This window comes from Blautia sp. HA9023 (genome assembly GCF_056504095.1).
This window is the reverse complement of the sequence record NZ_JBWLUR010000009.1, coordinates 171,789-229,459: the sequence shown is the minus strand read 5'-3', so window position 1 is coordinate 229,459 and position 57,671 is coordinate 171,789. Positions and strand designations below refer to the sequence as shown.

The 57,671-nt window shown below is 45.1% G+C and carries 49 protein-coding genes, 1 other RNA gene and 1 pseudogene (2 of these 51 cut by a window edge); 7 read left to right on the top strand and 44 right to left on the bottom strand.

The window, feature by feature from the left end:
• The 13 genes from AC04Q6_RS14815 to AC04Q6_RS14755 form a co-directional block, all read right to left on the bottom strand.
• Positions 1-509: the beginning of a YncE family protein gene (locus tag AC04Q6_RS14815; RefSeq protein ID WP_021976818.1), read on the bottom strand. It extends 640 nt beyond the left edge of the window; only the first 509 of its 1,149 coding nucleotides appear in the window; it begins with the start codon at positions 507-509; its stop codon lies beyond the left edge, outside the window.
• 25 nt (positions 510-534) lie between these two features.
• Positions 535-1,083 carry a 4'-phosphopantetheinyl transferase family protein gene (locus AC04Q6_RS14810; RefSeq protein ID WP_118071578.1) on the bottom strand — a complete coding sequence of 183 codons (549 nt, stop codon included), beginning with the start codon at positions 1,081-1,083 and terminating at the stop codon, positions 535-537.
• Positions 1,080-2,906 (bottom strand): ATP-dependent helicase, encoded by a 1,827-nt coding sequence (locus AC04Q6_RS14805; protein WP_118071577.1) that lies wholly within the window; start codon positions 2,904-2,906, stop codon positions 1,080-1,082. Before AC04Q6_RS14805 ends, AC04Q6_RS14810 begins: the two co-directional genes overlap by 4 nt.
• A 22-nt stretch (positions 2,907-2,928) precedes the next feature.
• Positions 2,929-4,383 (bottom strand): glutamate--tRNA ligase, encoded by a 1,455-nt coding sequence (gltX, locus tag AC04Q6_RS14800; RefSeq protein ID WP_118071576.1) that lies wholly within the window; start codon positions 4,381-4,383, stop codon positions 2,929-2,931.
• A gap of 158 nt (positions 4,384-4,541) precedes the next feature.
• Positions 4,542-4,775 carry an acyl carrier protein gene (gene acpP, locus AC04Q6_RS14795; RefSeq protein WP_021976814.1) on the bottom strand — a complete coding sequence of 78 codons (234 nt, stop codon included), beginning with the start codon at positions 4,773-4,775 and terminating at the stop codon, positions 4,542-4,544.
• Between the two features lie 141 nt (positions 4,776-4,916).
• Complete coding sequence (locus AC04Q6_RS14790) at positions 4,917-6,077, bottom strand: FtsW/RodA/SpoVE family cell cycle protein (protein WP_118071612.1); 1,161 nt, start codon at positions 6,075-6,077, stop codon at positions 4,917-4,919.
• 110 nt (positions 6,078-6,187) lie between these two features.
• Positions 6,188-6,533: a transfer-messenger RNA gene (gene ssrA, locus AC04Q6_RS14785) on the bottom strand.
• 235 nt (positions 6,534-6,768) lie between these two features.
• Positions 6,769-7,326, bottom strand: a complete 558-nt coding sequence (gene efp, locus AC04Q6_RS14780; protein ID WP_021976812.1) for an elongation factor P — start codon at positions 7,324-7,326, stop codon at positions 6,769-6,771.
• Positions 7,327-7,412: 86 nt separating this feature from the next.
• Positions 7,413-7,922: a shikimate kinase gene (locus tag AC04Q6_RS14775; RefSeq protein ID WP_021976811.1), complete on the bottom strand. Its 510-nt coding sequence runs from the start codon at positions 7,920-7,922 to the stop codon at positions 7,413-7,415.
• The gene (locus AC04Q6_RS14770) at positions 7,919-8,425 is read right to left on the bottom strand and encodes a YqeG family HAD IIIA-type phosphatase (protein ID WP_021976810.1); all 507 of its coding nucleotides are present in this window, start codon (positions 8,423-8,425) and stop codon (positions 7,919-7,921) included. The genes AC04Q6_RS14775 and AC04Q6_RS14770 overlap by 4 nt, the downstream gene beginning before the upstream one ends.
• Before the next feature lie 10 nt (positions 8,426-8,435).
• Positions 8,436-9,302, bottom strand: coding sequence for a patatin-like phospholipase family protein (locus AC04Q6_RS14765; RefSeq protein ID WP_021976809.1), 867 nt, complete (start codon positions 9,300-9,302; stop codon positions 8,436-8,438).
• 15 nt (positions 9,303-9,317) lie between these two features.
• The gene (locus AC04Q6_RS14760) at positions 9,318-10,679 is read right to left on the bottom strand and encodes a citrate/2-methylcitrate synthase (protein ID WP_021976808.1); all 1,362 of its coding nucleotides are present in this window, start codon (positions 10,677-10,679) and stop codon (positions 9,318-9,320) included.
• A 180-nt stretch (positions 10,680-10,859) separates the two neighbouring features.
• Positions 10,860-12,077 (bottom strand): aminotransferase class I/II-fold pyridoxal phosphate-dependent enzyme, encoded by a 1,218-nt coding sequence (locus AC04Q6_RS14755; RefSeq protein ID WP_021976807.1) that lies wholly within the window; start codon positions 12,075-12,077, stop codon positions 10,860-10,862.
• Positions 12,078-12,299: 222 nt separating this feature from the next.
• Here AC04Q6_RS14755 and gdhA point away from each other — a divergent pair.
• A pseudogene (gene gdhA / locus AC04Q6_RS14750) lies at positions 12,300-13,635 on the top strand (NADP-specific glutamate dehydrogenase).
• 97 nt (positions 13,636-13,732) lie between these two features.
• Here gdhA and nrdR read toward each other — a convergent pair.
• Entirely contained in the window at positions 13,733-14,182 is a 450-nt protein-coding gene (gene nrdR, locus AC04Q6_RS14745) for a transcriptional regulator NrdR (protein WP_021976805.1), read from the bottom strand.
• Positions 14,183-14,320: 138 nt separating this feature from the next.
• On the opposite strand from nrdR, the gene AC04Q6_RS14740 reads away from it, so the two are divergent.
• Positions 14,321-14,575, top strand: coding sequence for a YlmC/YmxH family sporulation protein (locus AC04Q6_RS14740; RefSeq protein WP_118063059.1), 255 nt, complete (start codon positions 14,321-14,323; stop codon positions 14,573-14,575).
• A 113-nt stretch (positions 14,576-14,688) separates the two neighbouring features.
• Positions 14,689-15,468 carry an RNA polymerase sporulation sigma factor SigG gene (sigG, locus tag AC04Q6_RS14735; RefSeq protein WP_118063061.1) on the top strand — a complete coding sequence of 260 codons (780 nt, stop codon included), beginning with the start codon at positions 14,689-14,691 and terminating at the stop codon, positions 15,466-15,468.
• A gap of 201 nt (positions 15,469-15,669) precedes the next feature.
• On the opposite strand, the gene pap is transcribed toward sigG, so the two are convergent.
• Positions 15,670-17,142: a polyphosphate:AMP phosphotransferase gene (gene pap, locus AC04Q6_RS14730; protein WP_118063124.1), complete on the bottom strand. Its 1,473-nt coding sequence runs from the start codon at positions 17,140-17,142 to the stop codon at positions 15,670-15,672.
• A 318-nt stretch (positions 17,143-17,460) separates the two neighbouring features.
• Here pap and AC04Q6_RS14725 point away from each other — a divergent pair, with 318 nt between their 5' ends.
• Entirely contained in the window at positions 17,461-17,838 is a 378-nt protein-coding gene (locus AC04Q6_RS14725) for a hypothetical protein (RefSeq protein WP_021976801.1), read from the top strand.
• Positions 17,839-17,968: 130 nt separating this feature from the next.
• Here the strand turns inward: AC04Q6_RS14725 and AC04Q6_RS14720 are convergent, their stop codons facing one another.
• The 3 genes from AC04Q6_RS14720 to AC04Q6_RS14710 all read right to left on the bottom strand — a co-directional run bounded on the left by AC04Q6_RS14720 (position 17,969) and on the right by AC04Q6_RS14710 (position 20,701).
• Entirely contained in the window at positions 17,969-19,150 is a 1,182-nt protein-coding gene (locus tag AC04Q6_RS14720) for a PP-loop family protein (protein WP_118063064.1), read from the bottom strand.
• Positions 19,151-19,169: 19 nt separating this feature from the next.
• A complete protein-coding gene (locus tag AC04Q6_RS14715) occupies positions 19,170-19,913 on the bottom strand; it encodes an ATP-binding protein (protein WP_021976799.1) in 744 nt (247 codons plus the stop codon).
• Between the two features lie 98 nt (positions 19,914-20,011).
• Entirely contained in the window at positions 20,012-20,701 is a 690-nt protein-coding gene (locus tag AC04Q6_RS14710; protein WP_118063066.1) for a Crp/Fnr family transcriptional regulator, read from the bottom strand.
• 153 nt (positions 20,702-20,854) lie between these two features.
• Here AC04Q6_RS14710 and AC04Q6_RS14705 point away from each other — a divergent pair, with 153 nt between their 5' ends.
• On the top strand, positions 20,855-22,987 hold the full coding sequence (locus tag AC04Q6_RS14705) for a glycogen debranching protein (RefSeq protein WP_118169903.1): 2,133 nt from the start codon (positions 20,855-20,857) through the stop codon (positions 22,985-22,987).
• Positions 22,988-23,046: 59 nt separating this feature from the next.
• The gene (eutJ, locus tag AC04Q6_RS14700) at positions 23,047-23,871 is read left to right on the top strand and encodes an ethanolamine utilization protein EutJ (protein WP_021976796.1); all 825 of its coding nucleotides are present in this window, start codon (positions 23,047-23,049) and stop codon (positions 23,869-23,871) included.
• A 116-nt stretch (positions 23,872-23,987) separates the two neighbouring features.
• Here the strand turns inward: eutJ and AC04Q6_RS14695 are convergent, their stop codons facing one another.
• From AC04Q6_RS14695 to eno, 20 genes are all read right to left on the bottom strand, one after another.
• Positions 23,988-27,248, bottom strand: a complete 3,261-nt coding sequence (locus tag AC04Q6_RS14695; protein ID WP_118071574.1) for a response regulator — start codon at positions 27,246-27,248, stop codon at positions 23,988-23,990.
• Positions 27,249-27,278: 30 nt separating this feature from the next.
• Complete coding sequence (gene rlmD / locus AC04Q6_RS14690; RefSeq protein WP_118063072.1) at positions 27,279-28,466, bottom strand: 23S rRNA (uracil(1939)-C(5))-methyltransferase RlmD; 1,188 nt, start codon at positions 28,464-28,466, stop codon at positions 27,279-27,281.
• Between the two features lie 102 nt (positions 28,467-28,568).
• Entirely contained in the window at positions 28,569-29,414 is an 846-nt protein-coding gene (locus AC04Q6_RS14685) for a class II fructose-bisphosphate aldolase (RefSeq protein ID WP_118071573.1), read from the bottom strand.
• Between the two features lie 106 nt (positions 29,415-29,520).
• Positions 29,521-30,420 carry a myo-inosose-2 dehydratase gene (gene iolE / locus AC04Q6_RS14680; RefSeq protein ID WP_118063076.1) on the bottom strand — a complete coding sequence of 300 codons (900 nt, stop codon included), beginning with the start codon at positions 30,418-30,420 and terminating at the stop codon, positions 29,521-29,523.
• 26 nt (positions 30,421-30,446) lie between these two features.
• Positions 30,447-31,460, bottom strand: coding sequence for an inositol 2-dehydrogenase (gene iolG / locus AC04Q6_RS14675; RefSeq protein ID WP_021977196.1), 1,014 nt, complete (start codon positions 31,458-31,460; stop codon positions 30,447-30,449).
• 1,052 nt (positions 31,461-32,512) lie between these two features.
• Positions 32,513-33,556, bottom strand: coding sequence for a LacI family DNA-binding transcriptional regulator (locus AC04Q6_RS14670; RefSeq protein ID WP_021976601.1), 1,044 nt, complete (start codon positions 33,554-33,556; stop codon positions 32,513-32,515).
• 27 nt (positions 33,557-33,583) lie between these two features.
• On the bottom strand, positions 33,584-35,170 hold the full coding sequence (locus tag AC04Q6_RS14665; RefSeq protein ID WP_021976602.1) for a response regulator: 1,587 nt from the start codon (positions 35,168-35,170) through the stop codon (positions 33,584-33,586).
• Entirely contained in the window at positions 35,170-36,909 is a 1,740-nt protein-coding gene (locus tag AC04Q6_RS14660; RefSeq protein ID WP_215706625.1) for a cache domain-containing sensor histidine kinase, read from the bottom strand. The genes AC04Q6_RS14665 and AC04Q6_RS14660 overlap by 1 nt, the downstream gene beginning before the upstream one ends.
• A gap of 134 nt (positions 36,910-37,043) precedes the next feature.
• Positions 37,044-38,414 (bottom strand): MFS transporter, encoded by a 1,371-nt coding sequence (locus AC04Q6_RS14655; RefSeq protein ID WP_021976604.1) that lies wholly within the window; start codon positions 38,412-38,414, stop codon positions 37,044-37,046.
• 249 nt (positions 38,415-38,663) lie between these two features.
• Positions 38,664-39,611, bottom strand: coding sequence for a sugar ABC transporter substrate-binding protein (locus AC04Q6_RS14650; protein ID WP_244832609.1), 948 nt, complete (start codon positions 39,609-39,611; stop codon positions 38,664-38,666).
• A gap of 124 nt (positions 39,612-39,735) precedes the next feature.
• Positions 39,736-40,887 (bottom strand): iron-containing alcohol dehydrogenase, encoded by a 1,152-nt coding sequence (locus AC04Q6_RS14645; RefSeq protein WP_244832611.1) that lies wholly within the window; start codon positions 40,885-40,887, stop codon positions 39,736-39,738.
• Between the two features lie 139 nt (positions 40,888-41,026).
• Entirely contained in the window at positions 41,027-41,812 is a 786-nt protein-coding gene (locus AC04Q6_RS14640; protein ID WP_244832613.1) for a 5-deoxy-glucuronate isomerase, read from the bottom strand.
• 16 nt (positions 41,813-41,828) lie between these two features.
• Positions 41,829-43,760 carry a 3D-(3,5/4)-trihydroxycyclohexane-1,2-dione acylhydrolase (decyclizing) gene (gene iolD, locus AC04Q6_RS14635; protein WP_244832614.1) on the bottom strand — a complete coding sequence of 644 codons (1,932 nt, stop codon included), beginning with the start codon at positions 43,758-43,760 and terminating at the stop codon, positions 41,829-41,831.
• 18 nt (positions 43,761-43,778) lie between these two features.
• Complete coding sequence (gene iolC, locus AC04Q6_RS14630) at positions 43,779-44,813, bottom strand: 5-dehydro-2-deoxygluconokinase (protein WP_021976609.1); 1,035 nt, start codon at positions 44,811-44,813, stop codon at positions 43,779-43,781.
• A gap of 390 nt (positions 44,814-45,203) precedes the next feature.
• On the bottom strand, positions 45,204-46,232 hold the full coding sequence (locus tag AC04Q6_RS14625) for a LacI family DNA-binding transcriptional regulator (protein ID WP_021976610.1): 1,029 nt from the start codon (positions 46,230-46,232) through the stop codon (positions 45,204-45,206).
• A 138-nt stretch (positions 46,233-46,370) separates the two neighbouring features.
• Entirely contained in the window at positions 46,371-47,753 is a 1,383-nt protein-coding gene (gene larC / locus AC04Q6_RS14620; RefSeq protein ID WP_021976611.1) for a nickel pincer cofactor biosynthesis protein LarC, read from the bottom strand.
• On the bottom strand, positions 47,754-48,497 hold the full coding sequence (larB, locus tag AC04Q6_RS14615) for a nickel pincer cofactor biosynthesis protein LarB (protein ID WP_215706627.1): 744 nt from the start codon (positions 48,495-48,497) through the stop codon (positions 47,754-47,756). It lies immediately after the preceding gene.
• 120 nt (positions 48,498-48,617) lie between these two features.
• On the bottom strand, positions 48,618-49,355 hold the full coding sequence (locus tag AC04Q6_RS14610; protein WP_021976613.1) for an ABC transporter ATP-binding protein: 738 nt from the start codon (positions 49,353-49,355) through the stop codon (positions 48,618-48,620).
• A 23-nt stretch (positions 49,356-49,378) separates the two neighbouring features.
• Positions 49,379-50,155: an ABC transporter permease gene (locus tag AC04Q6_RS14605; protein ID WP_021976614.1), complete on the bottom strand. Its 777-nt coding sequence runs from the start codon at positions 50,153-50,155 to the stop codon at positions 49,379-49,381.
• A 206-nt stretch (positions 50,156-50,361) separates the two neighbouring features.
• The gene (eno, locus tag AC04Q6_RS14600) at positions 50,362-51,657 is read right to left on the bottom strand and encodes a phosphopyruvate hydratase (RefSeq protein WP_476389757.1); all 1,296 of its coding nucleotides are present in this window, start codon (positions 51,655-51,657) and stop codon (positions 50,362-50,364) included.
• A 462-nt stretch (positions 51,658-52,119) separates the two neighbouring features.
• Between eno and AC04Q6_RS14595 the strand changes: the two genes are divergently transcribed.
• Positions 52,120-52,611: a DUF2798 domain-containing protein gene (locus AC04Q6_RS14595; RefSeq protein ID WP_021976616.1), complete on the top strand. Its 492-nt coding sequence runs from the start codon at positions 52,120-52,122 to the stop codon at positions 52,609-52,611.
• A gap of 219 nt (positions 52,612-52,830) precedes the next feature.
• Here AC04Q6_RS14595 and AC04Q6_RS14590 read toward each other — a convergent pair whose 3' ends face one another.
• The 6 genes from AC04Q6_RS14590 to AC04Q6_RS14565 all read right to left on the bottom strand — a co-directional run.
• On the bottom strand, positions 52,831-54,162 hold the full coding sequence (locus tag AC04Q6_RS14590; RefSeq protein WP_021976617.1) for an MATE family efflux transporter: 1,332 nt from the start codon (positions 54,160-54,162) through the stop codon (positions 52,831-52,833).
• 12 nt (positions 54,163-54,174) lie between these two features.
• Positions 54,175-55,164 carry a nucleotidyltransferase family protein gene (locus tag AC04Q6_RS14585; protein WP_021976618.1) on the bottom strand — a complete coding sequence of 330 codons (990 nt, stop codon included), beginning with the start codon at positions 55,162-55,164 and terminating at the stop codon, positions 54,175-54,177.
• 39 nt (positions 55,165-55,203) lie between these two features.
• Positions 55,204-56,016, bottom strand: coding sequence for a purine-nucleoside phosphorylase (locus AC04Q6_RS14580; RefSeq protein WP_118063095.1), 813 nt, complete (start codon positions 56,014-56,016; stop codon positions 55,204-55,206).
• Between the two features lie 102 nt (positions 56,017-56,118).
• The gene (locus tag AC04Q6_RS14575) at positions 56,119-56,529 is read right to left on the bottom strand and encodes a peptide deformylase (RefSeq protein ID WP_244832615.1); all 411 of its coding nucleotides are present in this window, start codon (positions 56,527-56,529) and stop codon (positions 56,119-56,121) included.
• A 22-nt stretch (positions 56,530-56,551) separates the two neighbouring features.
• Positions 56,552-57,412 carry an alpha/beta hydrolase gene (locus AC04Q6_RS14570; RefSeq protein ID WP_118063097.1) on the bottom strand — a complete coding sequence of 287 codons (861 nt, stop codon included), beginning with the start codon at positions 57,410-57,412 and terminating at the stop codon, positions 56,552-56,554.
• A gap of 79 nt (positions 57,413-57,491) precedes the next feature.
• Positions 57,492-57,671, bottom strand: the 3' end of a protein-coding gene (locus AC04Q6_RS14565) for a GNAT family N-acetyltransferase (RefSeq protein WP_118063099.1). The gene runs 333 nt beyond the window's last position; the window shows 180 of its 513 coding nt (coding positions 334-513); its start codon lies beyond the right edge, outside the window — the gene reads right to left on this strand; it ends in the stop codon at positions 57,492-57,494.

Sequence of the window (57,671 nt, the reverse complement as noted above, 5' to 3'; positions counted from 1 at the left end):
TTATGTTCCGGATCGTAGGCAAGGCCTCCCACATGAGGCTGTCCAGGCAGCACTACTTCTTTTATAAAGTTATGTTTCTCTTTATCGATCACATAGATGACCGAATTATGTTTCTGTGTGCTGCAGTAAGCACTGATCAGCACATAATCTTCGGTAACTGCCAGTCCCTGAGGAGTCATGGACGTGCACATGGCCGGTGTGGCACCTTTTTCCGTAAGCAGCGTCCTTGTATTTTTCAGTCCGGGAATGACATAAGTTCCATATTCTTTCTCTTTTTCTCTTCCGTCAAAGGCAAAATAGGAAAATGCCTCTTTCTGGGAAAGCATCTGTTTCTGGCCCCGCAGCGTATACACTGCAGCACCTCTGTTTGTCACCACAGCTTTTGTTGGCAGTTCTGTTTTTGCTCTGTATACAAATGCATATAAAAAATAACATATACACAGCACAAAAACAACTGCCAGGATCTTCAGAATAAAAATCCGGAAGCTGCGTTTCATCTCTTTGTTCATTTCATTTTCTCTATTCTGGTACAGTTTATCTCAGTATGATATCTTCGTATTCAAAGCGCAATTCCAGATCATCTTTTGACCAGACTGCACCGCTGTATCCCGGTTCCATTTCCAGCATCATGTAATTTCCTTTGTCCATGGGAATCGTCCTTAAATCTCTGGACAATCCTTCTCCCGTCCATTTGATATAAGCTTCCCGCAATACCCACTGTGCAAAAAAAGCCTTCTCCATATCATCTGCTTCCAGGATCTCCCTCACCATATCTGCAGGTACCAGTCTCTCAAGGATCCTCTCATAATTAACCTTCTTATGGATCTGTATATCAATACCTACTTCTTCACCTGCAAATAAACACATCACATATTTTCCGGAATGTGAAATATTATAATGGATCTTTGGAAGAAGGGTAAAAAACGGTTTCCCATGTTCCCCCTTAGCCCTGGGTTCAAAGGCAAGTTTCCGGCCATATTCTCTTTCCAGCCCAATCTCCAGAAGCTTTTCCCCGATCATATGCTCCATGTTTTTGCCAGAATATTCGTCTCTTATCTTTGTGTAGTAAATGATCCCGTTCATAATCCTGCCTCCTCAAGGAACCGTGACGGCTCCCGTTCCTTCTCGTACTGCATTCTCACATAGCACAGACAAAGTTTCTTCTTTGCCCGCGTCATTCCAACGTAGAAAAGTCTCCGTTCTTCCTCAAGGTGCGCTTCCAGAACCGCTTTCCGGTAAGGCATACTGCCCTCATTGACATTCATAATATATACCCGGTCATACTCCAGGCCTTTTACAGCGTGAAGGGTAGATATCACACAGCCTTCCCTTTTCACGTCCTGTTTTTTCGCCTGTTCTTCCAGTTTTCTGGTATATTCATCCATATAGGCCAGCCAGTCTTCCAGCGTTTTCATTCCTCTGGCACTTTCGTGTATCCGGTTTAAGGTCTCCCAGAGCTCTTCTGGCTTTATTTTACGATACCTTGCGTATTCCTGCAAGTATTCTTCATATCCCATGCCGTTTCGGATAAAATTAATGGCTGCATAAGGGGCCATGGTTTTCAAGATCCGAAGATGTGTTTCCAGTGTTGTGATCCTGTCACACATCCAGTCCTTATCTTTATAAAATTCGGCAAGAGCCTTAAAATCTATGTTTTTTTCGGCAAGAGCCTCTCTGGCTATGTAGCGGTTAGGGCGGTTCATAATTTCCAGAAATGTACTTCTGCTCCGGTCCCCCTGTGCCATTTTCAGATAGGCGATCATATTTTTACAGATCCAGTGGCGGAACAGATTGGGCAGTTTCTCTTTCATGGTAAAAGGAACCCCATATTCCATCAATGCGGCAACCAGGCCTTCTGCCTCCTGATTGGTCCGGAAAAGAAAGGCGGTATCTTCAATATATTCCCCTTTTTCCATCCGGTCTTTCAGTATTCCCGCAGCTGTCATATACTCATCTCTTGGATTTTTAAATTCCTTTACCTCTACAGGTTCTCCTAGGTTATTGGGTGTAGAAAGTTTTTTTACATAACGGTTTTCGTTATGATCAATTACTTTCATAGCTGTGTTCAAAATATTTCCGCTGCACCGGTAATTAATATTCAGCAATACTGTTTCCGCATTTTTGAAATCTTCCGGAAAATTCAGCATAATCTCCGGACGTGCTCCACGGAAATGATAAATAGACTGGTCATCGTCTCCCACCACAAACAGATTATTTTCCGGAGCTGCCAGCATTTTTACAATATCATACTGAAGATGGTTGATATCCTGAAACTCATCCACCAGAATATACCGGAATTTTTTCTGCCATGCTGCCAGAATATCTTTTCTTTTACGCAAAAGCTCATAGCAGCTCAAAAGCATATCGTCAAAATCAAGCTTTCTTCTTTCATTCAGGACTTTCCGATACCCCTGAAAAATCTGCCGGAACACTTCATCCGGACAGCAGGAAGAATAGTAATGTTCCAGTGAAATTCTTCCCCCTTTGACAACACTGATCTCTTTTGCCACATCTTCCACAAAGTCCCCTTCCTGGGACTGTTCTGCGGCACAATTTACTGCCAGTTCCCTTAAGATCGCATACTTTTCCTCTTCAGAAAGAATGTTGCTTCCGTTGAGACCATATGCCTGTTTCAGGATTCCATAAAATACACCATGAAAAGTTCCAAATGTAACGCCTGTCCTCGAAACTCCGGTAAATTTCAGAAACCGTTCTTTCATTTCTACGGCTGCCGCCCTTGAAAAGGTCACAACAAGAACAGAGGAAGCCGGTATCTTCCCTTCATGGATCATATGTGCTGTTCTTTCTACTATGACGGAAGTTTTCCCCGAACCGGGGCCTGCCAGAACCATCATCGGTCCTGACAGGTGGGCGATCGCCCGTTTTTGAGATGGATTTCGTTTCATAACTGGATTATTGACTATGCACTTATTCGTGCTCAAGTTTTTCGATTGCTGCATGTACACGTTTCAGTGTCTCTTCCTTACCGATGATCTCCATGATCTCTGTTGCGCCGGCCGGCGTCATCTGCTTGCCGGATACTGCTGTACGCAGCGGCCACATTACATAACCGTTCTTATAGCCGTGCTCCTTTACAAAAGCACTTAAAGATGCATACAGCGGATCATTGTTATAATCCTCCTGTGCTTCCAGTACAGGAAGTACCTCCTTGAGAACTGCAAGGGAAGTCTCCTCTGTTGTTTTCATTTTTTTGTGGCGGTACATTGCACTGTCATATTCCGGAACTTCCTCAAAGAAGTCCACAAGCTCCGGGATATCCGGGAATACTTCAATTCTGGTCTGAACCATACCTGCGATCTTTTTAAGATCAAAGTCTTTCTTCAGAACTTCTTTCAGATACGGAAGTGCTCTCTCATAGAACGCATCCGGATCCATTTTTTTGATGTACTCACCATTCATCCATTTCAGCTTGGCAATATCAAAAACTGCCGGTGATTTGTTGATATGGTGGTAATCAAACGCTTCCACAAGTTCCGGAAGAGAGAAAATCTCACGGTTGTCTGCCGGGCTCCATCCAAGAAGCGCAACATAATTGATCACTGCCTCTGTAACAAAGCCCTGATCGATCAGATCCTCATAGGAAGAATGGCCGCATCTCTTGGAAAGTTTCTGATGTGTCTCATCTGTGATCAGCGGACAATGTACATAAACCGGGATCTCCCATCCGAATGCCTCGTAAATACGGTTGTACTTCGGAGAAGAGGAAAGATACTCATTACCTCTTACAACATGCGTAATCCCCATAAGATGGTCATCAATTACGTTTGCAAAATTGTATGTCGGATATCCATCAGATTTGATCAGGATCAGATCCTCCATCTCTTCATTGTTGACTGTGATATCACCGTAAATAACATCGTGGAAGGTTGTAGTTCCCTCTGTCGGCATATTGAAACGGATAACATGAGGTTCTCCCGCATCCAGACGACGCTGAACCTCTTCTTTGGAAAGGTGGAGACATCTCTTATCATAGATGGAGATCTCCTTGCCTGCAACTGTACGTTTCATACTCTCCAGTTCTTCCTTGCCGCAGAAGCAGTAGTATGCATCTCCCTGCTCAATAAGCTGTTTTGCATATTTCAGGTACATGCCTGTTGCCTGACGCTCACTCTGTACATACGGACCGAATCCGCCGTCTTTATCCGGTCCCTCATCATGGATAAGTCCGGTTTTCTCAAGGGTACGGTAAATAATATCTACGGCTCCCTCCACATAACGTTCCTGGTCTGTATCTTCAATACGAAGGATAAAATCTCCGCCTTCATGTTTTGTGATCAAATAAGCATAAAGAGCTGTTCTTAAGTTACCCACATGCATTCTTCCTGTAGGACTCGGTGCAAATCTTGTTCTGATCTTTGTCATTTCTTTTCTCCTCGTTTTGTTGTTTCTCATTATAGGTGATATTATATACCTAAAGCCTTCAAAATGTCCATAGGTTTTCCGACGGAATCCCCCGTCTTCCCTATACACAGAAAAATCCCCTGAGACACCATTGTCCCAGAGGATCTCTTAATTCCTGCTTATGCTTCCACACCTTTGTTTTTAAGATACTCGATTACATCTCCAACTGTATTCAGATCTGTAAGCTCCTCTGCCGGAATCTCAACATTGTACTCATCCTCAAGGGCCATAACCAGCTCAAAAAGATCCAGAGAATCTGCTCCGAGATCATCCTTGAAAGATGTCTCCGGTGTAATTATAGATGCCTCACAATTTAACTGCTCTGCAAGCATTTCTTTCATTTTTTCTAACATGTCTTAATTTCTCCTTTAATCGTTACAGATCGAATCTGTTTCCTCTTTTTGAGCCAAGTATATAGTCTGCAAAAACAGTTGTCAAGAGGATTTTCCCAAAAAATGGCTCCAGAGCAAAAATATTTTGATTTTAAAACTATTTTACTCTTGAAATTTTATCTGACGGGCCACACTGAGGGCAATTGCCATCTCTGACATCAGGAATACAATAGAGGTTCCTCCATAGCTGATAAAGGGCAATGTAACACCTGTATTCGGCATCAGATTCAGTACAACGGCAATGTTCAGGATTACCTGCAGCGCAATATGTATAAAAATTCCCGTGACGATCAGAGAGCCGAACAGATCCGGAGCATTCTGTGCAATAAAGAACAATCTGTACAGAAGATACCCGAACAGGATCAGTACAAAAATGCCTCCGAAAACTCCGAGTTCTTCACAGATAATGGAAAAAATCATATCGTTCTGAGCCTCAGGAACACTTCCCAGTTTCTGGATACTGTTTCCAAGTCCCCGTCCGAAAAAGCCCCCGGAACCGATGGCATACAGCGCCTGTAACGTCTGGTATCCACCTTCATCAGAATATTTCTCAGGCTGCAGCCACACCAGCACTCGCATAACTCGGAAACTGTTACTGTCCTTGGTTGTTGCAACCAGAAACAGCACACCGATTACGATCAGGACTATACCGACGATACCTATAATGATAAACGGACGGGTATCCGGATGTGCCACAAAAACCATTCCTACAGTAATGCCCAGAATGATCATGGCAGTACTTAAGTTATCGGTAAGCACATAAGCAGCCAGCGCAAGTCCTGCTCCCGGAAGTCCCAGGATCATACAGCTTTTCAGAGTTTTTACCTTTCGTCCCATCTTTCCGATCATATAGGCCATCATGATGATGACCGCAATCTTGGCTATTTCGGCAGGCTGAAAGTTGATCGGTCCGATATACAGCCATCTGGTTGCACCATGGGAAGAATGCCCCAGCGGAGTGCGGACCAGGCCCATAAGGATCAGTGAAGCCACATAAAGTGCGGTTGTAAAAGGAAGAAGGACATGATAATCCAGTATTTTTGAAATAAATAATGCTCCGATCAGACAGGCCGCACTGATCAGTGCCTGTTTCTTAAAATAAAACATATCATTGCCATAATTTACTTCCGCCATATAAGAACTGGTGCTGTACAGCATAACCAGTCCGAAACATACCAGAAGTACGATGACAGCGACAAGATTATAATCATAGTAATCTGATTTTGTATTCTGCTTTTTTAAATTGAGCAGAGGTTTTTTCATTTTATCACCATCGCTTTCTGTATCCGCGAAGAAATTTCTGATATCTAAAAAAGAAAGTAAAAAAAATTCCCGGAAAGCCGCATAAATGCTGTCTTTCCGGGACGTTCCATAAATGGACCTGAGGGGAATCGAACCCCTGTCCGAAAGCCTATCCCTTAAGGCATCTCCCATCACAGTCGCTGATTTAACATTCCCTCGGCAGCACGCCCACCGACAGGCTTACTGCTTCAGTAGCTTCATGATACATCTACCGGGGCAAAGCTTACCCGGCAAGGTTTCTCACATAGTCGACGCCAGATTCCCGATGTGTGAGTGCAACGGGGCTGACGAGCAGCTTAGGCTGCTAACGCTAACTTTTCGTCTGCGTTTATATTTAGTTCCCGGTTGGTACGCAGTCCAGGAGTCTGCGGATGGCTTCCCTAACTTCAAAGCCCCCGTCGAAACCAGTACAAGCCCTCAAAAGAATTCCGTGGCCGGATCATTTCCGGACATCTCTGGTGGACAGACGAACTTCTTGGTCAGTTATTTTTGACTGGGTTTAATTATACCAGAATGATTTTTTGTGTCAAGGTAATTTCTAAAAACGGACATAAAAAAACCCGCATAAGCGGGTTTTTTCATCATAAGCAGATATTCATAATCCGCATTCGCTACTTGTTCATAGCCAATCAACTGCTACGCAGTTTATTCGTTATACACGGGAGAGATACTCTCCTGTTCTTGTGTCAATTTTCAGCTTGTCGCCCTGGTTTACAAACAGAGGAACCTGAACCTGTGCACCTGTTTCAACAGTTGCCGGTTTGGTAGCACCCTGTGCTGTATTTCCTGCAAATCCTGGCTCTGTCTCAATAACCTCAAGCTCTACGAAAAGAGGAGGCTCGATTGCGAATACCTCGCCGTTATGAGAGCAAACCTTAACCATTTCGTTATCTTTAACGAATTTCAGAGAATCGCCAACCTGATCTTTTGTAAGACCAACCTGATCATATGTCTCTGTATTCATAAAGTAGTATAAATCACCATCCTGATACAGATACTGCATATCTACACGCTCGATACGTGCAGCCGGGAATTTCTCTGTAGGACGGAAAGATTTCTCCACTACAGATCCTGTGATAATGTTTTTGTATTTTGTTCTTACAAAGGCTGCGCCTTTTCCTGGTTTTACATGCTGGAATTCAACGATCTGACATACGTTTCCATCAATTTCAAGTGTGATACCATTTTTGAAATCACCTGCTGAAATCATAAATATTTCCTCCTTAATATATGCGGTTCTTTTTCGCTATGGATTATTCTATAATACCTTTTGTCATTTTTCAACTGTTTTTTTATTTAAGCCTTTAATTTTTCTTCAATTTCTGCAATCAGTTCGTCAAAAGGCTTCACTCCTGTGACAACTTTAATGTCTGCAAACTTCTCATAAACAGGATCTCTCTGCTTGAGAAGTTTCTTGATCTTGTCCTCTTTGTTCTCAGCTCCCTCCAGTGTTGGATTGTTGCTTCCTTCCAGACGTTTGATCAGTGTTGCCGCAGATCCCTTCAGATAGATGATCGTCCCCATATTCTGAAGATATTTCTGGTTCTGCTCCTGCAGAGGCAGTCCAGCGCTGACAGAGATTACCTTACGCTCACCATCTGTAGACAGCTCTTTAACTGCCATTGTCTCCAGTGCACGATAAAACGGCTCTCCAAAGCGTTCAAATACCTCCTTTACCGACATGTTCATTTTCTTCACGATCAGTCTGTCCACGTCAATAAACGGAAGTCCCAGGTCCTTCGCCAGCCTCTTTCCAACTCGTGTCTTTCCTGAACCCATAAAGCCGATAATTACAATATGGTTCATGAATTCTTCCCCTCCTCTTTTTGGTAAAAATATAGTACTATTTTTTCCAGATAGCGTTTCAGCACAATCTGAATTTCCTCTTTTGGATGAATCGGTTTTACAAGAATCGTACGGATCCCCGCCCGCTTCGCTCCGTAAATATCCGTAAACAGCTGATCCCCCACAAAAATTGTCCGGTCAGGTTCTGTCTGGATCACCTGACAGGCTTTTTTGTAATTCTTCACAGCCGGTTTATGGGCATTTTCTATAAAATTTCCCTCTACGGCCTTGGCAAAAGGCTCTACGCGGGGTTTCTGGTTGTTGGATACAAAACAGTATCGAAACCCGATCCCCCTCAGCTTTTCAAACAGTTTCCTTGCCCGTTCATCTGCCGGTGCGCCGTGCGGGACAATGGTATTATCAATATCAAAAAGAAGCCCTCTGTATCCTTCTCTGTAAAGCTTCTCATAGTCAATTACATACGCAGAATCCAGATATTCATCCGGAAAAAAACTTCTGAACATCTATTCCACCTCAGTTTTCTTTTTCCAGGTAATCATAAAGTTCACCCAGACGGTCTTTCATTACTTCATACCCATGCTTGTAAAATCCGCTTAATGCTTCCGCATTCTGTTCCGTACGGGAAACGGTCTCGATTTCCGGTCGGATCACAAAAATATGACCTTCTTTTTCCCATTTTTCAATCAGTTCCAGGGTCTTATTATACACCTGATAACGGTTGAGCAATGTATTTAAAAGATTCGGATACTTCTTAAAAGCAGCCACATATACGGCTTTGCTTTTACCTGGTTTTTTCTTACGGTATTCCTGATTTCTGGTAAGAATGACCACATTTTTCCGGTGGCCTTTTTTCATGGCATGGATAAGAGGTATGGAATCTGCCGCCCCTCCATCCAGATACAGCTGCCCGTCTATCGTTACCATCGGGCTCATTCCCGGAATGCTGCTGGACGCTCTGCAGATATCCATAAGTCTCTGTCTGTCCTGCTTTTCGGACAGATACTCTGCTTCTCCTGTAAGACAGTTCGTCACAACCATCTCACATTCAATATCCGATTTAAAGTACTCGTCAAAATCAAATGGGAAAATCTCATTGGGATACCTGTCAAAGATCATATCCATGTCAAACAGACTTTTCTTATCCAGAATATTTTTCAGACTGATATAACGGTATTCCTTATTTTCCACGATCATACATCTTCTGGTACGCCCTACCTGCCCGGATACATAATCAATGGCATTGCAGGCGCCCGCTGATACTCCCACTACATATGGGAATTCCACTTTCTGTTCCATCAGGTAATCCAGTACTCCTGCAGTAAAAACACCTCTGTTTCCACCGCCTTCCAGTACCAGTGCTGTCTCATTATATTCTGTCATTTTCCATTGCCTTTCCTATCGCTCACCAAGAGGAATATACTCTGCTTCCGGAAGAACATTCTTATATGCAGGACGGATAATTTTATCCACATTGATAAGCTCTTCCATACGATGTGCACTCCAGCCTACAATACGTGCAATGGCAAACATCGGTGTGTAGAGTTCCAGGGGCAGATCCAGCATACTGTAAACAAATCCACTGTAAAAGTCCACATTGGCACTGACACCTTTATAGATCTTACGCTCCTCTGCAATAACCTTTGGCGCAAGGCGCTCTACCGTAGCATACAGCTGATAATCCTTCATTCTGCCTTTTTCTCTTGCAAGCTGCTCCACATACCCCTTAAATACTTCTGCACGTGGATCGGAAACAGAATAGATCGCATGTCCCATACCATAGATCAGCCCACGTTTATCAAAGGCCTCCTTGTGAAGAAGTTTCTTAAGGTAAACACTGACTTCCTCTTCATCACTGTAATCATGCACATGCTTACGCATATCATTGAACATTTTTACAACTTTGATGTTGGCGCCACCGTGTTTCGGGCCTTTCAGAGAACCCAGGGCTGCCGCAATTGCGGAATACGTATCGGTTCCGGAAGAAGAAACCACATGTGTAGTAAAGGTAGAGTTGTTACCGCCGCCATGCTCCATATGAAGGATCAGAGCAATATCCAGAATCTCCGCCTCCAGTGCCGTATATTTCTTATCCGGTCTTAAAAGGCGCAGGATATTTTCTGCTGTGGAAAGTTCCTTCTTCGGCTGATGGATATAAAGGCTCTTACCTTTCTCATAATGATTATAGGCCTGATATGCATAAACAGATAACAACGGGAAAACACTGATCAGATTGATACACTGACGGAGCACATTCTCCAGTTCAATATTATCCGGATCTTTGTCGTAGGAATAAAGTGTCAGCACACTTCTTGACAGAGCATTCATAATATCTCTGGATGGCGCCTTCATAATGATATCCCTTACAAAATTCCGCGGCAGCTGGCGCTGATTCGCAAGAATCCCGGAAAATTCATTCAGTTCTTCCTGATTCGGAAGTTTTCCGAAAAGAAGCAGATAGGTTACTTCCTCAAAACCAAAACGCCGGTCATTGATGAAGCCTTTTGTCAGATCCTTGATATCATATCCCCGGTAAGAAAGCTTACCTGCACAGGGAACCTCTTTCCCATCCACGATCTTGGTTGCCTGGACATTGGAAATCTGGGTAAGTCCCGCAAGGACACCCTTTCCATTCAGGTCACGCAAACCTCGCTTGACATCGTACTTGCCATATAAAGACAGATCCAGTTTATCATTCTCACGACAGATCTGCGTAAGTTTCTCAATCTCAGGTGTCACTTTCATGTTGAATTTGCTCATCCGTTATTTCCCCTTTCGATTTCTGTTTTATTGCTGTCCGATAACGGTCCCTCCTCATTCCCCTCTCAAGCAATTCTGGTCTTATTTCATATATCCCGACCCTGATGACCGGGATATTTCAGATATGATTATAGCATTTTTTTCCGTTTTGGTCTATGCCGAAAATATTTGTATTGGTGATCAGACCTGCTTATATGTAGCAAAGAACTCTTTCATCTTCTTCATTGCCTTATCCAGCTGACGGATATCCGGCAGATAAACAATACGGAAATGATCCGGCTGGTTCCAGTTAAAGCCTTTACCCGGAACGATGAGAACCTGCTTGTCATGAAGGAAATCCAGGGCAAACTGCTCATCATTATAGATATTGAATTTCTCGGTATCGATCTTCGGGAATATGTAAAATGCCGCACGCGGCTTTACAGCGGAAATTCCCGGAATATCATTCAGAGCCTTATAGATAAAATCTCTCTGCTCGTAAACACGTCCGCCTGGCTGGATATACTCATTGACACTCTGATATCCGCCCAGTGCAGTCTGTACAATCGACTGTGCCGGAACATTGGAGCAAAGGCGCATGGAAGAAAGCATGTTGATTCCCTCTATATAACCTTTAGCCTTGTTCTTGGCTCCGCTTAAGATCATCCATCCGATACGGAAACCTGCGATCATATGAGACTTTGACAGTCCTGAAAATGTCACGCAGAATACATCCGGCGCAAGAGAAGCGATGGAAGTATGTTTGTATCCATCCATAACAAGGCGGTCATAGATCTCATCGGAAAAGATGATCAGCTCATGCTCTCTTGCAATGTCCGCGATCTGCTCCAGGATCTCCTTCGGATATACGGCACCTGTCGGGTTATTTGGATTGATGATAACGATCGCTTTAGTCCTTGGTGTGATCTTACTCTTGATATCCTCGATATCCGGATACCAGTCAGACTGCTCATCACAGATATAGTGGACTACATTTCCTCCTGCCAGTGTGGCAGTTGCCGTCCACAGGGGATAATCCGGAGCCGGGATCAAGATCTCATCCCCGTTATCCAGAAGTGCCTGCATACAGAGATTGATCAGCTCACTGACACCATTTCCTGTATAAATATCATTAATGGTAACTCCCGGGATCCCGCGAAGCTGGGCATACTGCATGATCGCCTTTCTTGCGGAAAAAATACCCTTGGAATCGGAATATCCCTGTGAAGTACGTACATTACTAAGCATATCCAGGATCACTTCCTGCGGTGCGGAAAATCCAAACGGATACGGGTTACCGATATTCAGCTTCAGGATCTCCATCCCATCTTCTTCCATTCTGGCAGCCTCATCCACAACCGGTCCACGCACGTCATACAATACATTATCAAGCTTTGATGATTTCCCGAATGTTCTCATAAAAACCACTCCTCTTCTCATTTTCACTATTATTTAACCATTTTATTTTCATAGTCAAAAAATATCTATTTCTATATCTTCTCACATTTGTGCTTTCAACGCAAGAAATAAAAATTTTAAAAATTTTAATTTAGCACTTCCCTTTTTTAGCAGGTTAATGTATAATAGCACTCGAATTTAGTTTTCAAACACAATTTAATACGTGATGAGGAGGAAACAACAATGTCTTACACAGAAGAAGTTTATGAAAGAGTTGTAGCACAGAATCCTGGCGAGCCAGAATTCCATCAGGCAGTTAAGGAAGTTCTCGATTCCCTTAAAGTCGTAATTGACAAAAATGAGGAAGAGTATCGTAAACTTTCCATCCTTGAGCGTCTTGTAGAGCCAGAGAGGATCATCTCCTTCAAAGTACCGTGGATCGATGATAACGGAACTGTACAGGTCAACAAAGGTTACCGTGTTCAGTTCAACAGTGCGATCGGGCCATACAAGGGCGGCTTAAGATTCCATCCTTCTGTAAATCAGGGTATCCTGAAATTCCTTGGTTTTGAGCAGACCTTTAAAAACTCTCTTACAGGCCTTCCGATCGGCGGTGGAAAAGGTGGCTCCAACTTCGATCCTAAGGGTAAATCTGACAGAGAGGTTATGGCATTCTGCCAGAGCTTTATGACAGAGCTTTGCAAATATATCGGCGCAGATACAGAATGTTCCGGCTGGTGACATCGGTGTCGGCGGACGTGAGATCGGTTATCTCTTCGGACAGTACAAGAGAATCCGTGGCCTTTATGAGGGTGTCCTTACAGGAAAGGGTCTTTCCTTCGGAGGTTCCCTGATCCGTACAGAAGCTACCGGTTACGGTGTTGTATACATGCTCAACGAGATCGCCAAAGCTCACAATGATTCCGTAGAAGGAAAAACAATCGTTGTAACAGGTTCCGGTAATGTAGCTATTTACGCTGTTGAGAAAGCTACTCAGCTTGGTGCCAAAGTTGTTGCAATGAACGACTCCAACGGATATATCTACGATCCGAACGGAATCAACCTTGACGTTGTAAAAGACATCAAAGAAGTTAAACGTGGACGTATCAAAGAGTACGCTGACCGTGTTGAGGGTGCTACTTACACAGAGGGACTTGGCATCTGGAACATCAAATGTGATATCTATCTTCCATGTGCTACTCAGAACGAGCTTGGTCTTGACGGAGCTAAAACACTGGTTGCAAACGGCTGCAAATATGTCGTTGAGGGTGCTAACATGCCTACTACTCTTGATGCAACAACATACCTTCAGGAGAACGGTGTTCTCTTCATGCCTGGTAAAGCCGCAAACGCTGGCGGTGTTGCCACATCCGCACTGGAGATGAGCCAGAACTCCATGAGACTTTCCTGGACAAGAGAAGAGGTTGATGAGAAACTTCACAACATCATGATCGACATCTTCCACAAAGCTGATGACGCTGCTAAACGTTACGGTATGGAAGACAACTATGTTGTAGGTGCAAACATCGCCGGCTTCGAAAAAGTTGTTGACGCTATGAAAGCTCAGGGTATTGTTTAATTTAAGTTTCCTGAATCATTAACATAAATTATAACAGGGACCGCAGAGGAATTTTCCCCATGAGGTCCCTGTTTTTTTATATGTTATTATGAGTTTTTCAGTTGATCAGTTTCTTCAGCTCGTCCATAAAGGTACTGACATCTTTAAATTCCCTATATACAGACGCAAAACGTACATATGCCACAGCATCCAGATCCTTCAGATGCTCCATGACGATCTCTCCGATCTTGGTGCTGCTGATCTCACGATCTTCTGACCGGAAAATATCCCCTTCTATGGAATCGATCATCTCTTCCACTCTCTCAATGGGAATGGGGCGTTTATAGCAGGCACGAAGAACACCATCCTGGATCTTGGAACGTTTATAGCTCTCCCGGTTCTGATCCTTCTTGATCACAGTCAGTGGAATCGTTTCCACCTTCTCATAAGTTGTAAAACGCTTTCCGCAGGCATCACAGAGACGGCGGCGGCGGATAGAATTGGTATCCTCTACAGGTCTGGAATCTACAACTCTTGTATTATCCTGGTTACAGAACGGACATCTCACGGAACTCTCCCCCTTTCCGGATCAAAAAATCATTACTAAATTTGTTTTTATTATAGAATAAATGCATATAATGTGTCAATAATCGGACTTGCATAAATTTTACAGATTTTCCATAAAATCATATCAGGTGATGAATTTATGCGTATCTGCGAACTGAAACAGAAAGAAGTGATCAATATCCACACCTGCCGTAGCCTTGGCTGTCCTCTTGATGTGGAATTCTGCTGTGAAACCGCCCGGCTGAAAGCCCTGATCATGCCGGAACCCGGGAAATTCTGCTGGTGTTTTTCAAGAGAAAGTGAATGCATCATCCCCTGGGACTGCATCCGCCAGATTGGTGAAGATATCATCCTTGTTGATTTCCGTGATGAAAAACGGCTGGGAGGAGACTGAACCGACTACATTTGTCAAGGCCCTTTATTTTTTATATTTTCCCCGGAAAAGTATATTTCAACCGCCCTCTGAGAATCATCTTAATGTACTGACAAGACAAGGAGGATTCTAAGATGGCACTGAATAAAGTTGAAATCTGCGGAGTAAATACCTCAACGCTTCCTGTTCTCAACCAGGAAGAAAAGGATGAGCTCTTCAAAAGAATCAAAGCTGGCGATGAAGAAGCCAGAGAATTGTACATCAAAGGCAATCTGCGGCTTGTTTTAAGCGTGATCCGCCGTTTTCAGAACAGCAGTGAAAATCCAGATGACCTTTTTCAGATCGGCTGTATCGGCCTGATCAAAGCAATCGATAATTTTGATACCACCCTTCAGGTAAAGTTTTCTACCTATGCAGTTCCTATGATCGTCGGTGAGATCCGAAGATATCTCCGGGATAACAACAGCATACGGGTCAGCCGCTCTCTGCGGGATATCGCCTACAAAACCATCTACACCAGGGAAAACTATATGCGGCAGCATCTCAAAGAGCCTACCATCGCGGAGATCGCTGATGAGATCGGCATTGACAAGGAAATGATCGTCTATGCCATGGATGCGATCCAGAGCCCGGTGAGCCTTTTTGAGCCGGTGTATTCCGAAGGAGGAGATACTCTCTATGTCATGGATCAGATCAGCGACAAAAAGAACCGGGAGGAAAACTGGGTGGAAGATATTTCTCTCCGGGACGCCATGAACCGGCTGGGAGAACGGGAACGACACATTATTGATCTCCGCTTCTACGAAGGAAAAACCCAGATGGAAGTTGCCGATGAGATCGGGATCTCCCAGGCCCAGGTCAGCCGCCTGGAAAAACATGCCCTTCGCAGTATGCGGAATTATCTCAGGAATTAACCCAAACGCTATACCAGACAGATAAAACCATCTGCATTGACTATGTAACCCATAACAAAATCATTGCGGCAGAATATACACCGGCACTCTTTTATAAAACTTTTTATAAAATAATGTCCGTTACCCTGCCGCATTTTTTTATGTTGATTCCATGTCTATACCCGCATAAAACGGGCATTCACAGGCAACTTCTGTTTTCTGTTATTTCAGCGCTTTCTCAATTTCTTCGATCACGATCCGAAGTGCTTTCAGCCTTGCATATTTTTTGTCTACCGATTCCAGGATATGCCATGGCGCATAAACAGTACTGGTCTTTTGCAGCATTTCATCCACTGCGGTTTCATACTGATCCCATTTTTCACGGTTTCTCCAGTCCTCATCTGTGATCTTCCACTGTTTTTCCGGATTGTTCTGGCGGTCATTAAATCTTGCAAGCTGGGTATCTTTATCAATGTGGACCCAGAATTTCACGATCACAGCACCCCAGTCGGAAAGTTCCTTCTCGAATTCATTGATCTCATTGTATGCACGTCTCCAGTCGTTCTCACTGCAAAAACCTTCCAGTCTTTCCACCATCACTCTTCCATACCAGGTCCGGTCAAATATGGCAATGTGTCCATCTTTAGGCAACCTTGTCCAGAAACGCCACAGATAATGACGGGCTTTTTCATGAGGTTCCGGGCTGGCGATGGGATGTACCTCAAAACCACGGGGATCAAGAGCTTCCGTGATCCTCTTGATATTTCCGCCTTTTCCGGCAGCATCCCAGCCTTCATAGGTGATGATCACCGGCACTCTTTTGCGGTAGAGCCGATTATGCAGGCTTCCGAGCTTCGCCTGGAGTTCTTTAAGCTCTGCCTTGTACTCTTCGTCTCCCACTTCTTTTCCATCCAGAGGGATCTCGCTTAATTTCGGCATCTCCACCAGAGGAAAAACATTCTGGAGAATCGGCACAGCATGTTTGCTATTCTCCATGGCAACCTCGATGTTGCTGATCATGGTTTCCAGTACCTGTAATTCCGCCCATTTCCGGTCACTGGCATCTACGATATACCACGGAGCAGAAGAAGTGTTGGTATCCTGCATATACTGGTCAAAAACTTTTCTGCATTTCTTGTAGTGATCATTCTGCCAGAGATCGTATTCATTCACTCTCCATCGGGTATCTTTGCTTTCCAGAAGGATGCCCATACGTTTCTCCTGATCTTTCCGGTCGATCTGCATAAAGAATTTCAGAAGTACGTATCCGTTATCCGTCAGCTGCCGTTCAAATCTGCGGATGCTGTCAACCCGTTTTACATAATCATCCCCTTTCAGTTTTTTGTCCATGCGCTCCCGGCAGGTCTGATCCATCCATCCGGAATCCAGGAATGTAAATTTACCGGCTTCCGGGATCTCCTTAAAATACCGGTAAAGAAATGGTTTCCGAAGGTCCTCTTCTGTAGGCGCTGACATAGTTGCGACTTTAAAAAAACGGGGATCGATATTCTTGATCACTTTACTTATGGTACTGCCTTTTCCGGAAGCTCCCCAGCCTTCAAACAACACGATCACCGGAATCTTATGCTCCTTTAGAGCCATCTGCAGCTCATATAATCTGGTTCTTGCAGCACTTAAACGCACTTTGATATCCTCTTTTTCCGGAATCTGTTCCGGGTTCCAGTTTTTTAACATCTGCATCGTCCTTCCTCGAATTTTTTGAATATTCTTATTATACCACAGGAGTCCCTGTTTTACGACGAATTTTACATAGATTTAACGCATCATTCCGAAAAAATATCCATATTGCACAATTGTAACTCTTGTTAAACAGCTAAAAATATTTTTTAACCTATTGACATTTTGATCTTCTCTTCATACAATATAGGCGCTGTTCGTTATTTTTTTAACTCGTAGTCAAACGGATATTCGCAACCCCGCAGGGGACTTCCTTGATTCGGTTAAAACAGCACAAAAAAGCTGCCCCAAGCAGCAAATCTCAAGGAGCCGATCATGAAACTTACAGAAGAACTTCTGAAAGAAATGGAAAAGAAAAAAGAACTCTACGGTGACGGCATCATCATGCCGGATGGGGATTACCGCCTAATCCAGGACGGACATTTGAAGACCCTTATGGCCCTTTTACCATATACGGAAAATGAAATCTGGAAAATGATCCCGGATGATGATTCCGCTCTTTTCTGGCTGGTAGAAAAAACAGGCTGCGTGCTGACAGATGTCAATTCCACCATCGGAATGAAAATGACCCCTGCACAGCAGAAAACTTACGAAGCGCTTTCCAGCCGTGGGATCGTCTCTAATGAATATTATGATCTTACCAGGCAGCGGGAAAAAGCCCGCGCCCAGCATTCTGCAAAGCAGAACATATAGATTACGTAAATGTTCTCAATACGCATTTACCCCATAATTCCATATACTCAAAAAGCAAAAGCTGCCTTCCAGAACCATAAGCCTCAAACAGGCCCATAACTCCGGTGGCAGCTTTTATTATTTATATCTTTCAGTCGTCATATCCTTCCAGGAAGGAATGTTTCACGCCGTCTTTTTTATAGGCAATGACTGTATGAAGATTCACGTTTTCCACACTTCGGAAAATATTACTTTCAATATGGGGATTTACCTTCTTAAGCTCCGCAATGAGATTTTTGATCTCCATTCGCTTGGAAACACTGGTGCCGTCTGTACGGCAGGTAGTACAGGTATCAGTGAACTTGCAGGCACACTGGATAAAATGCAGGTCATTGTAGTCTCTCCAGTGCTTGATATCTGCCTCACGGATCAGATACATGGGGCGGATCAGCTGCATCCCCTCGAAGTTTGTGCTGTGGAGTTTCGGCATCATAGTCTGTACCTGTGCTCCATAAAGCATTCCCATCAGGATCGTCTCGATCACATCATCATAGTGATGGCCAAGAGCGATCTTGTTGCATCCAAGTTCCTTTGCCTTACTGTAAAGATATCCTCTTCGCATACGGGCGCAGAGATAACACGGAGATTTTTCCACATTGTAAACTGCATCAAAGATCTCAGTCTCAAACACTGTGATAGGAATTCCGAGAAGTTTGGCGTTGTGTTCGATCACCGCACGGTTGGCCTCATTATATCCCGGGTCCATCACAAGAAATACCAGTTCAAAAGGAAACTTGTTATGACGTTTCAGTTCCTGGAACAGTTTTGCCATCAACATGGAATCCTTACCGCCGGAAATACAGACCGCGATCTTATCTCCCGGTTTCACCAGTTCATAGTCATTGATCCCTCTGGCGAATCTGGAAAACAGCTGCTTGTGGAATTTCTTGCGGATGCTCAGCTCGATATCTTTCCGGCGCTGTTCCATTGCCTCATTTTCCGTTTCTTCACTGTCCCCTTTCTTGGACTCTTTCTGCATCTGCTGAAAAAGCCATCCTGTATATCCGCCTTTCAGACTCCGTGCGGGAATTCCCTTTTCCCGGAGCATCCCTGCCCCTTCCTGGCTGAAAAGTCCTCTGGTACAGTAAAGAACCGGGATTTTATCCCCTTTCAGTTCTTCTGCCCGTTCTTCCAGTTCCTGTTCCGGAACAGAAATCGCTCCCGGGATCATTCCATATTCCACAGTTACTTTATCACGGGTATCTACCAGAAGATATTTTTCCCGTTCCTTCTCTATTTCATCAAAAGAAATCTCCAGTGTTTCTTCACTCATGCTGTTTTTATTCCTTTCCTTACAGCTCCTCCCTGATCGTGCCGTCACAGGCAATGGTCACTACCTGCCATGGGATCATCTTTCCGCTTCGCTCCATGGCACGGATCACTGCATTCTCGATGCCTCCGCAGCAGGGAACTTCCATGCGGACGATACGGATACTCCGGATGGAATTATTTCCTATGATCTCTGCAAGCTTATCTGCATAATCTCCCTCATCCAGTTTGGGGCATCCGATCAGCGTCACATGATCTTTCATGAATTTCTCATGAAAACCTGCATAAGCGTAGGCAGTACAGTCTGCCGCGATCAGAAGCTGTGCATTTTCAAAATATGGTGCATTGACAGGAACCAGTTTGATCTGTACGGGCCACTGGGCAAGACGGCTTGTCTGTTCCCCTGCATTTTGGGGAACTTCTTTCTGCTCTGCCTGCACCGGCGGTTCCTGCTTTTTATTAAGGCTTCTTGCCATACTTCCGGGGCACACGTGTGGCTTCCCTGCTGGCATCGAGGCCTCTGTTTTCTTAAGCTTCATTCTTTTTTCCACTGCCTCCGCGTCATAATCTGCGGCTTCCCGCTCTATAATGCGGATCGCATCGGCAGGGCAGGCCGGAAGACAGTCTCCCAGTCCGTCACAGTAATCATCCCGGATCAGTTTCGCCTTGCCACTAGCCATGACAATAGCTCCTTCGTGGCAGGCAGCTGTGCAGGCACCACAGCCGTTGCATTTCTCTTCGTCAATGTGTACGATCTTTCTTATCATGATATCATCTCTCCCTGATTTTTATATTTCTGCAAATGTTTTTGTTTTCACTGACATCATACAAAAATCCCGGAGATTCTTCGGTAACATATGTTACCTTACAGATATAACTCCATTCTTTCCTGATCTTTCACAAGGATCTGACGCCTGTCAAGTTCCAGGATTCCTTCTTCCTGCATCTTTCCCAGTTCTCTGGAAAGAGACGGCCTGGTAATGTTTAAATAATCCGCCATCTCTTCTCTGGAAAGATTCATGTGGATCTGTCCTTCACTGTCCTGGCATTCCACAAGGAAACGAACGATCCGCTCCCGGAGACTGCCGCTTCCAAGGATCCGAAGCTTCCGGTTCATATTGTAAGCCTTCCCGGCAAAAACCTCAAGAAGATTTTCCCGAAGTTTCCGGCTTAAACTATTTTCTTCCCTGTCTGTAAAGATCCGGCTGCTCATGATCAGAACGGAAACCTGCGTCAGCGCTTCCACATACATATCATAGGAAGCTTTCTCCATAAAGGCATAAACCTCCCCGAACAGAGCCCCTGGATTTTCCAGCTGCGCCAGAAGGATCCTTTTTCCGGAAAATGTCTCTTTTGCGATGATCACACTTCCGTTAAGAAGCATGTAAACCGAATCCGGCCGGTCTGTTTCCTGAAAGATCCGCTCCCCTCTGGAATAAGTCCGTACCGTTCCTTCCTGCTCCATGAGGTTTAGGAGTTCTTTTTCTTCCAGGTTTCTGCAGAGCCGGCTTTGTCTTAAAATGGCCACCCATTCTTCTCTTCTTTTTTCTTCCACTTTTTCACCTCATCTCTGTACAGGTTTTTATCACATTTCTGCAATCTCTGTCAACTCCCGTGAACTTCATAGGTTACCAGCCTGTACTTTTTTCTGAAAATCAGTTATAATATTTTTTGTTTGTAAAAAATTCTACCAAGGAGGATACCGGAAATGAAAACACAGAATCAGACTATGCTTTCTGAGAATACACTGACATCCCGACCCACAGATATTATCGCGGGATTTCCTGTACGTCCCGGTTTTTTTGAATTAAATGGCGCTACTCCCCTTTCCAACGGAGTCAACTTTACCACACATACCCGTCACGGTACATCCTGCGAGCTTCTTCTTTTCCACTCCGGAGAAGAGGAGCCTTTCGCAGTTCTTCCTTTTCCCAATGCCTGTCGTATCGGTGATGTCTATTCCATGATCGTCATGGGACTGGACATCGAAGACCTGGAATACGGCTACCGCATCGACGGTCCTTATGAACCGGAAAAAGGCCATATCTTCGATAAGACAAAAGTTCTTCTTGATCCTTATGCCAAAGCCGTTGCCGGTCAGCGCGAATGGGGACAGCAGAAGATTGGAAGCTATCACGCCCGTGTGGTACGCGATTCTTTCGACTGGGAAGACATGCCTCAGTCCACCCGTAAGATCAGTGACCTGATCATCTACGAACTTCATGTCCGCGGATTTACACAGGACGCTTCTTCCGGTGTCACACACCCGGGAACTTTTGCCGGTCTTCGTGAAAAGATTCCTTACCTCAAAGAACTGGGAATCAATGCGGTGGAGCTGATGCCTATCTTCGAGTTCGACGAGAACATGAATGTCCGTACCGTAAACGGCAAGCGTCTTCTGGAATACTGGGGATACAATTCCGTTAACTTCTTTTCCCCAAACACCAGCTATGCTTCCAAGGCAGAACATAACTGTGAGGGAACCGAACTGAAAGAACTGATCCGTGAGCTCCACGAAAATGGAATCGAAGTAATTCTTGATGTCGTATTCAACCACACTGCCGAAGGAAATGAACTTGGAAAAACTTTCTGCTTTAAAGGATTTGACAATAAAGTTTATTATATGCTGACTCCGGAAGGAAATTACTACAATTTCAGCGGATGTGGAAACACTCTGAACTGTAATCATCCGATCGTGCGTCAGATGATCCTGGAGTGTTTACGTTACTGGACCATCAACTACCGCGTGGATGGTTTCCGTTTCGACCTTGCAAGTATCCTGGGACGTCATGAGGACGGTTCCCCTCTTAACAACCCGCCACTTCTGGAACTTCTTGCTTACGATCCGGTTCTTCGAAATGTCAAGCTGATCGCAGAGGCCTGGGATGCCGGCGGACTGTATCAGGTTGGTTCTTTCCCTGCCAGCCGCAGATGGGCTGAGTGGAACGGCCGTTACCGTGACTGCCTCCGTTCTTTCCTGAAGGGAGATTTCTGGAACGCCTGGGACGCTGCATGGAGCATTTCCGGTTCCGGTGACCTGTATGGCGGTTTTTATTCCGATCACAATGACAACTATGCAGGATACAATTCCTGCGTCAATTTCCTCACCTGTCACGACGGATTCACCATGTACGATCTCTATTCCTACAACGAGAAACACAACGAGGCAAACGGCTGGAACAACACAGATGGTTCCAACGACAACCGCAGCTGGAACTGTGGAGAAGAGGGTGATTCCACCAATCCGGAAGTCCTTTCCCTCCGCTTCCGCATGATCCGAAACGCCTGCGCGGTACTGATGTCCAGCCGCGGAACCCCGATGTTCCTTGCAGGTGACGAATTCGGAAACACCAAACACGGAAACAACAACACCTACTGCCAGGATAACGAAACTTCCTGGATCAACTGGAATCTTCTGGAGAAAAATCACGATCTTTTCGAATTTTTCAAATATATGATCCAGTTCCGAAAAGACCACCCTGTCATCTCCCGCAAGCTTCCAAACGCAGTATGCGGTATGGAAAGCATACACACCCATAACATTGATGCAAGGGATGTGACCATCCCAAGAGATGCCCACACCTTCGCCGTAAGCTTTGCAGGTTATGATAAGAGCAAAGGCGCCGATGACCTGATCTACATCGTTATCAACGCATACTGGGAAGATGTAACGGTTACGCTTCCGGAACTTGCACGCCCTGGTGCATGGTATCTCTGTGTCAACACATTTGGGGACGGAGATGGCCGTTATTTCTATGAAGAAAGCCAGGAGCCACGTATTGAGCACGATTTCTGCATGCGGCCCAGATCCGTTGCCATCTTTACCGGTCGTAATTATTAAAATTCATATCAGGGACAAAATCTTTTTTGTCCTTGTCCGAAAGAAATGGAGTATTTTGAATGGAATTAAAAAACAGAACTTTGTCCAATTTCGCAGAACTTGTGGAAACCGGTGAATGCAAAAAATTCCGCGGCCGTCTGAAAACGGGCATTGACCTTGGTACTGCCAACACCGTTCTTGCTGTCGTTGACCGGAACAACCGTCCCATCGCCGGAATTTCCGCACCGTCCCATGCCATTCAGGATGGGGTGATCGTTAATTATTACGAATCCGTCCAGCTTGTAACAAAGCTTAAAAATGAACTGGAAGAAAAGCTTGGCACAGAACTTACCTACGGTGCAGCTGCCATCCCTCCTGGTGTTTCGGAAGGCAGTGTCAAAAGCATCGGTTATGTCCTGGAAGGTGCAGGTTTTGAGGTTACCAATATCGTAGACGAGCCTACCGCTGCCGCTGCTGTCCTCAAAATTACAGACGGCGCCGTTGTAGATGTGGGCGGCGGTACAACCGGCATCAGTATCCTGAAAGATGGCAAAGTCATTTACACAGACGATGAGGCTACCGGAGGCAGCCATATGACCATGACTGTGGCCGGACACTATAAAATCCCTTATGAGGAAGCGGAAATTTTAAAGACCACTCCGGAAAAAGAAGATGAAATTTTTCCTGTAATCAAGGCAACCGTTGAAAAAATGGCTGTTATTACCGAAAAATTTCTCCATGGTTATCAGGTTCCGGCTGTTTACGTTGTAGGCGGATCTTCCATGTTTAAAGAATTTACAACCGTTTTTGAGAAGAAACTGAAACTTCCTGTGTACAGACCTGTACATCCTCTTCTCGTTACACCCCTTGGCATCGCATATCACTGTGAACTGCCCAAAATATGATTGATTTCTAAAATGATCATCTCTCTGCTTTGTATGTAAAAACTGACCAGAAGGCTGTATAACAGGCCCCTGGTCAGTTTTTACATTCATTTATATACATATCGGTTAATGTTCTGTCAGTTATCTTTCATAATCTTATCAATCGTATTGATCAAAGCTTCCGCACTGACAGGTTTTGCCAGATATCCATTCATACCGGCTTCGTAAGATTTTTCTCTGTCTTCCTCAAACGCATTTGCCGTCATTGCAACAATCGGTACAGACGCTGTTTCTCTGTTTTTTAATGAACGAATCTGTTTTGCAGCTTCATAGCCATTCATAACAGGCATCTGGATGTCCATCAGGATCAGATCATACTGTCCCGGAACCGCCTGTTCCATTTTTTTGACTGCTTCCACACCATCATTGGCTGTCTCGACCATAAAGCCTGCATCTTCCAAAATGGTCTGTGCGATCTCCTGATTCAGTTCGTTGTCCTCTACCAGAAGAATTCTTTTTCCATTGTAAATCCATTCCCTTTTTTCCGGTTCTTTTGTTTTCGGAACAGGATTTGTAAGCAATTCGCGTAGCTGCGACATAAACAGTGGCTTTTCGCAGAAGGCAGTTACACCTGCTTCTTTTGCTTCCTCTTCTATATCTGACCAGTCATATGCAGTCAGTATGATGATCGGGCTGCTGTCCCCGATAACCCGTCGGATACGTCTTACCGTTTCAATTCCGTTCATATCCGGCATCAGCCAGTCAATGATATATGCGTAAAATTCATCACCCATTTCCATGGAATGCTTTGCCCGGATCACCGCTTCCTTCCCGGAAACCGTCCATTCTGACCGCATACCTATTTCTGTCAGCATGCCGGAAATGCTGAGACAGGTATCTGTATCATCGTCTGCGACCAGAACTTTAAGACCCTGAAGCTGTTCGATCTTTTCGTAGCTTTTTGCTTCGCCACATAATTTAAAGGTCAGATTTACCGTAAATTCACTACCCTGTCCCTCTTCACTTTTTACTGTGATGGTACCTCCCATCATATCTACAATATTCTTGGTGATCGCCATTCCAAGGCCGGTTCCCTGGATCCCGCTTACCGTTGAGGTTTCTTCTCTGGTAAAAGATTCAAATATATGTTCCTGAAACTCCGGCTTCATGCCGATTCCGGTATCCCGGATAATAAACTGATAGTTTCCATATCCTGTCGGTGCAGATTTCAGCTGCCGGATCCTTAAACTGATCGTTCCACCGGTCCTGTTAAATTTGATACCATTACTCAGAATGTTCAGCAGGATCTGCGTCAGCCTCAATTTGTCCGCAATGATATCTTCATTTTTTACATCTACGGTATCGATCAGAAAATCCAGCTGCTTGGAAGTAATATTGGGCTGCACGATAGTACGTATGTCGTGGAGCAGCTCCGGAAGATGCAGCGGATTCTCATTGATCTTTACCTTTCCGCTCTCAATCCTGCTCATATCCAGGATATCATTGATCAGCGAAAGCAGATGTTCACTGGAGGTTGATATTTTGGAAAGGTATTCTTTTACCTTCTCCTTATTGTCCACATGAGAAGCAGCAAGGGATGTAAAACCAATGATAGCATTCATAGGTGTTCGGATATCATGGGACATATTATTCAAAAATGTAGTTTTTGCAGAGTTTGCACTTTCCGCATGCATCAGGGCAGTTTCCAGTTCATGATGGCTCTCTTTCAGCTTCTGGTTCAGTTCATAAGACTGTCTGGCTGCCTTTTTGGCTTTTGTCTCTGCGCTCCTGGCTTTCTGCAGGATACCAAGGATCACCAGCAATACTGCCAGAAATATACAGATAAACACAGTTGCCACCGCCAACAGATTCTCCTTTATGAAATCCAGCAGAGTAACTTTCCGGGAAGCATTATCGTAGGCAGACAGTGCACCTGTAAGTTTGGATGTAGGCATAGACTTCAAAGTCTTATTCAGGATCGACAGAAGAACGGAATTTCTCCGGCTGACTGCAAAGGATATATTGTCCGGCTGTGTCAGAAAAACACTGTAAAGCTTTTTGTCATTGACATACTCTGTCGCCCGGCCTGAACTGGAAAGAAAACAGTCTGCCTTTTTATCCTGTACGGCTTTTCTTGCATCCTCAAAGGAATCATACTCCATAATTTTCCATGTCGGATAATTATAGGAAATAAACCATTTTAAATTCAGATCACTTTTCGGTATAGCAACGCTGTTTTCTTCATTTTCATCAAAGGATCTTTTACCGGTCACTGCTGCCAGACTGGAAACAAGGACCGTATTGGACAGGGCCATGTCATTTTGTTCTGCAGCATAAGGGTTCTGGCTGGTATGAAAGATCATGTCGATCCTGCCGTCTTTTAATGCCTGGATCAGTTCTTCCTGGGAGTCAAAGCCTTCTATATTAAACTTCAGGCTGCTGTTTTCCAGACAGTCCACTGCATATTTAATATAATCGTTGATCACACCCGTCATTTCACCACTTTCTTTGTCAAAAGTACTGAAACTCTGGTCGTTATTCAGAAATCCCACACCTATCTCACCGTGCTGTTCCAGCCATTCCTTTTCTTCACTGGAAAGGACGGCAACAGACTGTGCAGAAAGATATCTCTGGTAAAGTTCATCGCCGTAAAATGGTTTATCATACTCCATGGAACGCATGGCTGCATCCAGTTCTTCTTTCAGATCCGGACGGTCTTTGCTGATGCCATAATAAATATCAGAGCCACCGATCGTCACAACCGCTGACATTCCGGCTTCAACCCAGGCAGGAGTCTCTGTAGATATCACTCCGTCAATCTCCCGATTCCCGGCCATTTTTTTCGCCCGTTCAAAGCTGTCCACATCCAAATGCTGTGTCTTTATATTCTGCTTTTCTTCCCATTCGCGAAACTGAGTTCCCTGTACGCTCTCTTCCATTACCGCGATCCTTTTGCCATTCAGGGTAGAAAGATCTGACGGAGAAATATCCGTATTTGTAAGATCTGCATACAGATAATATTTTTCTTTTCCCATGGGGAGATCTGAGAACAGCATCGTCTCAGCACGTTCATCGGTATAGGAAAGTGCAGCCATCAGGTCGATCTCGCCATTTTGGAGCTTTTCCACAAGCTCTCCCCAGTCGCCTTTTATATATTCGTAATTCCAGCCTGTATAGGCGGCAACTGCCTGTTCGTATTCATAACCATATCCGCTTCGTTCACCATTTTCACCGGTAATATGATAGGAATCCGGATACCAACCTACCCTGACTGTTTTCGATTCTGTATCTGTCTTCGTTTCCGAAGCAGCCACAGGAACCGGAAGTACTGTAAAGATCATCAGCAGACATAATGCCAGCCCCACATGTCTGCATAAATTTCTCCTGCTCTTATTCATACTTTTCCCTTGATAATATTGTATTTTTTATCAGACTCTCCCGCCATTTCGTTTCCCCGGACGGGTTCTGCGGTTTTCCAGGAGACAGACGACTTCCACCGAATCGGTGACCGGGAACATATCAACCGGCTGCATCTTCTTCACCAGATAATCTCTCTTTGTAAGATATGCAAGGTCTCTGGCCAAAGTCTCCGGATTACAGGATACATAAACGATCTTCTCCGGGGAAAGGCTCAAAAGAGAATGCAGGAATTTACGGTCACTTCCTGCACGCGGAGGATCCATAAGAACTACATCCACTTTTTCCCCTTCTGCAGCCATTCCTTCCATAAACCAGCCGGCATCCCCCGGAACAAAACGGACATTACGAATCTTGTTCTCTCTGGCATTCATTCTGGCATCACGGATGGCATCACGGTTCAGCTCCACACCAATGACGTCTCTGGCATTTCTGGAAGCAATGATCCCAATGGTACCTGTTCCGCAGTAAGCATCGATCACACGCTCTTTCCCTGTCATTGCCGCAAACTCCATGGCTTTTCCGTAAAGCACTTCTGTCTGCACCGGATTTACCTGATAAAAGGAAGACGGTGAAATACGGAAGGTCAGTCCCATAAGACGGTCTTTGATAAATCCCGGTCCGTAAAGTACAATATTCCGGTCTCCGAGAACCATGCTGGTCTGTCTGTCATTGACATTGAGTACTACAGTTGTGATCTCCGGATGTTCCTTGCGGAGAGCTTTTACAAAATTATTCTTGGACGGAAAGATCGGTGAAACCGTAACCAGAACTACCATGATCTCCCCTGTAGAAAATCCTCTGCGCACAAGCACATGTCTGAGAAGTCCGTAACCTGTGTCCTCATCATAAGTCTTGATCTTAAAAGATTTCAGCATACCACGGATGGTACGGATGATCTCCTGGCTCTTTTTATCTTCGATCATACAGTCGTCTACAGAAACGATCCTGTGGCTCTTTTCCTCATAAATGCCGGAGATCACATTTCCTTTCCGGTCACGGCCAAACGCCGCATGCACTTTATTTCTGTAATAATAAGGATCTTCCATTCCGATGATCGGCTCAACTTTACCGAATTTTTTCAGAAGGCCTTCTGTAATTTTCTGTTTCTTGCGAAGCTGATCCTGATAGGGCACTCCCTGGTAACGGCATCCTCCGCATTTCTTCGCAACTGAACAGACTGTTTCTTTCTGCTCCATTTATATCTCTCCTCTTTCACGGGCACAAAAAAGATGTTCCCAGTTATTTTCACTGAGAACATCTTAGCAGACCTTATGTTTTTTTACAAGAAAATCCTTGATTTATGCCTGATATGGCTCGTTAAATACAAGAATATGTCTCTTCACATTCTCATAAGTCCCCTGAACCATAGCCTCATTGAGATCAAAGAAATTATGTTTGTCTGTGGATGCCATATATTTCTCCACATGAGCAGTCAGGCTGTTAAAGCTTGCTGTGGCAATATTCACCTTGCGGATACCAAGAGAGATCGCTCTCTGGAAATCTTTGTCCGTGATACCACTGCCGCCATGAAGAACCAGCGGAATGTCCACTTTCTCATGGATCTTCTCCAGTACATCAAAAGCAAGAGTCGGTGCTACCGGATAGTTACCGTGTGCATTGCCGATGGCAACTGCAAGAGCATCGATACCTGTCTCTCTTGCATAAACAACTGCATCATCCGGGTCTGTGCAGCGGATACCATGGTCACAGCTTCCATCCTCACTTCCGCCTACAAGACCAAGCTCAGCCTCAACGGTGGCGCCATATTTACGGGCTTTCTCCACAACCGTCTTTACCTTGGCGATATTTTCCTCAAAAGGAAGAGTGGACGCATCCAGCATAACGGATGTAAAACCAAGCTCCAGAGCCTTGTCAACCGTCTCAAAAGTAAGGCCGTGATCCAGATGGACAGCCACATCCACCTTGGCTTCTTTTGCAGCCTGCACCATCATCGGTCCCATCAGATGAAGCGGGGAATTCTTGAGACGAACCTCCGCGATCTGAAGGATGATGGGTGTATTTAATTCTTCTGCGGCGCGGATCGCACCTTTCACCATCTCCATATTACCAACGCTGAAAGCACCACAGCCAATATTCTTCTCCTCGGCACGCTTCAGCAGATCTTTCATTTTCACAAGTGCCATGACTGATCCTCCTGTCCTGTTAATCGTACACTGTTTACAGAAAAAGCGGTGTCCACGCACTTCTGGCCGATACCGCTTTTTCCGTCTGATTTATATTATTTATTATTTAGAGTCCTGTCTTCTCGGCAATGAATTTTCTTGCACGGATCGCATACTCAAGCGGATTAGCCTTAGCCGGATCCTGCTCAGCCTCTACAACCATGTATCCTTCATAGCCAGCCTCTTCCAGAACTTTGAAGATCGGATCATAGTTGATGCATCCATCTCCAGGAATTGTGAAGGCACCAGCTCTTACACCTGCAAGGAAGCTCATGTTCTCTTTCTTAACCTGCTCAACAACTTCCGGACGGATGTCTTTCAGATGAACATGTTTGATTCTGTGAACATACTTCTTAACAACTTCAAGCGGATCCTCTCCACAGTATGTAAAGTGACCGGTATCAAAAAGAAGGCTTACATACTCAGGATCTGTATTCTCCATCATGCGGTCAACCTCAGCAAGGCTCTGTACAACAGTACCCATATGATGATGGAAAGTAAGGGCAATGCCATACTCCTCTTTGGCGATCTTACCAAGTTTGTTCATACCTGTGCAGAAAGTATCCCACTCCTGGTCATTCATCTCATATTTATGGCCGAAGATCGGAGTATCCAGCTGACCCTGAACACTGTAGCTCTGCTCAGAAGCGCCAATAACCTTAGCCCCCATAGCTTTCAGGAAAGCAAGCTGTGCACGGAACTCTTTCTCAACTTCCTCAAATGGTTTGGTGATAAGGAAGCTTGAAAACCACTGGTTACAGATCTCAACACCGCGGAGTTCAAGAGCTTTCTTGAGAACTTCCGGATCTTTCGGATATTTGTTACCAACCTCGGAACCTGTGAAACCGGCAAGGGCCATCTCACTGACACACTGCTCAAAAGTATTCTCTTTGCCAAGGTCCGGCATATCATCGTTAGTCCATGCAATTGGTGCAATACCAAGTTTTACTTTATTCTTATCAAACATTGGTCAATTCTCCTTTATTATTTGAATTATTCCATAATCTCAGAAATCTTAACCGGTCTGTGCTCCTCGCTGGATTTCTTAGCTGCAAGACCCATTAATACCGGTTTCAGACCATCATAAACATTAAGAGGTGTCTCTTTGTCATTAACGATGGCATCGATAAATGCTGCAACCTCTTTACCGTAAGCATCCATGTATCTCTCAAGGAAGAAGAACATCGGTTTCTCACCGGTAACACCTTCAGCATTGCTGATCACTGTGGAAGACTGGCTGTCATTGGAAATAGCTGCCATACCCTCAGAGCCGAATACCTCTGCTCTCTGATCATATCCATAGGAAGCTCTTCTGCAGTTATCGATAACAGCGATGGCTCCGTTCTCCATCTGAAGAGTGATAACAGCTGTATCAACATCTCCTGCCTCACCGATAGCCGGATCAACCAGGTTCGCACTCTGAACATAAACCTCAGTAGCATCACAGCCTGCAAGGAAACGAGCCATATCAAAATCATGAATGGTCATATCCAGGAACATACCACCGGAAACCTTAACATAATCAATGCTAGGCGGCTCAGGATCGCGGGAAGTAATCTTGATGATCTCCGGTTTACCAACCTTACCAGCTGCAACAGCCTGCTGAAGAGACTCAAAGTTGTGGTCAAATCTTCTGTTAAAACCAACCTGATATTTCAGATTCGTGCCCTCAAGAGCATTGATAACCTCTTTGATCTTGGCAATATCATGATCGATCGGTTTCTCACAGAAAACATGCTTGCCAGCCTTGATAGCCTCAACAGAAATCGGAGAATGAGTATCTGTAGAAGAACAGATCAGAACTGCGGCAATCTCAGGATCGTTGATGATCTCCTTATAATCCTTAGTCGTATGCTCAACACCCATGCTCTTAGCCCATGCAGCAGTCTCATCATTTAAGAACGGATCAGCAACAGTCTTGATCACTGCATCCGGCACCCTTGTTGTGATACTGGTGATATGAACTCTACCAATTCTACCTGCTCCGATAATACCAACTTTAATCATAGTTTTGATCTCCTTTTGATTTATTTTCCCAATGTTATCCTCTTGCGTGTCCGAACACGCTCTTTATGCTTAATATAATATCATCGTAACCCACAAATCGCAACCCCTAATATTGTACAATATTACCATCTTTTTTCTATTAAAAATGACGAGAACTATTTTTAGCTGCAATATGCAATATTTTTAGGTCAACTTCACCACAACAATTCCAACACATCCCCACACTACTCCATATCAAAGCCACACTACCACTGCTATCCAGCCAAGCGCCACCCTCCCATCAGACAAACTCAGCTTCTACACCTCCAAGCGTCCAGCACAGCGCCGACGCACACCACCCTCCCGTCACGCAAGCGTAAACTCAGCCCCTCCAACTCCAAGCGTCCAGCGCAACGCCAACGCACACCACCTTCCCGCCATGCAAGCGCAAACTCAGCCTCTCCAACTCCAAGCGTCCAGCGCAGCGCCGACCCACACCACCTTCCCGCCACGCAAGCGCAAACTCAGCCTCTCCAACTCCAGGCATCCAGCGCAGCGCCGATGCCCGCCACCTTCCCGCCACGCAAGCGCAAACTCAGCCCCTCCAACTCCAGGCATCCAGCGCAGCGCCGATGCCCGCCACCCTCCCGTCAGACAAACGCAAACTCAGCCCCTCCAACTCCAGGCATCCAGCGCAGCGCCGATGCCCGCCACCCTCCCGTCAGACAAACGCAAACTCAGCCCTTGCAGTCGTCCAGCGAAGCGCTGACGACCCACAACCTATCCGTCAAACGACCTTATTTCTCGCTGGATGCACCAGCCGTGGAAGGGGATGCTGTCTGGCTCTGCTTCTGCAGGAGGGGAGCTGATTCTTGGGCGGCGGAAATCTGCGTTGTTTTACAAAAGTCCGCTGTCTGAGCGGCAGCAGGCCGCGAGTTCGGACTTTTGTAAAACGGTTTTAGCAGAATTCCGGCGCCCTAGAAGCCAGCCCCCGACGAAGCCGCAGACCAGACAGCATCCCCTTCCACGGCGTCCGGTCCGTCCATCCGCACAAAAAAGGAGACACCCCCATTTCAGTGTCTCCCCTCCGGAATCGTATACTCATTTCTTATATATATCTCCGTAAACAACTTCTCCCTATCCGGTTCCTCCCCATTAAACAGCAGTCTAAACAAAATCATCACCGGCTCATACCCCTGAATCCTAGCATCCTGCCCGATCAGAAAATGAATAAACCCTTTCCTCATCAATTCATAATTCCGCCCCATAAAATCATTGGCAACCATCTTCACCAGCCCCATCTTACCAGCCTCGGCAATGGCCCGGCATACCCCCTCCTCACCATGAGAAGTAAGATAAATCCCCGCAAGATCCGGAACCTCTTTAAAAATCTTCTCCGCAACCTCTCTGGCCCGCACATTCTCCTCAAAACAATACTCCGGCCCAATGATCTCAATCCCCGGATACTTTTTCCTCATCTCAGACCGAAACCCCGACACACGACTGCTAAGAGAAGTATTGGTCCTGTAACCAGAGATAATGGCAACTTTCCCCTTTCCCCCGGTAAGTTCTCCCATAAGCCCCGCAGCCGCCCGTCCACACTGCACACCATTCTGCCCCACAAAACAAAGCCGCTTCGTATCCTCCACATCGGAAGTAAAAGTCACCACTGGAATATGATACTCTTCCACAAACCGGTCGATCTCTTTTTTCACCTCTTCGGCTTCAAGAGGAACCATCGCAATACCGCTGACTTCTTCTTGCCGCATTTTTTCCATGGCAAAAAGAACATCCTCTGCACTTTGATGCTCAATGGTATGGATCAGCACCGTGCCGCCCAGATTATCGACTTCCGCCCTGGCCTCCTCAACACCCTTCATGACTTCCTTCATAAAAGGAGTCTCCGCACCCTGAAGGATCACGCCAATCTTGATATTATTTCTACTCATGGACAGGGCACGGCCCAGCTGATTCGGTTTATACCCCATCTCCTCCGCGATCTGCCGGACCCGTTCTGCCACTTCCGGCCTGATACGCCCTCTGTTATTCAATGCTCTGTCAACGGTTCCTCTGGAAACACCAGCAGCCTCTGCAATCTGTCTTATGGTAACACCCATGTTCTTGCTCCTCTTCTCTGCTATACCCTATGATATGCCGGAACCCTTCCGGTACTCCGCAGGGCTCATCCCTGTGATCTTCTTAAATGTCTTGGAAAAATAGTGGTAATCTCCGAAACCGGAGCGCAGGGCCACATCCTTCACCCTGCAGTTCGTCCCGGAAAGAAGCTTCTTCGCACAGTCAATCCGAAGCTCCTGCACATAATTGGAAAAACCAATCTTCATCTCCTGTTTGAAAAGATAACTGAGATAGGCAGGATTCACCTCCGCCGCATCTGCCGCATCCTGGAGGCTGATCTGCTCTTCATAATGTTCCCGGATAAACTCCAGCGCCTTTTTCACAGCAGCAGAAATCCCCTCCGGAACCACATCCTCTCCTCCTGCAAAAAGTTCCGAAATACAGGAATTTCCCTTTTCCCGGAATTCTTCAAAATCTTCGATTTCTTCATACCAGATTGGATCTTTTTCAAGACCTGCTGTCTGGTTCAGTTTCTTAAGCCACTGTACAAGAAGCCTTCCGTCTGTATAACGGTTCTGGCATTCTGTAAGAACCTGCTCCCAGAGTTCTTCCGCCTTTTTTCTGTCTTTTTCTGCTTTCAGGGCAGAAATCTGTCCCTCCAGTCTGTCGGCACTTTCCGGCAGAACACTGTCCTCTTTCTTCCGGCCTTCAAAATAAAGGATCTCTTTTTTCTCATAAAAATGCAGTTTCATCATTTCTCTGGCCTGCTGGTAAGCCTGACGGATTCCTTCCTCTCCCATGCAGACACTGCTGACACTGATGCCGAAATCGCAAAAATCCTCCTGGCAGTGCCGGTAGCAAATAGCCGCAACCTCTGTCAGCCTCTGCTGCATGGCTGAAGTCCTGCAGTCCCTGGAAAGATCCAGAAAACAACAGAAAATCCCTGCACCAAGATAAATCACTTCTGTAAATTCGCTTTCTGTTCCAAGGAGCTCTTCCGTCCGTTCCAAAAGCCTGTGGCGAAAATGATGGGAATACTGTTCCACTTCCAGCGGAGTCCACTGCCGTTCCCGCTCCGCCCATCTCTCCATAAACATGCAGATCACAGCACTGTTAAAATATTTCCCGGCGATCCCGGCTTCCACACGTTTCTCCTCACGTGCCTGGTTTTTCAGCATCCCGGAGATCAGGCCGTTGAAAAAATAATATTTCAGGGCATGGCTTCCCAGATGGATCAGTTTTCTTGCCTGCGCCTGTTCCTGGCTTTTTTTCCTGCGGTTTTCGATCAGCCGGGCTGATTTTTCCAGGGTATCATAGAGACTGTCCTCATCCAGACTGTTTTTCAGCACGTATTCATCCGCGCCAAGGCGCATGGCCTCTTTTACATATTCAAAATCATCATGACAGCTGAGCACGATAATATAGATATCCCTGTTTTCCTCACGGATCTTTCGGATCAGCTCAATGCCATCCATCACAGGCATGGTGAGATCCGTCACAAGAACATCGATCTTTTCTTTCTGAAGAAACCCGTAGGCTTCCTCTCCGTCCTCAGCATCATCCACGATCTCGTATCCAGCTTTTTCCCAGGAATCCAGTGTTTTCAGATAACTCCTTACCAGAAAATCATCATCTGCCACCAGTGTTCTGTACATCAGCTTTTCCTCCCTTCTTCCGGTATATCATAAATTGCTGGCAGAAAGACAGTAACGATTGTACCATTACTGCTGCTGTCATATTTCATTCCACCTTTTTCTCCATAATAAAGCTCCAGTCGTTCTTTTACATTGGGAACTCCCACTGCGGAAAGTCCCTTTGTCTTTTTTTCACGACTTCCCAAAAGATCCCGGATCTGTGCTTCTGTCATTCCTCTTCCGTTATCTTTTACTATAAGGATCAGTTCTCCTTCCTTTACTTTTCCGCTGATCCAGATCTTTCCTGTCTGCCGCTTGATGTCAATCCCGTGAAGAAGGGCGTTCTCCACAAGGGGCTGAAGGATCAGCCTTGGAATATAGCACCGGTATGCTTCCTCGGAAATCTCATACTCCACCTGAAAACTCCCCTGATAACGGAAATCCTGCAGATGGATATAGTTTTTCAGAATATGGATCTCATCAGCAACAGAAAGAAAGCTTCCCTTCTTATTAATGCTGGCCTGGAGAAGCTCCACAAAATCTCCGATAAGGCCTGCCAGCTCTTTCTCTCCTTTTAAGAATGCGGCAAATTTGATGGAATTCAGTGTATTATACATAAAATGCGGTGTGATCTGATACTGCAGTGCTTCCAGTTCCGCATCTTTTTTCTGCTGTTCCTCCTCGATCACCTGGGCGATCAGGTCTTCAATATAATCCAGCATATGATTGAATTCTTTTCCCAGAGTTCCAATTTCATCGGCAGTGGTCACTTCTGTGCGAAGACTTAAGTCTCCCTCGCCTACCTTCTCAATGGTACCGGTCATGGACCGGAGCGGTCCGCATACCACTCTGGAAAGCCACAGTGCCAGAAGCACAGCCACCACAAAAACAGCCCCGAAGATTCCGATCAGGAAAAGCCTCATCTGGGAAAGCCCGCTTAAGACTTCTTTTTTGGGTACTTCCAGATATAACCCACAGTCCGAAAAACTCCCTCTGCTGAAAAAAGAGATCACACCGTTTTTTTCCGTATATCCTTCCATTTTAGGAACATCATGGTCTGCAATCTCAGGAAATGTTTTCCCAAGATCACTGTAATCTTCTGAAGTCACGATCTCATTATTTCCATCCACAAGCAGAATCCTGGTGATCTTCTCATCATTGACAGCTTCCAGATATTCATAATAAATGGCACGTTCCTTGATGTCCGCCGCAACATATCCCAATGTCTCTCCGTTGTCATCTTCCACCTTCTGGATCACCGAAAGAAAACTGCTGCCTTCATGGACCAGGGATTCCACAAGGACCGGAAAAGAATCCTTCCCCTGTACTTCTTCCAGCTCTTCGATCCGCTCTCCTTTAATCCCTTGTTTGTTTACCGGAAACTCTTCCGATGTCACCGCCATTTTTTTATCCGGAAAAACAAAATAAAGCGAGTTGATATCTTTATATTCCCGGCTGTGTTCCCGAAGAAGCCCTGCCATATTTTCCAGACTGTTTTCATTTCCGGTACGAAGGTAATCCGCTGCATTGTTCCGGATCTCTTCATCCCAGGCAGTTCTCGTATTCACATAATAAATCTCTTTCAGGGATTCGTCCAGATCTTTTACTGTCTGCTGCATCCGTCCGTACAGGATCCCGGAATAGTTTTCTTCGATCATCCCTGCCGCCCGGAGATAAAATACCACGGTAAGGGAACCAGCAGTAAACATGGTAACTGCCAGGATCGCCAGCAGGATTTTTGCCCGGATGCTTTTTAACACAAGAACTCCTCCCTTCTGCAAAGCGGATATCTCTCTTCCGCTTCGGCTGTACGCTCATGAACGCAGGAAACAGCAGGAGTGTTTTACCCCTGCCTGTTTTCTGTTTGTGGTTGAATATATGTTTTACAAGTCGATCATAACTGTCCGTGTGCCTCGCGCTCGGTAAGCTCCTGCATGATCGCCGGATACATTTTGTCAAGCTTATATCCGAAAAGCGTTACAATGATCACTGCTGCAATGAGGATCGGTCCGAATTTATAAAGAGAAACGATCATCTCCAGTGCTGTTTCCGGCTGTGCAGTTATTCCTGCAGATGAGCTTACATATCCGGAGCTGCTTAACAGTCCTGTGATCATTGCTGATGCAAGACCTGCACCAACTTTTGTTCCGATGGAACCGCCTGCAAAGATCAGGCTTTCCTGACGGATGTGGTTTTTCCACTGTCCAAACTCAACTACATCACCAACCATACTGAATACAACTGCATTTAACGGTGCAAGTCCGATCGCACGTGTAACACAGCTCATTACCATGAAGCCGAAGCTGTATGGGTTCAAGAAAAACAGAAGCTGTCCGCCAAGTGCAACAAATCCGCCGATAAATGCGATGTTTCTTTTTCCGAATTTCTTGATCAACGGTGAGCAGACGAAGATTCCCACTACCAGCACCAGTGTTTCTGTAAGGAACAGTGCACTGTACATCCATGTATCATTGTTGAAGATATATTTGCAGTAGTACGGAAGAATAGTTCCTGTGATCGTAAAGGATACACTCTGTACTGTCCACAGAATCATTACTGCCCAGAAATACTGATTTGTGAAAAGTGCCTTCAGCATTGTCGGAACCGGAAGCTTCTCATCTTTCTTTCTTGCTTCGATTTGAACCTTCTCCTCACATTTGAAGAAGCAGAGAAGCAGAAGTGCAAGTGCAAGCACTGCCCATACGCTCATAACCTTGATCCATGCAGCCTGATCATTTCCAAGAAGCTTTACAAGCGGCAGTGTACAGGTTGCAGCAACGATCTTTCCGATAGGAGAGAGTCCCATTCTCAAAACACTGAGTTTATCTCTCTCAGATGATTCACGGATCATCATTGATGAAAGACTTCCATATGGAAGATTGATCGCTGTATAGCATATGGTCGTACAGAAGTTATAAGTTACAAAGAGATACAGAAACTGAAGCATCCCTGTTGTATGCGGCACTGTGAAAAGCAGCACTGCTGACAGCGCAAACGGAATGCTCATCCACAGAAGCCAGGGTCTTGATTTTCCCCATTTGGAATTGGTCCTCTCTACAATAACACCCATGACCAGATCGGAAAATCCGTCAAAGCATCTGGAAAGTAACATTACCAGTCCTACTGTTGCTGCGCTGATCCCTACATAATCTGTGTAAAACAGCGTCAGCAGTGTTCCGATCATTCCGAACACGATATTACATCCTACATCTCCTCCAGCATAACACAGCCCTGTTGATACCGAAAGTTTTTTCTTCTTCTCCATCTTATTATCCCGCCCTTTCATTTCTTTTCGTTTTTGCTTTCGACTTCCTTTTGATGATTCTATTTTATCGAAAATACGGGATTATCAAAGTGTGAGAAATTTTAGTTTTTTCGGTATTATTTTTGCCTGACTGTTAAATCTGTGCCAAAGTTTTTCTGGTTCAGATTTCTCTGCATTCTGTTTTTGTCCTATTTTTATGTTTTGTGTTTTATTTTTGGATAAATTCTCTCTGATTCATGTCTGTGTACTTTATGAAGAAGAATATTTATCTTCTTTTATGTATGCATCAATATTTTCCGTGGTAAGCACCTGGGAATCCAGGATCTCATCCTCTCCGGTTCTCTTTCCTTCCAGATCGTTCACAATATACCGGATGGTTTCGTAACCAATCTGATAACCGGACTGGGCACCCAGGGCCACGATACGTCCATCCTGAACTGCTTTCAGAGCATCTTCCTGAGCATCTACGGAAACAATGGAGATTTCCCTCCCTTCCGTTGCCTCCGCAAGTCCCAGGGCCGTCACAGCACTGGTGGTCATGATCCCGTCAAGATCCGGATACTTCTTGAGGATCTCATCCACATCTTTCTGAGAAACCTGCATATTGCTGTAACCGTTTCGCACCATTTCAATGGTGATCCCGGGTTCTTTTTCCATATATTTTTCAAATCCGTTAACACGCATCCGATGCCCTGCCTGATTAAAATCACCGGCGATCACACCAATCTTTCCCTTATAATCCAGGGCCCTGGCAAGCTGCTCGCCAAGCTCATAACCCAGTTTTTCATTGTCAATTCCGATATAAGGTACATCTGCATCTTCTATGGGGGTATCGCAAGCGTACACGGAAATACCTTTTTCCTTCGCCTGCTGCACATACTCTTCGCATTCATAAGAATCAATTGGGGAAACCGCCAGCGCCTGGATATCTGTTTTCAGAAGATCCCTGATCATATTTTTCTGGACTTTTTCCTCTGTCTCAGAATCCGGAGACAGGATCACCACATCCGCATGATATTTTTCCGCCGCATCTTCCATTCCGTCACAGACGGACAGCCAGTATTCACTGCTTTTGGATTTTGTGACAACACCGATGGTTACCTTTTCCTCTTCTGTTTTCTTTGCTGAGGGCCCGCATCCGGAAAGGCTGCAAAAACTTAAAACTGCCGCCAGAATACAGATATATTTTTTTCTCACGAAGGATATGCCTCCCTTTCTTTTGCAGCTGCCGCTGTTTTTACTACGGAAAAAAAGACTCCGGAGCCTTTTTCTCCGGTCCGGAGTCTTTTCTTATCTGGCATTTCGGATTTACATGTGCATTTTACCAGAGTTTTCTGTAGATTTCTTTCACTTCTTCTTCGGTTACGTCACGCATGGTATTCTGCGGGCTTCCGCTGTCCATAGCGTCATGTGCCATTTTATCAATTACATTGAAGAATTCTTCTTTGTTGATTCCGAACTGCTCCAGAGTCGGAGTATCCAGTTCATTTACAAGTGCCTCTACTGCTTTCAGGAATTTCTCAGCTGCTTCCTGATCGGAATCGGAGGCATCTGCAACACCGATATCGCGGCCAAGGGCACCAAATCTGTCATATGCTCCAGGAAGCGCAAAGGTAAGGCACTCTTTCAGAAGCATGGCATTGGAAAGTCCGTGTGCTACATGGAACAGTGCTCCGATCGGACGGCTCATTCCGTGGATAATGGTAACAGATGCATTGTTGAATGCGATTCCTGCCTCAAGAGCAGCTACAGACATCTGTACACGGGCTTCTTCGTTCTTTCCGTCTTTGTATGCAACTGGAAGATATTTAAAGATCCTCTTTACTGCAGATACTGCAAAAGTATCAGAAAGTGTCTGTGCTTTTCTGGATGTATAAGCTTCCACACAGTGACAAAGTGCATCAAGGCCTGTTGCTGCTGTGATCTTTGGAGGTGCAGTCATAGTAAACTGCGGGTCGATAATGGCAAAATCCGGCATGAGAACTTTGCCTTTAAGAAGCATCTTGATGTCTTTTTTAGTATCTGTGATGATAGTGAACTGTGTTGCCTCAGATCCCGTTCCTGCTGTAGTAGGGATTGCTGCCATTGGCGGCATCTTTACATCGATCACTTTTCCCATGTAATCGGAAATGCTTCCGCCATTTACTACCAGTGATCCGATAGCTTTCATGGAGTCAATGGGGCTTCCGCCTCCCAAAGCTACCAGGAAGTCACAGTTCTCATCTTTATAGATCTGTAAGCCTTTTTCAATCATGGTATCTGTCGGCTCACCACAGATGTCAGAATAAATGCTGTATGCAATGCCCTGATTTGTCAGCGCCTTCTCAACTTTTGCACAGTTTCCCAGGTCGATCATTACTTTATCGGTTACGATCAGAGCTTTTTTACCAAGGAGTTTCAGTGCGTTTTCCGCCATATCCAGTGCTCCGGAACCGGAAATAATTTCTCCAGGTACAATAAATTCTCTTGCCATTGTCAAAATCTCCCTTCAGTCAGTACAATTTCTTTCATAATAGCAGCAGATTCGCTGCTGTCCGTTTTTTGGGACAGCAACGGTTTCTCCTCGTTCTGCTGCCGGTTATTTACGTGTCAGTATTCGTTTTACCAGATTCCTAGAATTCAGCATCATGAAGCCAGGTATATCTCTCATCCTCGCAACGGTCTGTCTGCAGCCACGGATTTCCATCGATGTGACGGATCATCCAGCATGTGTACATCTGATATCCAGGTGCAACTGCCTGCGGATGAAGCTCTCCTCCGGGAATTGCGGAAAAGCTCTCATCTGTGCTCTTGAATACCTGATCTCCTACAAAGCTTGCTCCGAATCCTTCCGGATGATCGAATTTGAAGAAGTATGTCTCCGGCTGTAGATGTCTGTGTGGCAGATATCCGGACCAGTTTCCTCTGTCGTTGAGAACCTCACCAAGTACCATGTTGGACTCCGGTGAAATGTCATGATCGAAGATGGTGTTTACCCTTCTCTTTGCAACATTTCCGAATTTGCCCACACAGGAATATCCCCACGGAGCATCTTCCGGTTTATAAAGTTTTGCACCGAAATCTTTTTCATTCTTTGTGCACTGAACAAGGATCTGTGACTCTGCATTTGCCACAACTGTGATCTCTGTTCCTGTGCATCCGTGAACGCACCATGGTCCTTCTGTGAACACATCTTTTCTTGTTGCTGTCGCCTCGTTTCCGTTCCATTTATAAGTAATGTTTCCGGAGAGAAGGAGAACTGCTGTCTCCTCACCCTCTCTTAAAAATGTTCTTGTCTCTCCTGCTTTCATACGGTAAACACGGATGTCCATCATCATGGCCTTGTACTCATTATCGTATGTTGTAAGAATCTTTTCGCCTTTTTCGTCATATTCCGGATAACCAAATACTTTACTCATTTTCTTACCTCCCAGATTAGTACAGTCTTGCCTCTTCACGGCCTTTCATAACTCCCTCGCAGGCCTTTCTTACGCTTTCTTTCTCAGATGTTGTTGCAATTCCTACATCCCACCAGGACTCATATCCGTCTGTCATGGTCTTCGGGATAACTTTCAGATCAAAGAGGCATGCAACATCCTGTTTCTTGGCATCTTCCAGAGCGTCAACAAGCTCCTGGATGGTGCGGCAGGTATAAGTCTTCAGGCCATAGCCTTCGCCGACTTTTGCATAATCTACAGGGATCAGGTCTCCGGTCGGTTTCTTACCGTCAGTGTAACGGAACTCTGTTGCAAGGCTTCCGATTCCGTGGTTCATCTCAAGGTTATTGATGCAGCCAAATCCACAGTTATCAAATACCATGATGTTAACTTTCTGTCTCTCCTGCATGATGGTCATGATCTCACTGTGGAGCATCTGGAAGCTGGAGTCACCAACTACGCAGTATACTTCGTTGTCCGGCTCTGCGAATTTTACGCCAAGGGTAGCGGCAACTTCGTATCCCATGCAGGAATATCCGTACTCTGCATGATATCCGCCACGTTTGTCTGTTCTCCACATACGCTGCATACAGCTTGGAAGAGAGCCGCCTGCTGTGATGATGGTTGCATCTTTGTCGATGGTTCTGTTGATTGCTACAAGTGCTGCTGTCTGTGTGATCTTTCCGTTTGTAAGTTTTACATACTCCGGAATGGTACGTGGATCTCTTGCCTTGATCAACGGCTCAAAGTCATCTCCTGTGTACTCGATGCTTCCCAGACGCTCCATCTCTTTATCCCATGCAGCTTTTGCTTTCTCGATCTCATCTGTGTATGTGGATTTATATTCTCTTGCACGAAGTTTCTCTGCAAGTGCTTCTACGGTAACTTTTGCATCGCCCACTGCTTTTACCGCATCCATCTTGTATGCGTGGAATCTGCAGTTGTTGATGCTTACGAACTGAACATCCTCGTTCTGGAACAGATGCTTGGAACTTGTTGTAAAGTCAGACATTCTGGAACCGATGGAGATTACCACGTCGGCGTCTTTACCGATGATGTTGGAAGCATAGGTTCCTGTTACACCGATACCGCCAAGGCAGTATGGATTGCTGGACTGGCAGGCGCTCTTTCCGGCCTGTGTCTCACCAAAGGGGATCTTGAACTCCTCACAGAATTTCTCAACGGTTTCTCCTGCTTCTGAATAACGGACACCACCACCAACAATAACCAGTGGTTTCTTGGCTCCTGCGATGATTTCTGCCACATCCTCAAGCTCTTCGTCTACTGCAACCGGTCTTGTGATTCTGTGTACTCTTTTCTTGAAGAAGTACTCCGGGAAGTCAAAGGACTCGCCCTCAACATCCTGGCAGAGTGCGATACAGCATGCACCTGTCTCAGCCGGATCTGTAAGAACTCTCATTGCGTTGATAAGAGCTGTCATAACCATCTCCGGTCTTGTGATCCTATCCCAGTATTTGCAGACTGGTTTGAATGCATCGTTTGTACTGATGGCAAGACTGCTGCTCTGCTCCAGCTGCTGAAGAACCGGGTCAGGCTGACGGGATGCAAAAGTATCTGCCGGGAATACAAGAAGCGGAATGTTGTTTACTGTAGCTGTCGCACATGCGGTTACCATGTTTGCGGCTCCAGGTCCGATGGAAGAAGCGCATGCGATAATTTTCTTACGGTTGCTCTGTTTTGCAAAAGCGGTTGCAACGTGGCACATGCCCTGCTCGTTTCTTCCCTGAAGAACCTTTAACTGGCCCGGGTTGGTATCCAGTGCCTCACCAAGTCCTACGGCAATACCGTGTCCGAAGATCGTGAAAAAGCCTTCTACAAATTTTGTCTCCACTCCGTCCATGGAAACGTACTGATTATCCAGGAATTTTACAATTGCTTGTGCAGTTGTCATTCTTACTGTCTTTGCCATTTTTTCCACTCCTTTTCTTTATACTCTTGCGATCATTTCGCCGAATTTTTCTTTTTCTTCTTTAATGAATGCGTGAACTTCATCTGGTCCCGGAAGGGAGTCGGAGCAGTTGTTGCTCTTAACCATCATGGATGCCTCTGCGGAACCAAACTCCAGACAGTCGATGATCTCCCATCCCTGATACAGTCCATACAGGAATCCGGAGCCGTATCCGTCACCGCCGCCGAAGCCTTTTCTTGCCTCAACCGGGAATGGCTTGATGCTGAATTTCTGTCCGTCGATGGTGTATGCTGTGGAACCTTTCATACCATGTTTGATCACAACGATCTTTGCATTCTTTGACTGCCAGTAAGCTGCACTCTCCTCATCGGTCATGCCTTCTTTGATCAGCTTCTCTGTAAGGTCGAACTCTTCTCTGGAGCCCATAATGATGTCGGCTTCCTTGGCTACGATGGAATAGTAGATGGAAATCTCATCTGCGTTCTTCCAGTTGTATTCTCTGTAATCGATATCAAAGATGATCTTTGTATTTACTTTCTTTGCAAGCATAACTGCTTTGATGGCTGCTTCCCTGGACGGACTCTCTGCAAGAGCTGTTCCTGAAATGAGGATCGCTTTTGCGTTTTTGATGTAGTCCTCATGGATATCATCTACATGAAGCTGCAGGTCTGCGATGCGGTTACGATACATGAGGATGCTGCTTTCCTTCGGAGAAAGCATCTCGGTAAAGGTAAGTCCCAGTTTCTCTCCGTTTGTGCACTTTGTGATCTGTGAGGTATCGATTCCTCTCTCATTGAAATAATCCACTACATACTCACCGAACTGATCGTCAGAAACCTTTCCGATGAATCCTGCTTTCAGGCCATGTTTGGTAACACCTACAGCGATGTTTGCAGGAGATCCTCCTACAAATTTCTCAAACATATGTACTTTCTTCAGGGGTTTGAACTCTTCTTTCACCTGATCGTTGTAAGCAGGGTTGAAATCAATGGCAACTCTTCCAAGGAGTACCAGGTCCATTGGTCTGGATTCATCAAATTCGATATACTTCATGATCTTACCTCCGTTTGTTTGATGGTTTATTTTTTACTTCTTTTTTGTGTGCTTTTTTGTTTTGCGTGCTTTTATTCCTTTTTAGCGTGCTTTCTTGTGTGTTCCTTATGGTGTTAATATAGCACTCTTTTTCAAATTGAGCAAGTACTTCTTTCCATTTTCTTTGTTTTCTGTTATTCTGTACAATTTCTGTGGTTTTATTTTGTTGAAAGTGGCTATTGTTGTTACGTGCTTTTACGTGCTTTAGATTTTAGCACGCATACAGCACGCTTTCAAAGTACACATTCCCCATAGCACACAACAGGGCAGGTCCTTTCCATGCAAAAAAAGCCTGCAGGTTTCTGCAGACTTTTCTTATTTTTCCGTGTGATCTTTCGCCAGATGGCCCGATCACAGATTATATTTGGTTTTGATCTTGATATCTGTAAAAAGGAATTCCCGTTCCGGTTCCTGTCCCTTGGTCAGGATATCTGCCAGGATCCTGGGCGGTTCATAGCCCTGGACATATCCGTTTTGATCGATGAGGAAATCCACGGAATCATTTTTCAGTGCTTTTTCATTCTTCGGTGTCTGATCATAGATCACAACATACGGACGGCGGTCCAACCTGAGCTTATCAAACGCTTTTCCCACTCCAGCCTGGCCGCCGGATACCACCAGGATCCCGCTGATCCCGGACGTGCTCATCATGGCATTCTCGATAATATGCTCCACTTCCGACGCCTCGTCAAAACTTCCGTGAACCCCGGCGATCTCCAGATGCGGAAACGCTTTCTTGGCTTCTTCCACAAACCCATCCACACGCTGATTGTCAACATGGTTGCTGAAATATCCGGTAATGATCAGGATCTTTCCGCTTCCTCTTGTCATCATTCCTAAGAGACCCGCTGCGGTACGTCCGCTCTTACGGTTATCCATTCCCACAAAGCAGGCTCTTCTTGTTCCTACAATATCCGAGTTAAAGGTTACCACAGGAATATTCTTCTCTTCAATGAGAGCATTCAGTTTCTCCCGGACAGCCTCACTGTCCACCGGCATCACCGCAAGGCCACGGATTCCTTCCTGTTCCAGTTCTTCAATGGCCTGAAGCTGTTCGTCCTCATCAACGGAAAGGCCTTCTTTCAGGATCAGCTGGATTCCTTTTTCTTTCAGTTCCTGGGAAGCTTTCTCAATACCACGGTTTACTTCCTGCATAAAAGAGGATCTGGCAAGCTGTGTCACCACTCCGATCTTCAGTCTTTCGTCTTTAGCTGTTCTGGAACGTTTCCGTTCTTTCTGTACATATCCCATCTCGTCCGCCAGACGACAGATCTTCTCTGCCACCTCCGGATTGATCCGTCCTCTGTGGTTTAATGCCCGATCTACGGTTCCTCTGGAAACCCCTGCCCGTTCTGCAATCTGCTGTATCGTTACCGCCATAAATCCTTCTCCTGCTTCTGCCTTACTGTATCACTGCCGTTCTCTGTCCGACAATGATCATTCTATATACATTTATATATTTTTTTCGAAAATGTGTCAATATGTAAGCCGTATTATCCATGAACAGATATTTTAACCTCATCCCCGGACAGCCATATGATATGCTTCCTTATAGGACATCCCCGTTTTTTTACAGAGCTTTTTTACACTTTCGTATTCCGGGTAAAAATATTCCTTTCCATCAAAAGTGCAGACTTTTACTTCTACCTCCCCCAGAGGGGTTGTAACCGTTCTTTTTTCCCGTTTCAGAATGGTTCTCTCCATCTCCTGACGGCGGATCCCGATGGTCGTCGTTTCTCTGAAAATAATCTGCTCCATTGCCGGAATCTGCTCTTTTTTGCAGAGAACGGTAAGCAGCCATGCCGGGCGGTTTTTTTTCATAAATACCGGCATGTAATTGGCTTCTCTGGCTCCTGCCCCATACAGGCATTCCATAACATAACCCAGGGTTTCTCCTGTACAGTCATCAATGTTAGATTCCAGCTTCACGATGGTGTCTGTTTCCGTGGAGACATCCGTTCCTGAATCATCCCCGGATTTCCGGATCAGCATGGCACGGAGGATTCCCGGACATTCGTACTGGCGCTTGCCGGCTCCGATGCCGATCTTTTCCACGGTAAAATCTTCCGGCAGTTTTTCTGATGTAAGGAATGCTGCCACAATGGCTGCTCCGGTAGGCGTTACCAGCTCGCCCTGTACCGGCGTAATATGCAGTTTCAGATGATGGGCACTTACAATGTTGCTGACTGCAGGCACCGGAACCGGAAGGATTCCATGCTGGCAGCGAATGGTTCCGCTTCCCTCACAGAGTCTTGGAACGATCACTTCCTCCACATCCAGATCATCCATGCAGATTGCAACTGAAAGAATATCCACAATGGAATCCACTGCCCCCACTTCATGGAAATGCACCTGATCTTCCGGTACATTATGGGCTTTCGCCTCTGCATGGGCCAGGATGGTGAAGATTTTTTTCGCATAGGATCTCGCACGGTCTGTCATATCTGCATGGTCGATGATCTCCATGATTTCATTAAGGCCGCGGTGTTCGTGGTGGTGATGACCGTGGTTGGAATGCATCGTTTCTGTATGTGTATGACTGTTTACATGAGCTTCCTGCACACGATGTTCATGAAAATGGGTATGCTCATACACATCCAGGGTGTCATGACCATGTTCATGATGATGTCCTTCATGGCCGTGAGAATTCCCATGATGTCCGTGCAGATATTCCATATCATGATCGTGATTCTCATGTTCCTGATCAAGAAGCACATCAAAATCACAGGCGTCGATCCCGGATTTTACCACTCGGCTGATCTTTATATCGAAGCCTTTTACCGGAAGGCTTTTAAGCGCTCGCTCCAGCTTTTCTCTGTCTGCACCCAGATCAAGAAGTGCCGCAACGGTCATATCTCCACTGATCCCGGAGGTACACTCCAGATATAATTTGTTTTTCATCTATTTTCCCTCCGCAAGCCGATTGATCTGGGTTGCCAGATATCCGGCTCCAAATCCGTTGTCAATGTTTACTACCGCAATTCCGTTGGCACAGGAATTGATCATGGTCAGAAGTGCTGACAGCCCATGGAAGCTGGCTCCATATCCTACAGAAGTAGGTACTGCGATCACCGGGCGTTTCACAAGTCCCCCCATCACGCTTGCCAGCGCTCCCTCCATTCCGGCTACCGCAACCACACAGTTGGCCTCCTGGATGGTATCCAATCTGGAAAAAAGCCTGTGCATACCACTGACCCCCACATCATAGATCCGTTCCACGTGGGTACCGAAATACTCTGCTGTCTGGGCTGCTTCCTCCGCAACGGAAATATCTGCAGTTCCGGCTGTACACACTGCAATTTTTCCAATATGTTCTTTTTCTTTTTCAATCTTCAAAATTCCGGAAACCGGATCATAAACCACCTGAGGAAGGATGCTCTTTACCAGTTCATACTGATGCCTGGACGCCCTTGTTCCAAACACTTCTCCGTCTTCCTCATAAAGTTTCTGGTAAATATTCAAAAGATGTTCATCTGCTTTTCTTGCACAGTAAACCACTTCCGCAAAACCGGTCCGTTCTTTTCGGGTAGTATCCAGCTTCGCATAATCCATTTCCTCATATCCTTCTTTTTTCAGAAGGTTCTCTGCATGCTCCACAGAGAGCCGGCCATTCTTTACTTCTTCAAGAATCTGCTGTAATGTCATTTTTTACTTCCCTGTTCTTCCATAGTATAATAACACAATAGCCAGACATTTGCATTATTTCCGCAAATTGTCTGGCTATCGCCATTTTTCGGGCATCTGCCTGAAGTTTTCCTGTTTCTGTTAATCGATCATTTTCTCATACTGCTCGGAAATCTCATCAATGTCACCATATGCGATCAGTTTTCCTTTTTCAAGGATCATCGCTTTGTTGCAGAGGCGCTGTACCTGCTGCAGAGAATGTGAGACAAACAAAACGGTGACGCCTTTGTCGAACATACTGAGAACTTTTTTCTCACTCTTTTTCCGGAATTTGGCATCTCCTACGGAAAGTACCTCATCCAGGATCAGGATATCCGGTGATACCAGTGTTGCGATGGAAAATCCAAGTCTTGCTTTCATACCGGAAGAATAGTTCTTGATCGGTACATCAATGAATTCCTTCAACTCTGAAAATTCAACAATCTCATCAAATTTCTCTTCAATGAAACTCTTGGAATATCCAAGCATTGCTCCGTAAAGATAAATATTCTCACGTCCGGTATACTGTGGATCAAAGCCGGCTCCAAGTTCAAGAAGAGGAACCAGTCTTCCGTTTTTGATAACTTTACCTTCCGTAGGTTTGAATACACCTGCGATCACTTTAAGCAGAGTACTTTTTCCAGCTCCGTTCAGTCCCAGGATACCAACACGGTCTCCCTTCTGCACCTCAAAATTCACATTCTGAAGAGCCCAGAATTCATTATATTTAATTTCTTTTTTTATGAATTTAATCAGATAGTCTTTCAGGTTATCGACCTTTTCTTTACTGAGATTAAATTTCATACTTACATTGTCTACTACAACTGCCGGTTTTCCCATTTTTCTCTCCTGTAAATCCGCAATTATATATAAAGTATAAAGTCATCCTGCTTCTTTTTGAAACAGATCATTCCAACTACGATTGCAACCAGACTGAATATAAGCGCATAAGCAAAATAGTGCATATTCATCATCTCGCCAAACATGGCTGAACGGAAAATACTGATAATACAATACAGCGGATTAAATTTCAGTATCCATGCAAATCCACTCTTTAAAAGTCTGGAAGGATAGTAAAAGATCGCACAGGTATACATAATGATCATCAGTGCTACTGACCAAAGATATTCCATATCCCTGAAAAATACTCCGATCGTCGCAAGAATCATTCCACATCCATAAGAAAGCAGAAGAACCAGGATCAGTGCGATTGGGATCTGCAGCATATAAATTGTAGGCTGGATTCCCTGTACGACTGCAACGATAGCCAGCACGATCAGTGAGATCAGAAAAATTACATAATTATAAAGTACGCTTGACAGCGGATAAATATACTTCGGCACATAAACTTTCTTGATCATCGCCGCATTCGCCCGGACTGATTTCAGTGCGCGTGTCGTCGAACTTGAATAGTAGCTGTACAGCAGACGGCCTGTCAGGATATATACAGGGAATGTCTTGTCTTTGTTTCCAAACAGAGTACCGAATACGATCGTCAGTACCATCATGGTAAGAAGAGGTTCCAACAGGGACCATATAATACCAAGATAAGAACGTCTGTACTTCAGTTTGATTCCTTTTTTTACAAGTTCTCTCAGAAGAAACCTGTAATGCATAAAAGTATTTACGTATTCTTTCATAGCATCTCCAATATTCAATTTTTTTCTTTGTTCACATGGCTGTTAAACATAATATACCATTTTTACAATTCTGGCAACCTTATTTTTTTCCAAAAAAATGCGTCTGAACACATCTTTTTAAAAAAAGCTCAAAAACCGGGGCCGATACAGAAGAAATTCTGTTCCGGCCCCGGTGTACTCCTGGCTGATTTTATATGAAAGGTCTGTTATCTCTTAATATTGAATGCCTTAAATCCCGGGTATACCGCTGCATCCCCAAGCTCTTCTTCAATTCGGAGAAGCTGATTGTATTTTGCAACACGCTCACTTCTGGACGGCGCTCCGGTCTTGATCTGGCAGGTATTTAATGCTACCGCAAGATCTGCAATAGTTGTATCTTCTGTCTCACCGGAACGATGAGATGAGATTGCAGTATAGCCTGCTTTATGTGCCATTTTGATTGCTTCCAGAGTCTCGGATACAGAGCCGATCTGATTCAGTTTGATCAGGATGGAATTTCCGCATCCAAGGCTGATACCTTTTTCAAGGCGCTCGGTATTTGTAACAAACAGGTCATCACCTACGAGCTGTACTTTTCCACCCAGCTCTTTTGTCATGATCTGCCATCCTTCCCAGTCTTCCTCGTCAAGGCCGTCCTCGATGGAGTAGATCGGGTATTTCTCGATCAGGTTCTTCCAGTGCTCAACAAGCTCTGAAGATGTAAATTTCTTTCCACATTTCGGAAGGACATACTCACCCTTCTGGCTTCCTTTCCACTCACTGGATGCAGCATCCATAGCAAGTACAAAATCTTTTCCAGGCTCATAGCCCGCTTTCTTTACTGCCTCGAGAATGTACTCGATGGCTTCTTCATCGCTTCCAAGATCCGGTGCGAAACCACCTTCATCACCAACACTCGTTGCAAGGCCTTTTTCTTTCAGAAGTGCCGCAAGTGCATGAAATACCTCTGTGCACCAGCGAAGTCCCTCTTTGAAGCTCGGCGCTCCTGCAGGCATGATCATAAATTCCTGAACATCTACGGTATTTGCGGCATGTGCCCCACCATTTAAAATATTCATCATCGGAACCGGAAGTCTGTTTCCATTCACACCGCCAAGGAATCTGTAAAGCGGAATGTCAAGGGAAATCGCCGCTGCACGTGCGCATGCAATAGACACCGCAAGAATGGCATTTGCACCAAGTTTGGATTTATCTTTTGTTCCATCTGCCCTGATCATGGCAGCATCCACTGCATAAATGTCAGATGCATCCATTCCTGTCAGTGCATCGTTAATTACAGTATTGATATTTTCAACGGCTTTGGAAACACCCTTTCCTCCGAAACGGGCCTTATCCTGATCTCTCAGCTCAAGTGCTTCGAACTCTCCTGTGGATGCACCACTTGGTGCTGCTCCTCTTCCTATCGTTCCATCTGCCAGATAAACCTCTGCCTCTACGGCCGGATTTCCTCTTGAATCAATGATCTCTCTTCCAATGACTTTCTCGATCTCTAAATATTCCATTTGATATTTATCCTCCTGTCTGGCCTTTCGCCCTGTCCGTAAACTTTGCCCGGGCCGCGTTTTGTCAGGGGATACGGCCCGTCACAATTATTTACGCAATAGTTAGAACCTGCTAACCATTTATAAGTTTACTATACCTAACTTTTGTGGTCAAGAGGGGTTACTGTCATTTTTTTCTCAATTACTTATTTAATCGAATCAAGAAAGTCCCCTGCTGAGTTACGAATGTCCGCCCGACTATTTCGTCAATATTTTCAGAATATTTAACAGAAATGCGAGAATTTTACGTATTGACAAGGCTTTGCAGATTATGATAATATAATCGCCGAAATAAAAACTGAATATGGTTTATGGCAAAATCCTGTCATATATTGGAAACGCACATTCTCCTGAATGATTAACGAACAACACATGCTTTACGGTTTTACATTATCACTTAATCATTTTAAAGGAGGATTTTTTATGCCAAAAAACAAATTTCAGGAAGTCATCTTTACTATCATCATGGTATTTTTCATGGTTTACGCCATGATCTGTTACAACATTGTACTGAATACCGGAGCAATGACAAACAGCGTGTTCCTCTCCGCTTTTCGCGAGCTGACTTTTATGGGACCGATCGCCTTTGTCCTTGATTTCTTCCTTGTATCCAAACTTGCCTTTGCCTGCGCGAACCGCATGGTAAATTTTCGTAACTGTCATCCATTCAGTATGATTCTTGCAATTTCTGTTGCCTCTGTTGCCTTTATGTGTCCGCTGATGAGCTTTTTTGCAACTCTTTTCTTTAAACATGCAGGAAATCAGTTTATCGCAGTCTGGCTTCAGACAACTTTTATGAACTTTCCTGTTGCATTTTTCTGGCAGCTGATCTATGCAGGCCCGATCGTACGTTTTATTTTCAGACATATCTTTCCTGAGAAAGAGGATTCAAAAGAAACCGCACCAAATATGTAAAGGTCAGGCGGATACTCTCAATCCGCATTCACTGCGCAGCTCCAACTCGAATAAATGCTTCGCAGTTTATCCAGTAAAAAAGCACATTGCCATGGTTAAACCACACCCCAAAGTCAGACGTTTGGGTGACGCTTTACTCCATGCAATGTGCTTTTTTATACTATACTTTTATATACTATATTTTTTACGTGGCTCTTTTTGATCTGATCTTCTGATCTCTCAGGCTGTTTTCTTTAATTCCGGCATCTTAAAGATCTTCACGATCAGCGGGATCACCATAATGATCCACACAATAGGTTCTGCCACGATCACACCGGTATATCCCAAAAGCGGTACCAGCGTCACCGCGATCACTACTTTTCCGATCATCTCCAGTGCACTGGAAACAAGAGGGATCACCGTTTCTCCCAATCCCTGCATGGCATTTCGAAGGACACTGATCACAGCCGTTACGAAATAAAAAACCGTATCAAATTTAAGATAATTCGTTGCATTGAGGATCACAGTCTCGTTCCGGCTTCCTGTAACCAGATATATCAGCTGTTTTCCAATAGTAAAACTGAAGATCACTGTCATCACAGACCAGATACAGGTATACAGAACTGCCAGGCCGATTCCATGGCGCACGCGGTCCATCCGCCCTGCCCCGGCATTCTGCCCGCAGAAGATCGCCATCGTCTGCCCAAACACACCAAACATGATCATAAACATCTCCGTGATCTTGCGGGCCGCTGTATGGGCCACGATGATATCTCTTCCCAGACGGTTGATGGAAGTCTGCAGCGCCAGAGTACCAAGATTTACAAGAGAACTTACAAATCCCATGGACAAGCCGGAACTCAGCATATTTTTCATCATATTTCTGTCCAATCCTGTAAAATCCTCTTTTTTCAGCCGGAGGATCTCATATCTGCGGATCATATAAAACCAGCATACAAGAAACGCCAAAGTCTGTGAGAGTACTGTGGCAATGGCTGCTCCCTGTACGCCTGCTTTTATCACCAGGATAAAGAACAGATCTCCTGCGATATTTAAAGTCACAGACACCGCCAAGATCACAAGCGGTGTCACCGTATCTCCCAACGCACGCAGCGATGCCGCACAGGTATCATAAAGAAATGTTGTCAGCATGCCTGCGATAATAATAAAAATATATGCTCTGGCAGTTCCCACCAGACGATCCGGCACATTTAAAAATCCCAGGATCGGATGAAGAAACAAAAGTCCCAGAACGGTCAGGGCCAGAGAGATCACACTGCCCATCAAAAGAGACAATGCAAACGATTTTCTCACTTCCTCTCGATTTCCGGCGCCAAATTTCTGTGCAGTTACTATGGCAAACCCATTTGCAAGGCCCATCAGAAATCCGATGATCAGGCCGCTCAAAGGACTGGTAGCCCCTACAGCTGCCAGCGCATCTTCTTTCAGAAAACTTCCCACAATCCTGGTATCTGCCAGGCTGTACGTCAGCTGCAGAAGATTTCCCAGAAATACAGGAAGTGCAAAGGACAGGATCAGCGTGGAAGGTTTCCCCTTTGTCAGATCTTTCATGTCAGGCCTCCCTCAGTCAATGATATCATTCTGAAAACGAGAAAGATGCTCATAGGGAAGGATCATTCTTCCGCGAAACAGTCCACAGCCGTCATTGATCAGGCTGTTGTTTACCGCACCAAACATATTGACATCCAGTTTTGCCAGATCCAGTCCGAGAAGCCGCATTCCACGTTCGTAAGCTTCATCAAAATAGATGCATTCTCCCTCCGGAATGGTATCTCTTCTTCTGCGCTCACTTTCCTGTTTTTTCTCATAACTTAAATGGTTCGCGGATCCAATCTCTGCCACATCATCCATGTCCTTTGTACGCAGCTGTACTTCCATATAACTTCTGGAGCTGTTATCATAAAAAGTAATATGCAGAGACTGATAATCTTCCTCGCTGTTGTTGCAGATATAATCCCGGTAATAAGGTTTTGCTTCCTCGCTTAACAGTGGAGAGGTACTTTCCTGCACGCCTCTGGCCGGCTCTGCGGTAAATCCTCTTTCTTCCAGAAATCCCGGAAGTACATTGGCGATCTCATAAAGATACCGAAGTTCTTCTTCTCTGACATTCTCGCCGTTTTTAAGATGGCATCTCGGCATGGCGATAACGATCCTGTAGGCAATAAAATCCCGGAAGCAGCTTAAGCGCTCTTTGATCTGGGATACGGAAGGATATTTCCCATGCTCTTTATAGTAATCATAGATAAATTCTACTACATATCCATTAAATTTCTCTTCCGCACGGATCAGAGATTTGATCCTTCCCTTGAAGGTAAATGCCAGAAACGGGTATTCCCCTGCCATATATTTATAAAATTCCCGGATCTTCTGGGACTGGGCAGTAAGGAAATCGTTATGTTCCAGAAGTTCCTGGATCTGGATCAGGAAATTACAGTGTACCAGATCGATCTCGTTGCGTTTTTCTTTTGCTTCTGTCCGCAGATCCCGGATATATTTTTTCAGTATCCGAAGAAGGGTATCTCCGGAATACAGGTAATCATTCAATGTTATCATTTGTGTTTCTCTTTTCTTAAAATTTCCTTCTTTCCAGGATTACATATTTACCACTACTTTTTCAACCAGTTTCTGGAAAGACTCCGCTATACGGTCTGCTGTCTCCTGCACTTCTTCATGGTTCAGCGCTTCTTTTGAAATCCCTGCTGCCATATTTGTGATACAGGAAATTCCGCAGACTTCCATTCCCATATGACGGGCTGCCATAGCTTCACATGCGGTACTCATTCCGACAGCATCACCGCCCCAGCGCTGAGCAAGTCTTATCTCTGCCGGGGTCTCATAGTTAGGTCCTGTAAACTGCACATAAACCCCTTCCTTCAGTTCAATTCCACATTCTGCAGCGCATTTTCGAATCACATCCTGAAGGGATCGGCTGTATACTTCGCTCATATCCGGAAATCTGGTTCCAAGTTCATCAATATTAGGGCCGATCAGAGGACTTGGAACTGCCGTTGTAATGTGATCCGTGATCATCATAAGATCGCCGGGATGGAAGGATGGATTGGCGCCTCCGGCCGCATTGGTGAGAAGAAGTTTTTTTGCCCCAAGAAGCCCCATCAGACGTGTCGGAAGAACTACGTCAGACATTGGATATCCTTCATAATAATGAACCCGGCCCTGCATGATCACAACCGGTGTTTTCTCTACATAACCAAATACAAAACGTCCTTTGTGCCCTTTTACTGTCGATACCGGAAATCCTTCGATATCTGTATATTTAATGATCTGTTCGATCTGGATCCTCTCTGCAAAGTCGCCAAGTCCAGATCCCAGAACCAATGCGATTTCCGGTTTAAAATCTGTTTTCTCTCTTACACTTTCCAGACATGTCATTAATTTCTGATACATAGTTTCCGCTTCCCTTCTTATCTTAATACCGTCAGAACCATATTGCAAAAATCCCCTGCTTTTTTCTGTACTTTTTGTTCTTAACTCTGTTATATATCATATTTATATGATAATTCCGTCACAGTGATCAATCTCATGCTGAATGATCTGTGCTGTCCAGCCAGAATATTTCTGGCGTTGTTTATGGAATGAAATATCCTGAAATTCCACTTCTATGTTTTCATATCGGGTAGTCTTTCGCACACCGTCAAGAGAAAGACATCCCTCCTCTGTCTCGTATGCTCTGGACTTTTTCACTATCACCGGATTCAGCATTGCCACATTGATAAATCCCATATTTACAGCAATGATTCTTTTATTTACTCCAATCATATTGGCAGCCATCCCCACGCATCCTGCTTCGTTGGCTTTCAGTGTATCCAGAAGGTCCTGTACTATCTGTTTATCTTCCTTTGTGGCAGGCTGCGCTTTCTGTCTCAGAAAAAAAATATCTCTCATTATCGGTCTGACCATGATTTTACTCCTGTTTTCTGTTTTATTTTAATTTTCTGTTGAAAAAATCGATGATCCAGTTCCATGTTTCATCCTGGAAAAACTGAAGATCCGCATGATCTGCTCCGTCCAGCGTCAGCAAAGTTACATCACAGCCCTGCGCTTCCAGGAGATTATATAATGTTTTTGACTGCACATAGGGCACTGTCCGATCACAGTTTCCATGGATGATCAAAAATGGCGGCGCATCCTTCGTTACTTTGGATACAGGACTGCAGTTATACGCCTTTTCTCTGTTTCGTTTGGAATTAAAGCCCAGAAGGAGGGACTCTGCGGAAGAAGCACATTGTTCTGCGGATTCGCACGGAAACGCAGAAAGATCTGTGGGCGGATACCAGGGGCAGGCTGCCTGTACTTCGCTGGATTCTTCCAGATATTCTCCTACATCCAGGGCCGGATCATGATCCAGCGCAGCCATACATGTAAGATATCCTCCGGCGGATTCTCCCATAACTCCCATCTGCTCTTTGTTGATACGGAACCGGTCTGCATGCGCTTTCAGATAACGGATCGCTGCCTTTACATCCTGCAAAGGCATTGGATATGGCCCCTGATTGGAAGTGCGGTACTCCACACTTGCCACTACAAATCCGCCTGATGCCAGCCTGCTGAGATAAAGATTATGCGCCGACTTATCCATCATCAGCCAGGCCCCTCCGCAGATCCAGAGAATACATGGATAAGTTCTGCCATCCTGTGCCTCCGGATAGATAATATCCAGTTTCAGGTCTCTTCTGCAATGTCCAAACCAGGAGTCCACCTGTGCATAAGTCACATCATTTACCGTAATATACTGCGGTTTTTCTATTTCCAGTTTCAGTGTGTGCTTTTCTGCTTTTGCCATAGTATTTCCCCCTTTTTTGATCGTTATATTCTGTCTTTGAAATATCTTTTATTTTATCACAGTACCGGGAATTGTGCCTTTATTTTTTCATTCGATATTCCATTTCATTCCATTTTTCGTCACCCAGTACAGAAGCTGAGATTCCAATATATTCAAATCCCATTCTCCGGTACATCTCTACTTTTTCATCTACGCAGGTAAGAACCGCACGTTCTCTCCCTCTTTTCTGCTCACGGTCAAGATAACGCATCATCAGTTC

Excerpts from the sequence above, each read along its gene's own strand:
- AC04Q6_RS14810 (WP_118071578.1), bottom strand. The coding sequence starts at position 1,083 with ATGAACGGGATCATTTACTACACAAAGATAAGAGACGAATATTCTGGC.
- AC04Q6_RS14805 (WP_118071577.1), bottom strand. The coding sequence starts at position 2,906 with ATGAAACGAAATCCATCTCAAAAACGGGCGATCGCCCACCTGTCAGGA.
- gltX (WP_118071576.1), bottom strand. The coding sequence starts at position 4,383 with ATGACAAAGATCAGAACAAGATTTGCACCGAGTCCTACAGGAAGAATG.
- acpP (WP_021976814.1), bottom strand. The coding sequence starts at position 4,775 with ATGTTAGAAAAAATGAAAGAAATGCTTGCAGAGCAGTTAAATTGTGAG.
- AC04Q6_RS14790 (WP_118071612.1), bottom strand. The coding sequence starts at position 6,077 with ATGAAAAAACCTCTGCTCAATTTAAAAAAGCAGAATACAAAATCAGAT.
- efp (WP_021976812.1), bottom strand. The coding sequence starts at position 7,326 with ATGATTTCAGCAGGTGATTTCAAAAATGGTATCACACTTGAAATTGAT.
- AC04Q6_RS14775 (WP_021976811.1), bottom strand. The coding sequence starts at position 7,922 with ATGAACCATATTGTAATTATCGGCTTTATGGGTTCAGGAAAGACACGA.
- AC04Q6_RS14770 (WP_021976810.1), bottom strand. The coding sequence starts at position 8,425 with ATGTTCAGAAGTTTTTTTCCGGATGAATATCTGGATTCTGCGTATGTA.
- AC04Q6_RS14765 (WP_021976809.1), bottom strand. The coding sequence starts at position 9,302 with ATGACAGAATATAATGAGACAGCACTGGTACTGGAAGGCGGTGGAAAC.
- AC04Q6_RS14760 (WP_021976808.1), bottom strand. The coding sequence starts at position 10,679 with ATGAGCAAATTCAACATGAAAGTGACACCTGAGATTGAGAAACTTACG.
- AC04Q6_RS14755 (WP_021976807.1), bottom strand. The coding sequence starts at position 12,077 with ATGAGAACATTCGGGAAATCATCAAAGCTTGATAATGTATTGTATGAC.
- AC04Q6_RS14740 (WP_118063059.1), top strand. The coding sequence starts at position 14,321 with ATGCGTATCTGCGAACTGAAACAGAAAGAAGTGATCAATATCCACACC.
- sigG (WP_118063061.1), top strand. The coding sequence starts at position 14,689 with ATGGCACTGAATAAAGTTGAAATCTGCGGAGTAAATACCTCAACGCTT.
- pap (WP_118063124.1), bottom strand. The coding sequence starts at position 17,142 with ATGTTAAAAAACTGGAACCCGGAACAGATTCCGGAAAAAGAGGATATC.
- AC04Q6_RS14725 (WP_021976801.1), top strand. The coding sequence starts at position 17,461 with ATGAAACTTACAGAAGAACTTCTGAAAGAAATGGAAAAGAAAAAAGAA.
- AC04Q6_RS14720 (WP_118063064.1), bottom strand. The coding sequence starts at position 19,150 with ATGAGTGAAGAAACACTGGAGATTTCTTTTGATGAAATAGAGAAGGAA.
- AC04Q6_RS14715 (WP_021976799.1), bottom strand. The coding sequence starts at position 19,913 with ATGATAAGAAAGATCGTACACATTGACGAAGAGAAATGCAACGGCTGT.
- AC04Q6_RS14705 (WP_118169903.1), top strand. The coding sequence starts at position 20,855 with ATGAAAACACAGAATCAGACTATGCTTTCTGAGAATACACTGACATCC.
- eutJ (WP_021976796.1), top strand. The coding sequence starts at position 23,047 with ATGGAATTAAAAAACAGAACTTTGTCCAATTTCGCAGAACTTGTGGAA.
- AC04Q6_RS14695 (WP_118071574.1), bottom strand. The coding sequence starts at position 27,248 with ATGAATAAGAGCAGGAGAAATTTATGCAGACATGTGGGGCTGGCATTA.
- rlmD (WP_118063072.1), bottom strand. The coding sequence starts at position 28,466 with ATGGAGCAGAAAGAAACAGTCTGTTCAGTTGCGAAGAAATGCGGAGGA.
- AC04Q6_RS14685 (WP_118071573.1), bottom strand. The coding sequence starts at position 29,414 with ATGGCACTTGTGAAAATGAAAGATCTGCTGAAGCGTGCCGAGGAGAAG.
- iolE (WP_118063076.1), bottom strand. The coding sequence starts at position 30,420 with ATGTTTGATAAGAATAAAGTAAAACTTGGTATTGCACCAATTGCATGG.
- iolG (WP_021977196.1), bottom strand. The coding sequence starts at position 31,460 with ATGATTAAAGTTGGTATTATCGGAGCAGGTAGAATTGGTAGAGTTCAT.
- AC04Q6_RS14670 (WP_021976601.1), bottom strand. The coding sequence starts at position 33,556 with ATGGGTGTTACCATAAGACAGATTGCAGAGGCTGCTGGTGTTTCCAGA.
- AC04Q6_RS14665 (WP_021976602.1), bottom strand. The coding sequence starts at position 35,170 with ATGTACAGAACACTGGTGGCAGATGATGATTTTCTGGTAAGGAGTTAT.
- AC04Q6_RS14655 (WP_021976604.1), bottom strand. The coding sequence starts at position 38,414 with ATGGAGAAGAAGAAAAAACTTTCGGTATCAACAGGGCTGTGTTATGCT.
- AC04Q6_RS14645 (WP_244832611.1), bottom strand. The coding sequence starts at position 40,887 with ATGGCAAGAGAATTTATTGTACCTGGAGAAATTATTTCCGGTTCCGGA.
- AC04Q6_RS14640 (WP_244832613.1), bottom strand. The coding sequence starts at position 41,812 with ATGAGTAAAGTATTTGGTTATCCGGAATATGACGAAAAAGGCGAAAAG.
- iolD (WP_244832614.1), bottom strand. The coding sequence starts at position 43,760 with ATGGCAAAGACAGTAAGAATGACAACTGCACAAGCAATTGTAAAATTC.
- iolC (WP_021976609.1), bottom strand. The coding sequence starts at position 44,813 with ATGAAGTATATCGAATTTGATGAATCCAGACCAATGGACCTGGTACTC.
- AC04Q6_RS14625 (WP_021976610.1), bottom strand. The coding sequence starts at position 46,232 with ATGGCGGTAACGATACAGCAGATTGCAGAACGGGCAGGGGTTTCCAGA.
- larC (WP_021976611.1), bottom strand. The coding sequence starts at position 47,753 with ATGAAAAACAAATTATATCTGGAGTGTACCTCCGGGATCAGTGGAGAT.
- larB (WP_215706627.1), bottom strand. The coding sequence starts at position 48,497 with ATGACATTACAGCAGATTCTTGAAGAAGTAAAGAATGGCCGGCTCTCT.
- AC04Q6_RS14610 (WP_021976613.1), bottom strand. The coding sequence starts at position 49,355 with ATGGGAAAACCGGCAGTTGTAGTAGACAATGTAAGTATGAAATTTAAT.
- AC04Q6_RS14605 (WP_021976614.1), bottom strand. The coding sequence starts at position 50,155 with ATGAAAGAATACGTAAATACTTTTATGCATTACAGGTTTCTTCTGAGA.
- eno (WP_476389757.1), bottom strand. The coding sequence starts at position 51,657 with ATGGAATATTTAGAGATCGAGAAAGTCATTGGAAGAGAGATCATTGAT.
- AC04Q6_RS14595 (WP_021976616.1), top strand. The coding sequence starts at position 52,120 with ATGCCAAAAAACAAATTTCAGGAAGTCATCTTTACTATCATCATGGTA.
- AC04Q6_RS14590 (WP_021976617.1), bottom strand. The coding sequence starts at position 54,162 with ATGAAAGATCTGACAAAGGGGAAACCTTCCACGCTGATCCTGTCCTTT.
- AC04Q6_RS14585 (WP_021976618.1), bottom strand. The coding sequence starts at position 55,164 with ATGATAACATTGAATGATTACCTGTATTCCGGAGATACCCTTCTTCGG.
- AC04Q6_RS14580 (WP_118063095.1), bottom strand. The coding sequence starts at position 56,016 with ATGTATCAGAAATTAATGACATGTCTGGAAAGTGTAAGAGAGAAAACA.
- AC04Q6_RS14575 (WP_244832615.1), bottom strand. The coding sequence starts at position 56,529 with ATGGTCAGACCGATAATGAGAGATATTTTTTTTCTGAGACAGAAAGCG.
- AC04Q6_RS14570 (WP_118063097.1), bottom strand. The coding sequence starts at position 57,412 with ATGGCAAAAGCAGAAAAGCACACACTGAAACTGGAAATAGAAAAACCG.